This is a genomic window from Ramlibacter alkalitolerans, assembly GCF_016722765.1.
GTDB classification, from domain to species: Bacteria; Pseudomonadota; Gammaproteobacteria; order Burkholderiales; family Burkholderiaceae_C; genus Ramlibacter; species Ramlibacter alkalitolerans.
The window spans coordinates 1-51,663 of the sequence record NZ_JAEQND010000013.1; the positions used below are offsets into that span (position 1 = coordinate 1).

69 protein-coding genes and 9 tRNA genes (1 of these 78 only partly in view) are annotated in these 51,663 nt (G+C 64.8%); 45 read left to right on the top strand and 33 right to left on the bottom strand.

Features of this window, described 5'->3' with window-relative positions; all coding sequences use genetic code 11:
- The 7 genes from JI746_RS21235 to JI746_RS21265 all read right to left on the bottom strand — a co-directional run.
- A partial coding sequence (locus JI746_RS21235; protein ID WP_201692288.1) for a hypothetical protein occupies positions 1-457 on the bottom strand: 457 nt, incomplete at its 3' end.
- A 73-nt stretch (positions 458-530) separates the two neighbouring features.
- Positions 531-998 (bottom strand): hypothetical protein, encoded by a 468-nt coding sequence (locus JI746_RS21240; protein WP_201692289.1) that lies wholly within the window; start codon positions 996-998, stop codon positions 531-533.
- Complete coding sequence (locus JI746_RS21245; protein ID WP_201692290.1) at positions 995-1,936, bottom strand: hypothetical protein; 942 nt, start codon at positions 1,934-1,936, stop codon at positions 995-997. Before JI746_RS21245 ends, JI746_RS21240 begins: the two co-directional genes overlap by 4 nt.
- 7 nt (positions 1,937-1,943) lie before the next feature.
- A complete protein-coding gene (locus JI746_RS21250; protein WP_201692291.1) occupies positions 1,944-2,888 on the bottom strand; it encodes a hypothetical protein in 945 nt (314 codons plus the stop codon).
- Between the two features lie 7 nt (positions 2,889-2,895).
- Positions 2,896-3,933 carry a hypothetical protein gene (locus tag JI746_RS21255; protein ID WP_201692292.1) on the bottom strand — a complete coding sequence of 346 codons (1,038 nt, stop codon included), beginning with the start codon at positions 3,931-3,933 and terminating at the stop codon, positions 2,896-2,898.
- Positions 3,934-4,003: 70 nt separating this feature from the next.
- The gene (locus tag JI746_RS21260; RefSeq protein ID WP_201692293.1) at positions 4,004-4,471 is read right to left on the bottom strand and encodes a hypothetical protein; all 468 of its coding nucleotides are present in this window, start codon (positions 4,469-4,471) and stop codon (positions 4,004-4,006) included.
- Positions 4,468-5,061, bottom strand: a complete 594-nt coding sequence (locus JI746_RS21265) for a hypothetical protein (protein ID WP_201692294.1) — start codon at positions 5,059-5,061, stop codon at positions 4,468-4,470. Before JI746_RS21265 ends, JI746_RS21260 begins: the two co-directional genes overlap by 4 nt.
- 295 nt (positions 5,062-5,356) lie before the next feature.
- Between JI746_RS21265 and JI746_RS21270 the strand changes: the two genes are divergently transcribed.
- The 5 genes from JI746_RS21270 (at position 5,357) to JI746_RS21290 (ending at position 7,808) form a co-directional block, all read left to right on the top strand.
- A complete protein-coding gene (locus tag JI746_RS21270; protein WP_201692295.1) occupies positions 5,357-5,611 on the top strand; it encodes a hypothetical protein in 255 nt (84 codons plus the stop codon).
- 252 nt (positions 5,612-5,863) lie between these two features.
- Positions 5,864-6,316: a hypothetical protein gene (locus JI746_RS21275; RefSeq protein WP_201692296.1), complete on the top strand. Its 453-nt coding sequence runs from the start codon at positions 5,864-5,866 to the stop codon at positions 6,314-6,316.
- Between the two features lie 197 nt (positions 6,317-6,513).
- Positions 6,514-6,654, top strand: a complete 141-nt coding sequence (locus JI746_RS21280; protein WP_201692297.1) for a hypothetical protein — start codon at positions 6,514-6,516, stop codon at positions 6,652-6,654.
- Between the two features lie 11 nt (positions 6,655-6,665).
- The gene (locus tag JI746_RS21285; protein WP_201692298.1) at positions 6,666-7,250 is read left to right on the top strand and encodes an RNA 2'-phosphotransferase; all 585 of its coding nucleotides are present in this window, start codon (positions 6,666-6,668) and stop codon (positions 7,248-7,250) included.
- Between the two features lie 198 nt (positions 7,251-7,448).
- Positions 7,449-7,808 carry a hypothetical protein gene (locus JI746_RS21290; protein WP_201692299.1) on the top strand — a complete coding sequence of 120 codons (360 nt, stop codon included), beginning with the start codon at positions 7,449-7,451 and terminating at the stop codon, positions 7,806-7,808.
- A 10-nt stretch (positions 7,809-7,818) separates the two neighbouring features.
- On the opposite strand, the gene JI746_RS21295 is transcribed toward JI746_RS21290, so the two are convergent.
- The 3 genes from JI746_RS21295 to JI746_RS21305 form a co-directional block, all read right to left on the bottom strand.
- On the bottom strand, positions 7,819-8,259 hold the full coding sequence (locus JI746_RS21295; RefSeq protein ID WP_269129487.1) for a type II TA system antitoxin MqsA family protein: 441 nt from the start codon (positions 8,257-8,259) through the stop codon (positions 7,819-7,821).
- A 338-nt stretch (positions 8,260-8,597) separates the two neighbouring features.
- Complete coding sequence (locus JI746_RS21300; protein ID WP_201692301.1) at positions 8,598-9,098, bottom strand: hypothetical protein; 501 nt, start codon at positions 9,096-9,098, stop codon at positions 8,598-8,600.
- Between the two features lie 98 nt (positions 9,099-9,196).
- Positions 9,197-10,147, bottom strand: coding sequence for a tyrosine-type recombinase/integrase (locus JI746_RS21305; protein ID WP_201692302.1), 951 nt, complete (start codon positions 10,145-10,147; stop codon positions 9,197-9,199).
- 198 nt (positions 10,148-10,345) lie between these two features.
- Here JI746_RS21305 and JI746_RS21310 point away from each other — a divergent pair, with 198 nt between their 5' ends.
- From JI746_RS21310 to JI746_RS21335, 6 genes are all read left to right on the top strand, one after another.
- Positions 10,346-10,660, top strand: coding sequence for a hypothetical protein (locus JI746_RS21310; protein ID WP_201692303.1), 315 nt, complete (start codon positions 10,346-10,348; stop codon positions 10,658-10,660).
- 103 nt (positions 10,661-10,763) lie between these two features.
- Positions 10,764-11,690, top strand: coding sequence for a DNA-binding protein (locus JI746_RS21315; protein WP_201692304.1), 927 nt, complete (start codon positions 10,764-10,766; stop codon positions 11,688-11,690).
- Between the two features lie 78 nt (positions 11,691-11,768).
- Entirely contained in the window at positions 11,769-12,290 is a 522-nt protein-coding gene (locus JI746_RS21320) for a hypothetical protein (protein WP_201692305.1), read from the top strand.
- A 75-nt stretch (positions 12,291-12,365) separates the two neighbouring features.
- Positions 12,366-12,641 carry a hypothetical protein gene (locus JI746_RS21325; protein ID WP_201692306.1) on the top strand — a complete coding sequence of 92 codons (276 nt, stop codon included), beginning with the start codon at positions 12,366-12,368 and terminating at the stop codon, positions 12,639-12,641.
- 50 nt (positions 12,642-12,691) lie between these two features.
- Positions 12,692-12,931, top strand: coding sequence for a nicotinamide mononucleotide transporter (locus JI746_RS21330; RefSeq protein ID WP_201692307.1), 240 nt, complete (start codon positions 12,692-12,694; stop codon positions 12,929-12,931).
- Positions 12,932-12,959: 28 nt separating this feature from the next.
- Positions 12,960-13,298: a hypothetical protein gene (locus tag JI746_RS21335; protein WP_201692308.1), complete on the top strand. Its 339-nt coding sequence runs from the start codon at positions 12,960-12,962 to the stop codon at positions 13,296-13,298.
- Positions 13,299-13,357: 59 nt separating this feature from the next.
- Here the strand turns inward: JI746_RS21335 and JI746_RS21340 are convergent, their stop codons facing one another.
- Together JI746_RS21340 and JI746_RS21345 are read right to left on the bottom strand one after the other, a co-directional pair.
- Positions 13,358-14,590, bottom strand: a complete 1,233-nt coding sequence (locus tag JI746_RS21340) for a hypothetical protein (protein ID WP_201692309.1) — start codon at positions 14,588-14,590, stop codon at positions 13,358-13,360.
- Between the two features lie 28 nt (positions 14,591-14,618).
- On the bottom strand, positions 14,619-14,930 hold the full coding sequence (locus JI746_RS21345) for a hypothetical protein (RefSeq protein ID WP_201692310.1): 312 nt from the start codon (positions 14,928-14,930) through the stop codon (positions 14,619-14,621).
- A gap of 125 nt (positions 14,931-15,055) precedes the next feature.
- Between JI746_RS21345 and JI746_RS21350 the strand changes: the two genes are divergently transcribed.
- Together JI746_RS21350 and JI746_RS21355 are read left to right on the top strand one after the other, a co-directional pair.
- Positions 15,056-15,571, top strand: coding sequence for a hypothetical protein (locus tag JI746_RS21350; RefSeq protein ID WP_201692311.1), 516 nt, complete (start codon positions 15,056-15,058; stop codon positions 15,569-15,571).
- A 119-nt stretch (positions 15,572-15,690) separates the two neighbouring features.
- Positions 15,691-15,942 (top strand): hypothetical protein, encoded by a 252-nt coding sequence (locus JI746_RS21355; protein WP_201692312.1) that lies wholly within the window; start codon positions 15,691-15,693, stop codon positions 15,940-15,942.
- 68 nt (positions 15,943-16,010) lie between these two features.
- On the opposite strand, the gene JI746_RS21360 is transcribed toward JI746_RS21355, so the two are convergent.
- The gene (locus JI746_RS21360) at positions 16,011-16,448 is read right to left on the bottom strand and encodes a helix-turn-helix domain-containing protein (RefSeq protein WP_236600033.1); all 438 of its coding nucleotides are present in this window, start codon (positions 16,446-16,448) and stop codon (positions 16,011-16,013) included.
- Between the two features lie 124 nt (positions 16,449-16,572).
- On the opposite strand from JI746_RS21360, the gene JI746_RS21365 reads away from it, so the two are divergent.
- From JI746_RS21365 to JI746_RS21370, 3 genes are all read left to right on the top strand, one after another.
- The gene (locus tag JI746_RS21365; protein ID WP_201692314.1) at positions 16,573-16,887 is read left to right on the top strand and encodes a hypothetical protein; all 315 of its coding nucleotides are present in this window, start codon (positions 16,573-16,575) and stop codon (positions 16,885-16,887) included.
- A gap of 118 nt (positions 16,888-17,005) precedes the next feature.
- On the top strand, positions 17,006-17,134 hold the full coding sequence (locus tag JI746_RS28070) for a hypothetical protein (RefSeq protein WP_269129488.1): 129 nt from the start codon (positions 17,006-17,008) through the stop codon (positions 17,132-17,134).
- Positions 17,135-17,251: 117 nt separating this feature from the next.
- Positions 17,252-19,132 carry a choice-of-anchor D domain-containing protein gene (locus JI746_RS21370; RefSeq protein WP_201692315.1) on the top strand — a complete coding sequence of 627 codons (1,881 nt, stop codon included), beginning with the start codon at positions 17,252-17,254 and terminating at the stop codon, positions 19,130-19,132.
- Between the two features lie 56 nt (positions 19,133-19,188).
- Here the strand turns inward: JI746_RS21370 and JI746_RS21375 are convergent, their stop codons facing one another.
- Positions 19,189-19,380 (bottom strand): DUF3606 domain-containing protein, encoded by a 192-nt coding sequence (locus JI746_RS21375; protein WP_201692316.1) that lies wholly within the window; start codon positions 19,378-19,380, stop codon positions 19,189-19,191.
- A 125-nt stretch (positions 19,381-19,505) separates the two neighbouring features.
- Here JI746_RS21375 and JI746_RS21380 point away from each other — a divergent pair, with 125 nt between their 5' ends.
- The 3 genes from JI746_RS21380 (at position 19,506) to JI746_RS21390 (ending at position 23,146) form a co-directional block, all read left to right on the top strand.
- Positions 19,506-19,694 carry a hypothetical protein gene (locus JI746_RS21380; RefSeq protein WP_201692317.1) on the top strand — a complete coding sequence of 63 codons (189 nt, stop codon included), beginning with the start codon at positions 19,506-19,508 and terminating at the stop codon, positions 19,692-19,694.
- A 196-nt stretch (positions 19,695-19,890) separates the two neighbouring features.
- On the top strand, positions 19,891-21,960 hold the full coding sequence (locus JI746_RS21385; RefSeq protein WP_201692318.1) for a hypothetical protein: 2,070 nt from the start codon (positions 19,891-19,893) through the stop codon (positions 21,958-21,960).
- 130 nt (positions 21,961-22,090) lie between these two features.
- Positions 22,091-23,146: a hypothetical protein gene (locus JI746_RS21390; protein WP_201692319.1), complete on the top strand. Its 1,056-nt coding sequence runs from the start codon at positions 22,091-22,093 to the stop codon at positions 23,144-23,146.
- A gap of 133 nt (positions 23,147-23,279) precedes the next feature.
- On the opposite strand, the gene JI746_RS21395 is transcribed toward JI746_RS21390, so the two are convergent.
- The 19 genes from JI746_RS21395 to JI746_RS21490 all read right to left on the bottom strand — a co-directional run bounded on the left by JI746_RS21395 (position 23,280) and on the right by JI746_RS21490 (position 37,462).
- Positions 23,280-23,651 (bottom strand): hypothetical protein, encoded by a 372-nt coding sequence (locus JI746_RS21395; RefSeq protein WP_201692320.1) that lies wholly within the window; start codon positions 23,649-23,651, stop codon positions 23,280-23,282.
- 53 nt (positions 23,652-23,704) lie between these two features.
- Positions 23,705-26,185 carry a DEAD/DEAH box helicase gene (locus tag JI746_RS21400; RefSeq protein WP_201692321.1) on the bottom strand — a complete coding sequence of 827 codons (2,481 nt, stop codon included), beginning with the start codon at positions 26,183-26,185 and terminating at the stop codon, positions 23,705-23,707.
- Entirely contained in the window at positions 26,182-27,939 is a 1,758-nt protein-coding gene (locus tag JI746_RS21405; RefSeq protein ID WP_201692322.1) for a site-specific DNA-methyltransferase, read from the bottom strand. The genes JI746_RS21400 and JI746_RS21405 overlap by 4 nt, the downstream gene beginning before the upstream one ends.
- 131 nt (positions 27,940-28,070) lie before the next feature.
- On the bottom strand, positions 28,071-29,144 hold the full coding sequence (locus tag JI746_RS21410) for a hypothetical protein (protein WP_201692323.1): 1,074 nt from the start codon (positions 29,142-29,144) through the stop codon (positions 28,071-28,073).
- Between the two features lie 74 nt (positions 29,145-29,218).
- Positions 29,219-29,560, bottom strand: a complete 342-nt coding sequence (locus JI746_RS21415; RefSeq protein ID WP_201692324.1) for a hypothetical protein — start codon at positions 29,558-29,560, stop codon at positions 29,219-29,221.
- Between the two features lie 142 nt (positions 29,561-29,702).
- On the bottom strand, positions 29,703-30,113 hold the full coding sequence (locus JI746_RS21420) for a hypothetical protein (RefSeq protein WP_201692325.1): 411 nt from the start codon (positions 30,111-30,113) through the stop codon (positions 29,703-29,705).
- Positions 30,114-30,204: 91 nt separating this feature from the next.
- Positions 30,205-30,405, bottom strand: a complete 201-nt coding sequence (locus JI746_RS21425) for a hypothetical protein (protein WP_201692326.1) — start codon at positions 30,403-30,405, stop codon at positions 30,205-30,207.
- Entirely contained in the window at positions 30,378-30,707 is a 330-nt protein-coding gene (locus JI746_RS21430) for a hypothetical protein (protein ID WP_201692327.1), read from the bottom strand. Before JI746_RS21430 ends, JI746_RS21425 begins: the two co-directional genes overlap by 28 nt.
- A 319-nt stretch (positions 30,708-31,026) precedes the next feature.
- On the bottom strand, positions 31,027-31,623 hold the full coding sequence (locus JI746_RS21440) for a hypothetical protein (protein ID WP_201692329.1): 597 nt from the start codon (positions 31,621-31,623) through the stop codon (positions 31,027-31,029).
- Between the two features lie 56 nt (positions 31,624-31,679).
- On the bottom strand, positions 31,680-32,810 hold the full coding sequence (locus JI746_RS21445) for an RNA ligase (RefSeq protein ID WP_201692330.1): 1,131 nt from the start codon (positions 32,808-32,810) through the stop codon (positions 31,680-31,682).
- A 118-nt stretch (positions 32,811-32,928) separates the two neighbouring features.
- Complete coding sequence (locus JI746_RS21450; RefSeq protein WP_201692331.1) at positions 32,929-33,204, bottom strand: hypothetical protein; 276 nt, start codon at positions 33,202-33,204, stop codon at positions 32,929-32,931.
- A 151-nt stretch (positions 33,205-33,355) separates the two neighbouring features.
- Positions 33,356-34,357: an ADP-ribosylglycohydrolase family protein gene (locus JI746_RS21455; protein WP_201692332.1), complete on the bottom strand. Its 1,002-nt coding sequence runs from the start codon at positions 34,355-34,357 to the stop codon at positions 33,356-33,358.
- A 156-nt stretch (positions 34,358-34,513) separates the two neighbouring features.
- The gene (locus JI746_RS21460) at positions 34,514-34,735 is read right to left on the bottom strand and encodes a hypothetical protein (RefSeq protein ID WP_201692333.1); all 222 of its coding nucleotides are present in this window, start codon (positions 34,733-34,735) and stop codon (positions 34,514-34,516) included.
- A gap of 22 nt (positions 34,736-34,757) precedes the next feature.
- Entirely contained in the window at positions 34,758-35,105 is a 348-nt protein-coding gene (locus JI746_RS21465; protein WP_201692334.1) for a hypothetical protein, read from the bottom strand.
- Between the two features lie 63 nt (positions 35,106-35,168).
- Positions 35,169-35,543 carry a hypothetical protein gene (locus JI746_RS21470; protein WP_201692335.1) on the bottom strand — a complete coding sequence of 125 codons (375 nt, stop codon included), beginning with the start codon at positions 35,541-35,543 and terminating at the stop codon, positions 35,169-35,171.
- 63 nt (positions 35,544-35,606) lie between these two features.
- Positions 35,607-35,888, bottom strand: a complete 282-nt coding sequence (locus tag JI746_RS21475; RefSeq protein WP_201692336.1) for a hypothetical protein — start codon at positions 35,886-35,888, stop codon at positions 35,607-35,609.
- Complete coding sequence (locus tag JI746_RS21480; protein ID WP_201692337.1) at positions 35,885-36,313, bottom strand: hypothetical protein; 429 nt, start codon at positions 36,311-36,313, stop codon at positions 35,885-35,887. The genes JI746_RS21475 and JI746_RS21480 overlap by 4 nt, the downstream gene beginning before the upstream one ends.
- A gap of 411 nt (positions 36,314-36,724) precedes the next feature.
- On the bottom strand, positions 36,725-37,177 hold the full coding sequence (locus tag JI746_RS21485; protein WP_201692338.1) for a hypothetical protein: 453 nt from the start codon (positions 37,175-37,177) through the stop codon (positions 36,725-36,727).
- Between the two features lie 78 nt (positions 37,178-37,255).
- Positions 37,256-37,462, bottom strand: coding sequence for a hypothetical protein (locus tag JI746_RS21490; RefSeq protein ID WP_201692339.1), 207 nt, complete (start codon positions 37,460-37,462; stop codon positions 37,256-37,258).
- 140 nt (positions 37,463-37,602) lie between these two features.
- Between JI746_RS21490 and JI746_RS21495 the strand changes: the two genes are divergently transcribed.
- The 26 genes from JI746_RS21495 to JI746_RS21620 form a co-directional block, all read left to right on the top strand.
- A complete protein-coding gene (locus JI746_RS21495) occupies positions 37,603-38,022 on the top strand; it encodes a hypothetical protein (protein WP_201692340.1) in 420 nt (139 codons plus the stop codon).
- 33 nt (positions 38,023-38,055) lie between these two features.
- Positions 38,056-38,259 (top strand): hypothetical protein, encoded by a 204-nt coding sequence (locus JI746_RS21500; protein ID WP_201692341.1) that lies wholly within the window; start codon positions 38,056-38,058, stop codon positions 38,257-38,259.
- 144 nt (positions 38,260-38,403) lie between these two features.
- Positions 38,404-38,637, top strand: coding sequence for a hypothetical protein (locus tag JI746_RS21505; RefSeq protein WP_201692342.1), 234 nt, complete (start codon positions 38,404-38,406; stop codon positions 38,635-38,637).
- A gap of 105 nt (positions 38,638-38,742) precedes the next feature.
- Positions 38,743-39,108, top strand: a complete 366-nt coding sequence (locus JI746_RS21510) for a hypothetical protein (protein ID WP_201692343.1) — start codon at positions 38,743-38,745, stop codon at positions 39,106-39,108.
- 7 nt (positions 39,109-39,115) lie between these two features.
- Entirely contained in the window at positions 39,116-39,580 is a 465-nt protein-coding gene (locus JI746_RS21515; protein ID WP_201692344.1) for a hypothetical protein, read from the top strand.
- Between the two features lie 30 nt (positions 39,581-39,610).
- The gene (locus JI746_RS21520; protein ID WP_201692345.1) at positions 39,611-40,285 is read left to right on the top strand and encodes a hypothetical protein; all 675 of its coding nucleotides are present in this window, start codon (positions 39,611-39,613) and stop codon (positions 40,283-40,285) included.
- Positions 40,286-40,438: 153 nt separating this feature from the next.
- Positions 40,439-40,693, top strand: a complete 255-nt coding sequence (locus JI746_RS21525) for a hypothetical protein (protein WP_201692346.1) — start codon at positions 40,439-40,441, stop codon at positions 40,691-40,693.
- Positions 40,694-40,772: 79 nt separating this feature from the next.
- Complete coding sequence (locus JI746_RS21530; protein WP_201692347.1) at positions 40,773-41,012, top strand: hypothetical protein; 240 nt, start codon at positions 40,773-40,775, stop codon at positions 41,010-41,012.
- A 599-nt stretch (positions 41,013-41,611) separates the two neighbouring features.
- Positions 41,612-43,297 (top strand): transposase, encoded by a 1,686-nt coding sequence (locus JI746_RS21535; protein ID WP_236600034.1) that lies wholly within the window; start codon positions 41,612-41,614, stop codon positions 43,295-43,297.
- A 150-nt stretch (positions 43,298-43,447) separates the two neighbouring features.
- Positions 43,448-43,536: transfer RNA gene (locus JI746_RS21540), tRNA-Ser, on the top strand.
- 14 nt (positions 43,537-43,550) lie between these two features.
- Positions 43,551-43,627: transfer RNA gene (locus JI746_RS21545), tRNA-Pro, on the top strand.
- 11 nt (positions 43,628-43,638) lie between these two features.
- A tRNA-Gly gene (locus JI746_RS21550) sits at positions 43,639-43,716 on the top strand.
- 64 nt (positions 43,717-43,780) lie between these two features.
- On the top strand, positions 43,781-44,074 hold the full coding sequence (locus JI746_RS21555) for a hypothetical protein (RefSeq protein WP_201692349.1): 294 nt from the start codon (positions 43,781-43,783) through the stop codon (positions 44,072-44,074).
- 15 nt (positions 44,075-44,089) lie between these two features.
- Positions 44,090-44,165: transfer RNA gene (locus JI746_RS21560), tRNA-Glu, on the top strand.
- A gap of 10 nt (positions 44,166-44,175) precedes the next feature.
- Positions 44,176-44,251 (top strand) — tRNA-Arg (locus tag JI746_RS21565).
- Between the two features lie 10 nt (positions 44,252-44,261).
- Positions 44,262-44,348, top strand: a tRNA-Leu gene (locus tag JI746_RS21570).
- Between the two features lie 35 nt (positions 44,349-44,383).
- A tRNA-Asp gene (locus JI746_RS21575) sits at positions 44,384-44,460 on the top strand.
- A gap of 9 nt (positions 44,461-44,469) precedes the next feature.
- Positions 44,470-44,546: transfer RNA gene (locus JI746_RS21580), tRNA-Arg, on the top strand.
- 9 nt (positions 44,547-44,555) lie between these two features.
- Positions 44,556-44,631: transfer RNA gene (locus tag JI746_RS21585), tRNA-Trp, on the top strand.
- Positions 44,632-44,715: 84 nt separating this feature from the next.
- Positions 44,716-44,916 (top strand): hypothetical protein, encoded by a 201-nt coding sequence (locus JI746_RS21590; protein WP_201692350.1) that lies wholly within the window; start codon positions 44,716-44,718, stop codon positions 44,914-44,916.
- Between the two features lie 397 nt (positions 44,917-45,313).
- Positions 45,314-46,210 carry a D-alanyl-D-alanine carboxypeptidase family protein gene (locus JI746_RS21595; protein WP_201692351.1) on the top strand — a complete coding sequence of 299 codons (897 nt, stop codon included), beginning with the start codon at positions 45,314-45,316 and terminating at the stop codon, positions 46,208-46,210.
- Between the two features lie 147 nt (positions 46,211-46,357).
- Positions 46,358-47,647: a helix-turn-helix domain-containing protein gene (locus tag JI746_RS21600; RefSeq protein ID WP_201692352.1), complete on the top strand. Its 1,290-nt coding sequence runs from the start codon at positions 46,358-46,360 to the stop codon at positions 47,645-47,647.
- Between the two features lie 81 nt (positions 47,648-47,728).
- Positions 47,729-49,675: an AAA family ATPase gene (locus JI746_RS21605; RefSeq protein WP_201692353.1), complete on the top strand. Its 1,947-nt coding sequence runs from the start codon at positions 47,729-47,731 to the stop codon at positions 49,673-49,675.
- 47 nt (positions 49,676-49,722) lie between these two features.
- Positions 49,723-50,205 carry a hypothetical protein gene (locus JI746_RS21610; protein ID WP_201692354.1) on the top strand — a complete coding sequence of 161 codons (483 nt, stop codon included), beginning with the start codon at positions 49,723-49,725 and terminating at the stop codon, positions 50,203-50,205.
- Between the two features lie 100 nt (positions 50,206-50,305).
- Positions 50,306-50,983 carry a Bax inhibitor-1 family protein gene (locus tag JI746_RS21615; RefSeq protein ID WP_201692355.1) on the top strand — a complete coding sequence of 226 codons (678 nt, stop codon included), beginning with the start codon at positions 50,306-50,308 and terminating at the stop codon, positions 50,981-50,983.
- A gap of 87 nt (positions 50,984-51,070) precedes the next feature.
- Positions 51,071-51,663 carry the 5' portion of a hypothetical protein gene (locus JI746_RS21620; protein WP_201692356.1) on the top strand. It continues 106 nt past the right edge of the window, so only the first 593 of its 699 coding nucleotides appear in the window; its start codon is at positions 51,071-51,073; the stop codon falls past the right edge of the window.

Genomic DNA, 51,663 nt, shown 5'->3' on the forward strand with positions numbered 1-51,663 from the left:
GCGTCTGCTGGCCGGCCTGGTACATCAGCATGCGCACCATGATGCGTTTGGCGTTGCGTGCCTTCTCCACGAAGCTCACGGCGTCGTCCAGGAAGATGGTCGTGGGGTCGTGGTCGTTCGAGCCACTGGCGCCGAAGGATTCAGCTTCCTGGTCGTCGAACTTCACCAGCACGCTGCAGTCGTCGTGGCAAAGAATCTGGCCCTGGTCGACCTGCACCATGACGTCCACACCGTCGCGGTCCCGCACCGTGATGCGTCCGTGCGTCGCGCCTGAATAGGGAAAGGGCAGCCGCAAGGTGTTGTTGGCGTCGCTGCGGGCATAGCGGATGGCAACACCCGTCATCTTGTCTTTCTTCGTCTCGTACCGCCAGGGCCCGGCTTCGGCGAGCGCCGGTGCGGCCATCGCCGCAAGCAGCACCAGCTTGGCGAGCAGCTCGCACTTCTTAACTGTCGTCAACTTCTTCTCCTCGTTGAGCCCTTCATTGTCGGTCGGCGTCAACTGCGAGGTCAAACGCAAGCTCGCGCGCGGCTCACGTCTGGCGCTTGACGGGCCCGAACTCCCAGAGCCACGGCGTCCCTTCAGGGACTCCAAGCGTGAGCCCCATTCGAGCGGCCGCTTCGTCGATGCGCGGCTGAAGGCCCGATTTCAGGGCTTCGATGTAGTCGCGGTACTCCGGGTGCCAGGTGTCCTGCAGTGCCGCGTTCAGGGCCTGGTAAATGCTGTCGCTGCGCGCATGAGCAAACACGCTGGCTGAGAGGACGTACCAGGTGTTCAGCACGGTGTCGAAGTCGCCGGTATCCGGGTCCAGTCCTGTGACACCGAACATGGTGAACATCTCGCGAAGCAGCTCAACGCCCTCGGCGGAGATTGCCGCGCCGGTCACGTGGTCGAATTCCTGGCGCGGGAAGTCGATGGGCGTGCATAGGCGGAAGGCGCGCTCCATGAACTGCGCCCGTTTGTCTTCCCGAGCATCCGCCAGGCTGGCGATTGGGCTCATCGCGGAGTAGGTGCTGTCGGCGGGCGCTTCCACTCCGCGGGTACGTGCGGGTTTTCCGCCGCGAACGCAGCGAGGTCTGCTTCCATCAGCAGGCGCCAGCGCTGGTCGAAGCCCGCGAAGGGGCCCAGAAGGGCACGCCAATCGTTTTTCAGCTTGGAGCGGTCCATGCGGCGCTGCAGGTTTTCCCAGTGGAACAGCACCGCCACCTCGCCGCCGACCGGACAGCCCCCGGCCGTCATTATGTGAAGCCCCTGTCTCCACAGTGCGTCGGGTGCCTTCTGCCCGTGCGCCTTTCGAAAGCGGTCGTACACCCACGTAGGAAAGACGTCTTTGCTGTCACGATGTTGCGCGAACATGGCATCGAACGCATCGCCGATGCTGGTGTTCGAGCCTCGTGCGACAGGCTGCGCCAGCAGGAAAGCGACCACTGCATTCTCTCGCGCGTCAGGTCGCACGGGGCGCTGCTCCACCTGCTGCTCCAGGCGGCTCTTGCGGATTTCATCGGCGATGAACTTTGCCGTCTCCGACGAGGGCAGCAGTTTCCTGGCCAGCTGGCGGTCACCGGCTGCGACGGCGCGGATGTATCGCTCCTGGTGTTCCGACTGTCTCTTGATGCCGTGATTCACCGAGAGGCTGAGGTCCGAGCAGCTTTTGCCGCAGAGGGCATACCAGACTGCCAGGAACTCGCGCATGTCGCCGGTGTAGTCGTCTAGGTCCACGCCCCAGTTGGCGAACACGTTTTTTGCCAGTTGCAGCGCCTTCGGGCTGGAGAAGAACACCCTTCCCTGGCTGTCCGCGTGCATATCCTTGAGGCCGAATGCGAGCTTGCCGTCATAGAGCAAGTCGTCACCAGCTGGTTCCTGCGACGATTGCGTGTGGTGCGGAAGTTCGATGCCACGGGCCTTGGCCGCGTCCAGGAGACTCACGACTGCGGGCATGTCGGGCTCAAACGGTGCGCAAGCCGAAGCCGCCCTGCGGGCCATCGGGCACTGCCCCGCCGCGATGCCATACGAGAGGAATGTCCTGCGCGCGGCACGCTGCGTCATGAAACGTAAGGTCGGCGGGCATGAGCAGCCCCCAGTTCTGGTCGAAGCCGATGAAGGGGCCCAGCAGCGTCTGCCAGTCGGATTTCAGCCGCGAACGCGCCATGCGGGGCTCGAGGTTGGCCCAGTTCACAAGCACACCGACTTCCCGGCGCACGGGACACTCGGTGCGAAGCTGCAGCCCGCGGCTGTCGAGGTTCTTCGTCACCGTGTCGCCTTGCTTCGTGAGCCAGGCGCCGAGCACCAGGATGGGGTCTTCTGCCTCGGACTGGCGGTAGCCGGCGAACAGCTCCTCGAGCACGTCCAGCGCGCTCGCGCCGCCGGGGCGGATTGGGCCTTCCAGCAGGTACGCAAAGACCGCGTTCTGGCGCGCATCCGCGCGAGACACGCGTGCTGCGAGCGTTGCTTCCTGCGCGCGATTGAGCGAAAGCCGCTCCGCGAGGCGCGCGGCCGCCTCTGTGTCGGCGAACAGGCGTGCGGCGCCCGAGCCGTCTCCCCGTCTGACCGCGGCGAGCCAGCGCTGGTCCGCGGGGCCAATCGCCGCCTTCTTGTCATTCAGCAAGTGGTGCCAGTGCACCGAGCTGCTCAGCACGGCCAACAAGTCGTCCACGCTGTGCATGTAGTCGTCCAGGCGCAGCCCCCAGCGCGCGAACACTTCGGCGTTGCGCGCGTGCTCGGCTTGGTCCTCAAAGACGGCTTGGCGGTCTTCCTCGTAGTAGCTCAAGCTGAGGCGAGTGGCCTGCAACTCGCCTGAGGCGTCCGTGTTTTGCGGCTGCGGCTTGCCTGGCGCAGGCACTTTCTGGCGCGCGTGCGCGAGAGCCGCCTTAAAATCAATGACGTTGCTCATTTCTCATTTAGAGGCGCCCGAAGTTGGTGGCGAGCGTGCCTTGGCCCGGGACCTCATGTCCGATGAGATTGTGCTTCCAGAACGACGGCATACGTGGATTGGTGACGTTTTCTTCCAACAGCAGTCGCCAGTTTTGGTCGAAGCCGATGTAGCGCCCCAGGTGCTTGCGCCACTCTACGCGAAGCTCCGAGCGGTCCAATCGCGCCTGCAGGTATTTCGCATGGAATAGGAGCGCGCACTCGCCGGGCTCGGGCACGTCGCGGCAAATCTGCAGGCCTGACTTCTGCAAGTTGCGTGCGGCGTGGCCGTACTTCCCAATCCATACAGTGACGCACTCGCCAGCACCCTTGTCGGCGTGACTCGCGTCAAAAAGCTCCTGAATCAGCGAGCCAAGTGTCCGGTCGGAGCCCAAGGTGCAAGGCTGCGCAAGCAGGTACGCCACGACCGCGTTCTGGCGCGCGTCGGGCCGGTCTTTCTGCTGGCTGTCCCCCGCGAGCGCCAGTTCGAGTTTGTTGACCGCAATCTCATGTTCCACCTGACGCGCGAACGTCGTTTGCGGAAAGAGTTGCCTTGCGAGCCCCCGGTCGTTGTCGCGAACAGCGCGAAGGTACGACAGTTCAACGGAGCTGACCTTTGGATGTTCTCCATCGCTGGTGATGAGGCCCAGAAGGCGGGCGCCATAGCGATTCAGGATGTTCAGCACCGCGGCGAAGTGCTCGAAACTATGGAAGTAGTCGTCCAAGCGGAGACCCCAGCGCTCGAAAGTGTCCGCGGCGTTGAGGAAGTCTTCCCGGTTCTCGAAGAAGGGCACCCGCAGGTCCGTCTTCACGCCGACGGTGACCGGCGGCAGGTGCGAGCATCCAAGCGGCAGGCGTTTGCGCACGACATCGGGCAGCTCCGGCCAGTGCCGCGCGAGCCGCCTGGTGGTCGGTCGGCCGTGCGCCTGTGCAGCGAGAAGGCCCACTACGACTGGGCGACTATCGCCCTGTGTGCTGCGCTGAGTGCGTGCGCGCCCGGGATTCGGGAACTTGATGACGTTGTTCATCTGCGCACCGCCCGCATTCGGTTCAGACGGCGCCGGCGCTCGGTCTCTGCCGCGCTGATGCATGCGAGCTTCAGCTCGTGCTGGATGTACCCGGCGGTCTGCGAGTGCGGCAGGAGCTTGGCGGCCCGCCCGTGTCGCCTGCGTGCACGGCCCGCAGATACTCCTGATGCTCCGACGTCATGGCCACAGGCGTTCCGGCAAGCAGTGTGCTCAGCTCGGTATGGCTGCGTCCGGTCACGGCGTACCAGGCTGCAAGGAATTCGTCCATGCTGCCGCAGTAGTCGTAGAGGCGAAGGCCCCAGCGCGCGAAGATGGTTCGCGCTTGCTCCAGGCGTGTGGGGTGGCTGAAGCACACGCGGCCGTCGATGTCCGTCAGCACGCTGTCCAGCGGAAAAGCGGCCTCAAGCGCGCGAGGGTCGAGTTCGTCCGCCGCCCCGCGCGGCGTTTGGTCCTTCAGCTGCACGTCGACGAAGCGGCGAGCTGCCCGGGGGCGAGCCGGCGCAGGCCTGAGGGTGAGCACGTTGTGGTCAGCCATCATGCGCAGACCTCACATGCGGTGGCACGCTGGTGGCTTCGGGTGCCTTGCATCCGCGGCTTGCCCGAAAGTCGCAAGAAGCCGCCCTGGCGCGCGTGCAGGCTGTCGCGGACCGCCGCCGGGAATCCGCTGAAGTCGTGCTCCCGCACTGGCGCGTGCGCCTCGATGAGCCAGAGCCTCGTCTCGAGATGAACCAGCTGCGCCGTGTCGCTGTGCGCAAAGCGCAGTGCCGCACGTGCTGTGTCCCCTGACCGCACCGCCAGGAGATAGCTGAATTCTTCTGTACTCAGGCGCTCCGGGCGCTCAAGCTGTAGCAGTCGAAGATGACCCTTGAGGCACAGCACAGTCCAGGCGCCGGCGAACCTGGCCGCCGAGGCGCATAGGTGGCTGAAATCGTCCAGGCCCCAGCGGGTAAATGCCTTGCGCGCCTGGGTCTCTGCGGCCCAGTCCTGAAAACCGACGCGGCCGCCGGGCTCCAGTAGCGCGTGGTTGAGGGAAACGGAAAATTCGCCTGCAAATGCTGGGTCCAGCTGCTGCTGCGCGTTGCCGGCGGTTGCTCGGAGTCTTTTGAAAGCGGCTTCGAGGTGCTGCATTTACTTCAGTCCCATCCCTGGGGCGCGGGGGCGCCCGATTTATGCTACGGCAGAGCTGAATGTAAAAAGGTGTTTCGGACGCAGCCGTACCTATGCGCAACAGTAGGTTGAGGAACATCAACTGATTGTGTAAAGGCCCGGGTTTGTGCCTAGTCCGAAAGGATGAGCCAGCGACAGATTCGCGCCCGCAGACGCCCCGCCGTGGTGCAAAAAAGCGACGTGCCGTGTCGGGCAAGGAGCGCCTTCTCGGCTGTTTGGTAGCTATACGGACTGAATTCCCTGAAAGGAGCCGCTTTTGACCTCGCCCGACTTCGCCTACGTGCCCGACACCCGCTTGGTTGCGGGCAAGTCGGTACCTGTCTTGCTGGTGACATTCAAGGGCGAGGCCATCGCCCTGTTCAGCGAAGCGAATCGTCAAGCAGGCGACGTTCGAACACTGCGCGAGCGCGCCGACGACTATGTGGGGACGTACGGCTATTTGGCCGAATGGCGCAGACGCTGGAATAACGGGGACCGCTGCAACTGGTCCGAAGCGCTGCGCGTGGATTAAGCCGACCGGCGCTGCGCTGTGCTAATTGGCGCATACGTGCCATATACATCCATGCGCGTGCTAAACCATTGATTTCATTCGACCGGTTTTCCTCGGGCAGCAATAGGTGCATGCAAGGCATGTACTTCATTCCGCCGGGGCAAATGCGCGTGCGCGTGCAAGTGCTTGAATCCAAATAGGTTTGTGTCGGCCCACCGGCGTGGCACGAGTTATGCGCTGTGTTTTGCACCAAAACAAAAAATGGAGCAGAACATGACAGCACTGCGCGCACCCCTCGCTTTCAACGGCCCGGTGGCTTCCACCGCTTCGACGCGCGCCGTTTTCGCGTCCATCGGCGCCTGCAAGGCGCTCGCGCTGCTGAAGAACATGGCGCTGTTCCTGGTGTCCCCGTTCATCGGCCTGGCCTATGCGGTGCTCCTGCCCTTCGTGGGCCTGGGCATCCTGCTGTGGGTGGCCACCGAGGGACTGCGCAAGCCCGCCCCGCGGCCGGAGCTGGCTGTGGCCGAACCCGTGCGAGCTGACATCGCCGTGACGGTTGCCGTCCATGCGGCGCCTGCAACGGCCGAAAGCACAAGCGAGCCGTCCCCGGTGCTGTTCGTCCTCAAGCTGCTCGCCGCGCCCTTCATCGGCCTGGCTGCCCTCATCGCGGCACCCTTCATCGCCGTCGGCGCCTTGGTCTGGGCCCTCGCGCATCGCAAGGCCTGAGCGCTCCGCGAATAAAAGGCTTGAGCAGGGCGAACGCTCTGCTCTGCTTGGTGTCAAAATGGACATGAAGGCGCTTCGGTTGCCGGGTCCCACGCCAAGCGGTGTGAACCGAGGCCAAGCACGGCGAGCAGGACTTCTCGACCCAAACCGTGCCCGTGGAAGGCCCCCTGCCGGGGCCTTTCTTCCCTTCCTAAGCCATGAAGAAGCTTCGCATTCCCGCCTTTAATCGCTTCCTCGCCAACGAGCAGCGCGCTGGCAACGTCCTCATCTTCGGTGCCGCCGGCGTGGCTGCCGTGTGCTGCGTGCTCGGCATCGCTGCGGTGGTGCTGCTGCGCTGACAGGTGGTGGCGTGGTCGAGGAAGACCAGCTTGTCTCGGTGAGCAAGCTGCTCGCCAAGGTGCTTCGGCACGAGCCGGAGCTGGCGGGCCTTCGCCTCGACTCCGCCGGGTGGGTGCGCATTGACGACCTGCTTCACGGCCTGGCCAAGGCAGGACGCGCTCCGACAGCCGCCAAGCGCCTGCGCACTGCCCCGCGCATCACGCGCGAGCTTGTGGAGAAGGTGGTTGCCGGCAACGACAAGGGTCGCTTCGCGATTTCCGAGGACGGGCAGCGCATCCGCGCAGTTCAAGGGCACTCGCTCGAGGTCGACTTGGGGCACCCGGTGCTGGAACCCCCTGCTTCGCTGTTTCACGGCACGGCGTGGGAGAACTGGGGGGCCATTGCCAAGGAAGGCCTCAAGCCCATGGGCCGGCATGCGGTACATCTGTACTCCGACGCGAAAGGCGCCCTGCGCACGGGCTCCCGGCACGGACGTGCGGTGGTGCTGGAAGTGGCGGCGTCCCGCATGCACCAGGACGGCTACGAGTTCTCGCTGGCGGACAACGGCGTCTGGCTCGTCTCGGATGTGCCCGCGCAGTACCTGAAGGCTCGGTAGCGCAGCGGCTGCCCTGGCAGATTGCGCCGTCTGAGGCTCCTCACTCGAGGCGTTGAACGCTGCAAGCAGCCTCGCTACAGTGCTGCATCGGCACGTCTGGCGGGGCACATGGCATCTGTTCGCAATGGGCTCCTACGATTCCAGCTGTGGCTAGCGTCCGCCTCTGGTTGGAGCGACGCAGGCCCGCTGGGGCGCCTGTTGGCTGTTATCGGCGGGGCCATCCTGCTGAGCGCGGTCTGGGGTGCTGCCGAGCATTTGCAGATGGAGCGCGAAAAGGCCGGCATGGGCGGCAGGGCCGCGGAAACAGCCGCTGCCATCTTCGATGCTCAGCACCAGTGCCTGCGAATAATGCGCATCAACGAACTCGATGCCTGCTTGGCATTCGATGCGAAGTTGCCGAAGGAAGTGACTGCTGCAGAACAGGCGCGCAGCGCGCTGGGGTTGCGGGACGCGTTCTACGAGCGGTGCCAGAAGTTCAACTCCACCGACGAGTGCACGACCCTGCTCCTGCGGGGGTGGTACATCCGGCAGCGCGAAGTGCTGGACAAGACGAAGTGACGTCCACGGTTCACGCGGGGTTGCGCGCGCTCCACAGCGGAATCTCTACACCGGCGGCCGCAGCCAGGTCCTTGAGAAACTCCGGGTGCTGCATGGCCCGCACCAGGGCCCACCTGGTGGCGTCGTTCGGGAAGCTGACTTCGGTCTCGTAGCGAGAGAATGTGCGTGGGCTCTTGCCGATGATTCGAGCGGCCGCGGCCCTTGTGAGCCCGTATTTCCGCCTGAATGCAAAGATGTCTTCTCCGAGCAGGTGCGGTCCGTAGTGCTGGTGGCGCGCACGCCGGCGCGCGATGTTTTCCGCCATCTGGCTGACCAGCACGCTCTCGTGCCCGCACGCTTCGCAGCGCGCAGCGAGAGTGACAACCGCGACTTCTCCAGTCGGCGGGTTGAAGCGCTCCACGCGCTCGATGGGCTGCATCGTTCCAGTATGGCAGGCGCGGCAGGTAGTCATTTCGTGCTCCGGCGGTGTTGTATTGTTTCACCTTATGTAGCGAACGGCGCGCGAAAACGGTGCTGTCCTCGCCAGCTCAGTGGCAAGAGCTCCTACCGAGTAGGTTTCGACACCACGCACTCGTATCGTGCCAACGGTCGCAGGAAGTGCGCCTTGCCGACGCGCGTGGGCATCAAGGACGTGCCGCGGTAAACCTCGTGGCCGCCGCGTTCGCTGCAAGACGGGCCGGTGGCCGCCGCCCAGAGCGCGACGCACAGGAGTACCACCAATGTGCCCCGGTGAGGTAGACGAGAAAGTCCAGGAACTTGTAGCCGGTCACGCTGGTTCTCCTGCGCGCACTACGCCGCAGTGATTGCCTTGAGCTTCTGCAAGGCGGCTGCGCCGCTCTTGCTTGTTGCACTGTTGTGGGCCATGTCGCAGGCGAGCGAGAAGTCGCCGAAGCAAAGCTCGCGCACCGCGTTCACCTGGGCGACGTACTGGCGCACCTCGCTGCAGTCCTCGCACATTGCGAGCAGCTCTTTCGCTTCGTCGCCGAAGAGGGGCTGCGCCGAGTCATCCGGTTCCAGGCCGAAGTCTTGTCCGAGCGCGAGCACAACTGCCCCGATGACGCAGACCGTTAGCGTGAGGAACATGAGAATCCCCCAGAAGGGGCTGAGGTGCGCTTCGAACGCGTAGGCCTGCGCGCGCAGGAGCAGCACGGCCAGAACACCCAGCCCGGCACGAATCCAGGGGACTTGACGCTCGCGGCGCTGCCGCTTGCGCTCATACGCGTCCGCGGCACCCTTGAGCTCTTCGCTCGTTGCGATGTAGTGCTGACTGAAAAGGTCTTGAGGGCTCATTGCTGCTCCGTGGTGTGTGTGTTCCACGTGTAGCGACTCACCCTTCGCGCCAGTGCTGCTCGCCCTCTCCCCGGCCCGACTTGCCGCAGCCGCGTAGCTCACGTTCTGGGCGGCAGCAGGTGCGCATAAAGCGTCAAAGTGGCCAGACTCTCATGCCCCAGATTGGCTCGCACCGTGGTGATGGGCACCCCCTTCGCAAGTTGGGCGCTGCAGCTGGTGTGGCGTAGCAGGTGGGGTCCCTTGCTGGGTAGCGGAAAACCCTGCTCCTCTTCGAGCTTGGCAAGGTACGAGCTCACCTGCTGGTAGACGAGGCTCGGGGTCATCGCTTCGCCCGTGCCGGTGCGGAAGAACGGCCCGCTGCCGTTCCAGCCGCGCTCCTTGCGCACGGCCATCCAGTCCTCGCAGGCCCCGAGAGCTTCCTTCGCGTTAAAGCGCACCAGGCGCTCCTTGTTGCCCTTGCCCGTGACGCGCAACTGGCCACCAGCGAGGTCGACGTCCGGCGTCTGCAGGTCGCACAGCTCCTCTCGCCGCAGGCCGGCAAGAAGGGTGAGGCCTGTCAGGGCGCTGTCGCGCGCCGCGGTGAACTTGCGCGGGTTGCCCTGCACGATGGCCATCAGGTGGTCCTGCTGCTCCCAGGACAGCACCTTGGGCAGCCTTGCCGGCCGGCGGCCGCCGCGGCCCAGCGCCTTGCGGTCCTTGGCACGCTCCTCGGCCAGGCGCTCCACCGGGTTGTCGAAAGCGAAGCCTTCGCGCATGGCCCACGAATAGAACAGATTCAACGCGGATTGCATGACGATGCGCGTTGCGGCGCTGAAACGCGCAGAACCGTCGTCCTTGGTGGAATAGAGCAGATTGCGCAGCCAAGCGGCATTCACCTCGTCCAAATGCTTCAACTGCGCGGAATTGCAGAAATCGACGAAAGTGCGTGCCGAGCGCACATATCTGCCAATCGTGCCGTCTGAGAAAGGCCGGTCAGCGAAGGTCTGGCCGCGAAGCCATTCCTCAAATCGCTGGAGAGCATCTTTTCCAAGCCGCGTAGGCGCCTTCATGCTCATCATTATATCTGGAATAGTGTATTCCAGCCATAACCGACTGTCGCGACCCCCTGCCGCGGGTCCGACCCAGCGCAGCCACGGCGTTCCTGGCGCCGAAAATTACCAGACGTAAACGCCACGGAAGTTTCGCAATCGGTTGCTGTTCTGCATGTGCTATGCGAAAATAGCGTTTCGCGGCTGAAAGGAGCTGATATGGCAGAAGAACGCAAACGGCGGGTGAATGTCGTCCTCGACGGCGACGTTGCCGCGACTTGGGACGTAACGCTCACGAAGCTCGGAATCAACGAGTCGGGGCGGAATCGTGCTTCCGGCGACGAGAAGCTCGTCGTTCTGGCATTGCTGGCCTTGGAGCGCGAAATGGTCGCTGCTGGCCGGGAACTGCGCACCCGCTACCCCTCGTACGAGGCGATGTGTAAGCGGTTTGGCCTCAGTGTGCGCTCCGAGGACGCCCCGGAACAGGCTGGGCCGGCCTGGCCTGCGCAGCCCAGCTCGGCCTCAGCTGGCTGATACGCCTCTACTGCTACACAAAAGCCGCCCCTTTGAGGCGGCTTTTTGTTGCACTGCTTCGATACGATATGGTATGATATGCGATGATACAATATGACATGATATGAAAGGCGCGAAGATGAGCACGGCAGTGAAACCCGGGCGTGAGGGCGTGAGCAAGGAGCAGGTCCGCGCGGCCATGCAGCGCTTGGTAGGCAGAGGTGCCAAGCCGACTCTGCGGGACGTCCGCGTCGAGCTCGGCAATACGGGGTCGATGAAGACCATCTCCGACCATATGGACGAAATTCGTGCAGAGCAGGCGCCCGCGCCAGACGCCGCTGCCGCGTTGTCGCCTGAAGTGCTCGGTGCCTTGGGCGCTGAGCTGAACCGCTTGGTGAACGAGCGCTCTGCCCGCCTCGAAGAGGAGCTCGTCGAGGCGCGGGGCCGAATCGAAACCTTCGGCCAGGACAATGACCGGCTGCAGGAAGAGCTCGCCGGCGCGCGCGAGCTCATCGAGCGGCTGAAAGCGGACCAGGCGGAGCACGCCGGGCTGGAAGCATCCTTGCGCCAGCAGCTGCACGACACGACCCGCGAGCTGCACGAAACAGCCAAGGGCGCGGAGACGGCGCGGCGCGAACTGGCGCTTGCCGAGCAGCGCCTGCAGGCGTCCACCCAGCGCGAGCAACAGCTCGAAGCCCGGCTCGCGTCGAGCGGCCAGGAGCTCGCGGATGCGCGCCAGAAGCTGCAGGAAGCCCACGGGCATGCCGAGGCCTCGGCGCGTGACATGGCGCGCCTGCAGGGCCGCCTGGAGTCCCTGGAAGGCGTCGAAGAGCGGCTAAAGGCGGAAGAAGGGCGTGCTTCTTCGAGCCAGGCGCAACTCGCGCAGGCGGAAAAGCGTTTGGCCGGCGCTGAAGCCGAACGCGACGCGGTGGCGCAGCGGGTGGCCGACCTGCACAAACAGCTGCAGCAGGCGCTGCAGAACAACCAGCAGCTGCTGCAGAAGGTTCTGCACCCGGACGGGCAGGACAAGCAACCGCCCGCCGGCGTTTAAGGGCCAGTGCCGCTGCCAGCACCCGTTGCACCGAGCCGTCGCTATACGGGGTCTCAACTGCAAAACGGAACTTGTGCAATGACCTCAGAATTCGACCGCGCCCTGGGCCCCAGAGGCAACCCCAGCCCCGACCGTCCCCGGATGGGCCTGTTTCGGCAATCGCCGCCCGCCAACCAGGTGGAACTGGATGCTGCGCGCGCCGAGGCTTACTCCGCCTTCACGCGAACCAAGCGTATTTCGGCCCCGTGCATGCTGGTGGGGTTTGCAGGGCTTGTCGTGTTTCTCATGGGCCTGCCGCAGTACGCGGACAACGCCGCGTACTGGGGCGCCGTCGTGCTCGCCATGCTCGTCAGTTTGGCGGGGCTGGCGCCTCTGCGCGCCGCGCGCGACGACCTGTGGCTGTTCACCGCGCCCACGGCGTCCGAAGTGCGCAAGATGCTGTCGCTCGGGGCAGAGTGCCCCGCGGTCCGCGAGTACTTCAATCGCGTAGGGGCCGTTCGCGAGGTCCAAGTCGGGGACATCCTGCGCGCAGTGGAAATTGAAAAGGCTGCGCTGTTCGACGGTCTGGCTGGTCGGGGCTCTGCGGACGTCGCGGCCTGACAAAGGAAGCCACTGCCAGCACCCGTTGCGCGGGTCGGTCGCTACACGTGGTAAACGCCCTGGAAGGAAGCTGAAATGAGCACGACTGGCCGGCCTGTTCCCCCTCGCATCCGCGAGGCGCAGGGCCGTGTGCAGCTGCTCGTCGCCTTGACGGTGGTCCTCGGCCTGGCCGCATGTGCGGGTGTCGGCCCCTCACCGGCAACGCTGTTCGCCCGGCTGTGCGAGATGTCCCCGGAGTTGCCGCAGCAGCTCGCCGGCGCTTCGCTCATGACGTGGGTCTGGACGGCGGCCGCCTGGCTGACGCTGCAAGAGCTGTGCGAGGAGCTGGAATGGCACCCCACCGAAGGCTGAGGCCCCTGCCCTCAGCGCTGGCCGAGAAGCCGAGTGACTACACGAGTTGAATGACAAGAAGCGTCAAGCTGGCCCGCCCCGGCCTAAACCAAATCCTGCAAGCAACTGGCTTGCTCTTCGGGCTGGCGGGCACGTGGCTTGTCACCGAAAAGAACGCGCTGGGCTTCGTGTTCTGGACCATATCCAACCTCGCCCTCATCGTGCTGACGGCGCGCACGCGCCTGGGGTTGCTGGGCCTGATGTACGTGGCGTATTTGGCCCTGTCGCTCAAGGGCCTTCTGCAGTGGTAAGCAGTGCCGCTCACGTTGGCGACTGCACATGAAAACCAACAGCTACCTTGCGCTCCTGTTTCACAGTTCCGTGCTCGGACCCGGCGGTGAAAACCAGCCCGTGCAGCGCCTGCTGGAGTTGCGCGAGCGGCTCCTGAACCTGATGCTCGGCTGCGTGGCCGTCGCCCAGACGGCTTTCGTCGCCCTCTACTTCACCGGCGACCCGGCCCCCGAGAGCTTCTTCGCGGTTCTTGCTGCGTCCGCGCCGGATGAGGCGCACTTCGTGAGGCTTGCACTGGCGTTCGTCACGTGCATCGCGGCGGTGTTGGCTGGCCAGGCGTTCATCGCGCTGCGCCAGGTGGTCGGATGCCTGCCGCCAGAGGACTGAAGCGAGTCCAGAGAACGAAGAAGCCCGCTGGGAGCGGGCTTTTCTGTGCCTGGCGGCTCCTACCGGTCGAACATGCTGCCAGGGCGCTTCGCGGGCGCGACCTTGGGCTGCGCGGCGGGCTCCTGCTCCACCCGAGGTGCACCTGCGAACAGGCCGCTGCCGTACAGCGCCGTGCCGGTCATCTCCCGCGGGCCGGGCACCGGCGCCGGGACTTCCGCGGCCGCGCGCGCGATGCGGGGCAGCTGCTGCACAGGCACCTGGATGCCGTGCGGCGTTGCCGGCGCGCCGGAGAGCTGCGCGACCAGCTGCGTGTTCCACACTCCGCCCACGCGCGTGACGATGTACACGTTCGACTTCGGGTCGCCAGGGCGGGAGACTTGTGTGCGCAACGGCACCACAGCATCGCGGAAGTTCTTCACCGACTGCAGCGAGGCCTGGTAGGCGATGTCGCGGATGTTGTCGGCGCTTAGGGCTTTGACTTCATCGGGCGTCAGCTTTGCGAGTTTCTCCGCAGCGAAGTTCACGGCAGCGGCCGTGTAGTGCTCGGAGATGCCGCCCTCGTTCATCGACTGTTCGTGCTGGCGAGCGCGCAGGATGGTCTGCGCGATGCTGTCTTTGAGCTCAGGGTGCCGCTTGGCCATCCAGACGATGGCAGCGACGTCGGCCTCGGATTCCGACGCGAGCGTGCTCACGGCTTCCGGCAGCGGCTGGTCGTTGGACAGGCCCGCAATCGCGCTGGGCCGCTGCACGTAGCCATCGGGCAGCGGGATGTCCTGCCGAACATCGCCGCGCTTCTCGCCCGAGTAGCAATGTGCGGTCTCATGCAGCAGCACGAACTCCAGCTTGTGCTCCGTACTGAGCCCTTCCGGGTCGAAGTCCTTGCCATCCAAGAAGTTGGCGTCCGGGTGCACGTGCACTTGGCAGCGCATGGCGTAGCCGAGCTTGTTGGCCATGGCGATGGCCTTGTAGCCGCCCTCATTTTCGGCATCTGTGGTTACCTGGAAGTCCAGCATCATCAGCTTCTTGGTCCAGGGCGCCGGGATGGACTTGGCCACCGCAATCGCGCTTTCCACGGGGTCCAAGCCCCCGGCGACCTTTCCCGCGACCGTCTGCCCATGCGCCAGGTACATGGAGCCCAGAGCACCTAGCGTGACCGCGAAGGCCAGACCCCCCAGCACGCGCAGGCTGTTGCGTGCGACGGGGCGTTCTGCATCCACAGGCTCGCCGCGCAGCTCCACTTCGACCTTGGGGCCGCCGGAAAAGAAGTTCTTTACGGTGTCGAAGGCGTTCATTTGTCGTGCTCGTGGGGTGGTTATCGGTTCAGCGGCTGGCGTCGGTGCGTGCCGTGCGCTCGCGCGGAATGCAGATGCCGTGGGCGGCCTTCAGGCCGAAGGAATTGAATTCAGCGAGAAAGGCGTGCCCGCGCAGGGCAGCCGTGGCCACGTCCTTCGGCAGGTCGTCCAGCACCAGGGTGGCGTGCTCGGAGCGCACTTCCAGACGCAGCTTGCCCCCTTTGGCGGCACGGCCCCTCATCAGCCGGAAACTTGGCTTGCCGGCGAGCAGGCCAGCGTTGATGGACAGGACTCGCTGCTCGGAGCCTTCGCGTCGATAGATTTCGTACGGGATGTTCACAGGGGTCTCGCGAATCGGTTTTCTGATGTGTCTCGCGTATAGCGAGCGCGCTCCAGATAGACCGCCGACGAGCCCTGTCGTTAGCTATACAGATGAATCCGGTCTTGCGCGCTTAGACTGGGCCCATGTCGTGGCGCAGCCGAATCCCGAAGCAGTTCCAGGAGCCTGTCGATAACGCCCTTGCGTGGGCCAAAGGGCTGCTGGAATCCGGGAACACCGTGCCGGCTCGGTTCTTTGTCGGTAATAGCGACACCGGTGAGCTCTTCGAGGTGACGATTGACACCGTGGACCCGGATGGGCGCGCGCGGGCTGTCCACCAGGCGCGCCTCTTGGCCGCCATGCATCACGCTGACTTCGTGGTGAGCGTCATCGAGGCGTGGGCGCTGCCCGCGAAGGACATGCCCAGGCACTCAGACATCCTGGAGCAATACGGGTCGCTTGCGGCCTACCCCGGGCGCCAGGACGTGCTGGCGGTGCAGCTGGAGACGCACGAAGGCATCTTCAGCCTACAGGCGCCTATTCGGCCCAAGCCGCCTTCCAAGAAGAAGCGCGTGCTCGCAGAGGTTGTGCTGCTGCAGGCGGACGCCGCCGTGGGGCAGCTGGCCAACGTCTTGCCGGCGCCGCCCGAGTCGCTCCACTAGAGCCCGCCAACCCCTCGAGCTTCGCGGGCTTCCAGCTTTCGAGGCGCACTTGTGTACCGGTTACAGCACCCGTTGCCGCCCCGGGTAGCTATACGAAGGCAACAACACCTGGAGCCTCAATGAAGCTGTCGGAATCCGTTCGCCCCTTGTCGCCCTTCAGGCGGCGTGCACTCTGCAAGAGCGGGCTCGCATTCGGCCTTGCGGTGGCCATCCCCTGCATCGCACCTTTGCTGCCGCTACCCGACTGTCAGCAGGGTCTTGTTCCGGCCTTGGGTTCCGTGCTCACGGTGGCCTCTGCCGCCGCGGCCATGGGTTGGTGGGGCATGAGGAACCTGGAGTTCGCCCTGGCGGTTCGCTTTCCCCCGGCCTGAAAGAAGTGGCGCGGCTTCTTGACCGCGCCAGCGCTTCGTCGGCGCCTTGCCTAGAGGGCCCTGCAGCGTTAGCCCGCCAGCTCCTCGAGCTTCGCGCGGGCTTCCCTCTTCCCGAGCTTCCGCGCCGCCGCGATGGCTTCCAGTTGCCTTTGCCGCGGCCTGGCCTGGCCGTGCTCCCATTTGTAGACGGAGAGTGAGCTGACTCCGAGAAGCTTGGCGAAGTCCGCAGCCGAGAGCTCCAGCTTCTGGCGCTGCTTGGCGAAGCGCTCAGGGCTCCACCGAAGCTGGCGGCCGTCTTCTGCCGGTGCCGGCTCGGCAGGCTGGACCTTTGCCACGTGCCTGGCCTGCACCTTCAGCTGCCGCTGCAGGCCCGCGACGTCTCTCTTGAGCGCCGCAATTTCGTGGCGGTAGCCCGCGACAGCCTTCTTCAGGCCTTCCGTCTCTGCGCGGAGCTCCTTGCGTGCAATCCGCGACATCTCGGTCTTCAATACAGCTGCGACGTTCAAACGACTTGTTCCTTCCAAAGTTCGATGGCTCACAATCATAGGGCCCGAAAAATGCAATTTTGTTGTTATAGCGCAGGCAGACCGTCAATGCATAGGCCGCCGTTGAGCACCTAAACTTCATCACATGACCAATTCGGTTGAAATCATGCTTCTTGGCGCAGGCGGCATCGCGGCTGGCGAGCTCCGCGAATGCGAGCGCGTCTTCCTGGCCGCACTCGTCGACAAGTTCGGCTCCGAGCGTGATGTGGCGGCTGCTTACTGGGCGTGGCAGCGTGCGTGCGAGCTGACCGACGACACAGACCCCGCCCGGTGGCCAGTGAATGAACGCGCCACCATCGAGCGGTGGGAAGGCGCGTGCTCGTTTGCTCGCGAGAAGGCCCTGCGCGACCAGAAGCTCCCCGACGCGTACTTCGACGTGTCGCTGCCGTTCGAGCCGTAGCTTTCGATTCAGGGCACCAGGGGCTCTTTACCCTGGTGCGGCGAGCATTTGGCGCCTAGCACCGGTGCGGGCCCCTGTTCTCTATATGGTTAGTCGCAACCATCACAGAGCCCGCCCAATGCTCCACTTCTTCATCGCCGTCGGCCTGACGCTCGTTGCCGTCACCATCGGCTGGCTCGCCGCTGCCAGCAGGCTGAATTCCGAACCGGAGTGGCATCGCTTCAACGGGGACAGAGCGCCGTTCTAGCCGGCCTTTCGCTATACGTGGAACGTCGACGACTAAAAAACCCGTTTCCTGGTGCGACAGGATGGTTCTTAAGTTGTCATACCTAGAACGCAAGCCAAAAAACCCGGGGAGCACAAAATGTTCAGCCTCATCGTCACCATCCTTAGCATCGCGCTCGTCGCGGCGCTGGCGCTGGCGACCCTCTATTACGGTGGTTCGGTGTGGAACCGAGCCTTCACCGACATCGGTGCCAACAAGACCGTGAACTACGCGTCGCAGGTCATCGGCGCGGCGGAGCTGTTCAAGGCGCAGCGCGGCGTCTGGCCCCGTGATGTTCGCGACTTGGTGCCGGACTACCTCTCGGCCGCGGGCGCGGACTGGACGTCCGTCAGCCCCGATACCCCGCAGTACGCGCTCAAGTCTGGTGAGTCCGCGAAGACCTGCGCGGCCATCAACCAGAAATACACCGGCGCTGCCGTCATCCACGAGGCTGCGGACCCGAATCGCACCGTGCAGTGCTTCGGCAGTGCCGGCCTGTTCACCGTGGTGGCGCAAGTTCCCGGCCAAGGCGTTCTCCTGACGACCGCCACCCTGCGCTCCGCAATCGGCGGCACGGCAAAGGTCCTGCCTGGCGGCGGCCTCGTGGTGGACCCGGATGCGCCGCCGGTGGAGCCGCCGGTCATCGAACCCCCGCCCGCACCGCAGCCGTCGGCCAGCATCACCGGCGACCTCTCGTTCGGTGAGCTGAACGTGCTGGACGAAACCGACACGCGCGTGGCGACGCTGACCAACACCGGAACGGTCACCCTCGACCTTCTGGGCATCACGCTGACGACCGCGGACTACCGTGTCACCAGCGACTGCCCGTCGCTGCTGCCGGCTGGCGCTTCCTGCGCCGTGAGCGTCACCTTCGACCCGAACGTCGCTGGCGAGCGCCCCGACGTGCTGACCGTCTCCGCGACCGGCATGGCGGACCAGAGCCTGGCCGTAAGGGGTTCCGCCTATGCGAACAGCGCGGAGTTCGATGCCGGCGCCCTCGACTTCGGCGCGACCCTCTTCGGTACGGCTGCTGCGCCGAAGACAGTCTCGCTCACGAATACGGGCGACCACCCGATGACGCTCGGCACGCCGGATGTTGCAGGGCCCTTCGCAGTTGCGAGCACTACTTGCGGCACTTCGCTGGCCGCTGGCTCCTCGTGCACCTTCACGGTAACGTACGCCCCCACGGTGTCGGACGGTGCAAGTGAGCCTGGCACCCTGGCGGTGTCGAACAAGGCCGGCCTCAGTGCCATCCAGCTTGCCGGCCGCGGGGTCGACGCTGCCGGCTACATCATGGCGGAAGGTGCGGCGCTGTTCGAGCAAGCGCAGATTCCGGAGAACAGTCCGACTGCTCTCGCCACAGCTGTTGTCCCCCTGGATACCGGGGCTCCCGCTTCGCTGCAAGCGCGCGTCGGTGTGTGGCAAGCCAAAGATGACGTGACGCCTGGCGCATATCGCTCCACGTCGGCCGGCGGAGCCGTGGGCTGCAGCACGGGCCAGTACATGGTCACCCGGGTGCAGAGGCTTAACCACCTGCGTCAGTTCGTGTACGACGCGAACCCCCTCGGGATGGTGACGTCGGCAGGGCCGGCTACTGGCAGCACGGCTTGGCTCCTCATCGACCAGGGCTGCTATGCCGGAACGGCGACCGTCCCGGGAGTGAACAAGACCGCCAGCACGTTGAGCACGAGTTCCGCCGCACCGACTGTCGGCACCACGGTTGCTGGCACCTGGACGACCTGGGGGGTGGGATACACCGACCTGGCTTCGACCTCAGTCTGGACTGCTCGCAACAGCTACCCGTACCCGGGTCTGGCCGGGGCTCGGTGGTTTGAGAGCAACACGGTGGCGGCGTCTGTGTGCGCGACCATCAATGCAAGGCTAGGCTTTGCGGCCGCGCCTACCATCGTAGAGGCTCTCACTGCAGGCGAAGGTTGCTACTCGCCCCACAACCGGTACCTGATGGTCTTCATGAAGTAGTGACACCCAACGGAGAAAAGCCGCCTGAAGGCGGCTTTTCTCCGTTGGGCGCTGCCCTACTTCCCGGGACCTTCCTTCTTCAAGTACTCGCGCACGTTTTCCGCGCGGTCGCCCACCGCCTGCACGGCTTCCTTCAGTTTCTCCGGGGTCACTCCCAGGCTCTTGCTCCAGTCCCGAAGCTCGTAATCCTGGTGCACGTTGATGCGCTGGCGGTCCTGTCCGCCGGATTTCGGTTTGTCACCAGACATGCGGCGACTCCTTCAGCGGGAGAACCGATTTTCAGAATCGGGTCCGGTTGAGCCGCTCGGGATGCAGCACCTTCGAAGAGCTGCATTCGCTATACGAGGTACGAGCAACTCGACCAGCACAGAGCATGTCCCACCGCTATGTTCCCTCGGCCAATTCCGGCGCCACCGACGTCAAGTTCCTGAGCGTGTTCCTCGGGGTAGCCGGCAGCGTCATGCTCGCGCAAATGGGGTTCATCTCGTGGAGTGCCGCCGGCGCTGCCGCTGCTGCCGTCCTGGTCCTCGGCGCCCTCGCCTTGCGCAGGTGTTTCCGCTGAGAAGTCTCCGGTAGTTGATAGTTAGCCCGCCCTCGTGGCGGGCATTTTCTTGCCTGAAGAGTGCGCGTCCTTCCAGGCCCTGCTCGCACCAGGCGCGCCCAATCCGGCTTCAGCCGGCTGCCGGCCGTATAGCGAATAGCGCCCTTACCTGCCGGTCTGAAAAAGGACCCACCGCAACAAGACGGAGCCTTCACACATGCCGACGGTCATCGCATCCCATGACATTGACTTCTACTCACTGAGCACCCTCACGTGGGCTGCCGCCCTACCCGGGCGAACCCAAGAGGACGTGCGCGCCGTAGTTGCATCCATCAGCGATGGAGACCGCGACGGCCGAATCGACATTCTGGACAACGGCACGGTTCGTGGCCAAGCGCTGGAAACTGTCGAAATGGTCGACTGCAACGAGGCCGAGCGCCAGTTCCTGGCGAGCTGGCGCGCCGAGTCCGGCGTCCGCATCCATATGGCAGTGGCTGTCGACGGGGAACTCGCCTCATTGAGCCGGGTGGACGTGAACCAACGCCCGGACGGGGACCGGGCGGCCCTTATCGAGGACGCGTTCGCCGAGCTCGAGGCGACTGTCATTGCGACGGAGAAACTGTACCCCGTGATGGAAGACGCGAAAGAGTTTTTGGGAGCCGATGCCTTCAACGTGCGCGTAACCGGTCCGGGCGAGTGCACGGTCGAGCCGCTGGGCGAGCAAGAAAAGGTGGTGTTCAGCGTCAACGGCCAGGCCGGCCCGGGCGTCATCTCTGCCGACAAGATTCTCTCGGACAGCTACCCGGATGATGACAACATCGTGGCGTTCAAGCCGGCGGAGTTCACCGTGGAAGCGGTGCTGCAGCGTGTTGCCGAGGCCCTGCCCTACACGCCGGCGAAGGACGTGCTGGAGCAGTTCCGTACGGGACGCGATGCGCTGCGCGACTGCCTGGCGGACCTCGGCTTGGATGGCGGCGACCTCGACCCGCCGCCCGTCAAGGACTCCGAGCACCCGGTCTTCGTCGCACGCGTGGCCAAGCTGGATGCGGTCATGCAGCAGGTGCAGCGTGCACTGGAAAGCTGCGAGGACACGCGCATGCTGGCCGTCTCGCGCCGCGGCGACGGCCTGTGGGCTGTCGAGAGCCCTGCGGACAACCAGGTGCTGGACATCGACCTGCAACGCACAGGTGACACCAGCATCGTGGGCATGGAGCTGTTCGAGAACGACAACCCGGCCGACGACTGCCTGACCATCGTGCCCATTGACGACCTGACGGTGGAAGCTGTCCTCGAGGATGTCGTGGACCGTCTCGGGTACGGCACCGTCGAAGAGGTTTTGGCGAGCGGCCGTGCGGCTCGTGCCGCGACTGAGCGGCTCGACACCGTAATGGGCGAGGTACAGGCCGCCCTCAAAGCAGACGCTGGCACGCAGTTGCTGCACGCTTGGCGCAACGGCGAGGGCTGCTGGCTCGTCGAAAACGAGGAGAACGCCGAGCAGCTGCAGTTCCTGATGGGCCACGAGGACGAGAACCTCATCGCCGTGGAGCTGTTTCGTGACGACCCCAGCGAGCCGGTGGCCGATAGCTTCGTGCCGCTGGACGCTCGCACTATCACTGCCCGCGAGGTGGTGGAGCAGGTTGTGAGCCAGCTGCAGTGCGGCGGCGTGGAAAGCATCCTGGAGAGCGGCCGCACCGAGGCCGAGCGCCTGGCCCTCGTGAAGGAAGCTGAAGCCATGGGCTTCACCGGTGACGTGAGCTTCGAGGACGCCAGCTGCACGTTCCTGCAGAAGGACCTCTCGGCCGCTTATCCGGGGTTGAGCGCCGTCATCGCCACGCCGCTGACCGACGACCCCGACTACCCGGTGATGCACGCCATCGAGTTCCGCCTGCGCGATGAAGAGCTCTCCGGCGCCAAGGGCTTCTACGGCTCGCATGAGACCGGTGCCGCAGCGGTGTCCGGCGCCCTGCACGAGGTGCAGTACATGGAGCAGTACCTGCCGCAGGCTGTGGCCCTGGCCACCGCGCGCGACAACCCGGCTCCGGCCGTGGAACAGGTGCCCGGCCCCGGCTACGTCGTCGTGCTCTCGCGCACCGAGGCTGGCATCAAGGCGTCGGCGCAGCTGCGCGAAGGCGACACCATCCTGCAGCGCATGGACATCGTGGCGCCGGACAAGGAGCAGGCGGTGAAGCTGGCCAAGGAAGCCATCCGCGCTGCCATCGCGTCCGGCAAGGCCCTGGACGCGCCGCAGAAGGCCGCCAAGGCGTCGAAGAAGGAGCGCAGCCGGTAAGCCCGGTCGACCGGCAAGAGCCGCCTTTGGGCGGCTTTCTTCGTGAGGCCGTATAGCAAACACGACCCCTCGCAGCGGGTCGAAACAAGGTCTGCGCCGCCTGTGGCGCCCGAACCTGAAGCGAGCCCCAATGCCGCACATCAACTCCGCCTACTTCTTCGACCTCAATCCGGGCGCGCAGCTCAGCGACCTGGCTCGCTCCAAGTTCGAGAGCCTGCCCAAGGAAGTGCAGGAGAACGTGACCGCGGCCCTGGCGCGCCTGGCGCCCGGCGACCAAAGCGGCTTCGTTGAGGTGCTGCGAAGCGGCGCGGTGCAGGCTCACTGCGAAAAGCAGGTTTCCCTGAAAGACGCCGAGTCCATCCCGGGACTCGATGCATCCGACGCCTGCTACCTGCGTGAGGCTGGTCACGAGAGCGGCACCCTCACCTACTACGCGCTGGCTCAGTACGGGGTGGTCTGTGCCGGTGTCCGCCTGACGGCAGCACCCATGAGCGCAGTGGAGCTGGAAGACCACTTCCCTGCACTGGAGCAGATTCTCGACACGTACATCTACGACGTGGAGCGCGGGCGCATCCCCCGTCTCCAGACCGAATCGGAGATGAAGAAGCTGGCCGCAGAAGCGGAGAGCGCCGGCTGGACCGTCCGCAGCCTGCACTGGGCTGACCGGGAAGGCAGCCGGCTGACCAAGGACTTCTCGCACGTCGAGCCGGGCCTGGAGCTGGTGCTGCGCACGTCCTATGAGGACCATGACCGGGACGTGCTCGCCTTCACGGAGTTCACGCTGGCCGGCAAAGCCCTGGAGTTCCAGGACATCAACGTGCACGCAACGATTTTCGGAGCCCTGCGCGAAGGCATGGCCAAGGCCGACGAGTTCGTGGCGCACCGCCTAGGCGAAGTGAAGGCCCGGGTGGCCGCCGACAAGGAAGCAGCGCTCGTTGAGGTTGTTCCCAGCTACTCGGTGCGAGCGACCTCGCGCGCGGACGTCACCGGCGTGTACCGTGCATCTGCGCAGCTGCGCCGCGGGGACGAAATCCTGCAGCGTAAGGAGTTCGCGCACCCGGTCAGGGACGAGGCCGTCAAGCTGGCCGTGGCGGCCGTGAGGAAGGCCGTCGCAACCGGCGCCGAGCTGAGCGCCGAAGCAAAGCCCGCGCGGGCGCGCTTCCGCCACAAAGGCGCCGAGCGCTGAGCGGCGACACACCACACGAAAAAGCCGCCCCTGGGGCGGCTTTGTCTTCAAGCGGGGGCGCTCATGGAACAGGCGCAGTTTGCTTCCACTGCGCTGCTCAGCCCGGGGCCGGCTCTGGCTGCGCCGTGCCGCTTCACACGAGAGGCCACTCGCCTCGCGGCTTCTTCACGCCCAAGTCGTCGATGGTGCTGAAAGCCTCGTTCGCCAGGGACTTGGCCCCTTCCACGTCGGCTTTCGTGGGCACCGGCTTGGCCAAGAGGTCCTCGGCCTTGTCCAGCTTGCGCAGCGCGCCGCGCACGCGCGCCTGCTGTTCGCCCTTGGGCACGTCCTCGGGATTGGCGTTGTCCTCGTCCTCGAACTCAGCGATGTACTTGTTGTTGATGGCCTCGTACTCGGCGTTCGTCTTGTCCAGGGTGCCCCTGAGCGTCCCCAGCTTGCTGCTGACGCCTCGGACGTCCGCCTTCGTTGCCGGCTTCGCGCCGTCATCTTGTTGCTCTTCGCTCATCTCCACTGCCTTTCTTGGTGTTCGCGCGGAAAAGTGTAACGAGTGGAGCCCTGCTAGGAGTAGCGCAGCCGCGGCATCTCCAGCGGTCCGTCGTCGACAAGCTGGTCGCCCGACAATCGCCACAGGCGAAAACCCCCCTCGCTGCTTGACTTGCCGACCATGAAGACGCGCCCGTAGGTCGGGTGCCGGGCGCCCGCCTTCGCCTTGTCGTACTCCATCAGGTGGGCACCCTTCACCTCGCTGAGCGCCACGCCCTGTCCTTCAGTGCGCTGTGCGATTCCGACCACGAAATCCGGGAAGAAGCCCTGCCCGTCCGACCAGGCATACAGCCCTACCGATTCTGGTCGGCGAGAGGGATTGCGGTGCCACCAGAGCACTTCCGGCGAGGTGTCCAGAAGCTCGGCAAATTCGCGCTCCTGCGGCGACATGTCCGGCGGAAGGACTCCGTAGACGTTGCGTGCCGCCGGCGTCAGCGCGTAATCGCTGACCAGTGCCGGCATCAGATGCACTGGCACAAGCTGGACCTGCTCGGCCCGCAGCCGCTTGTGTGCATCTCGCACGAGATTGGGGTTGCGCACCAGGACAAGTTCAAGCTGCCGCGTGAGTTCCTCGTCGGAATGCGGCAACTCGTGGCCCTCGTCGGTGAGGGACTGCCGAAAGCGCGTCTTCAAAGCAGAAAGCAGCTCTCGACGGTCAACGTCATCGAAAGCAAAGGCAATCTGACGTGCACGCTCCGCAATCGCTGCCGTCGAAACGTTCGCCCAGACGTCCTTGTCCTCGACTGCGCCCCCGTCGAATACGTCAGTTGTGCGTTCGACCACTCTGGAGCGCTTCTTCAAGCGGTCACCGAGCACGCGAGAAAAGTCGATGTGATGGACCAGGCGCTGCTCGAAGTCCTCTGGAAGTGGTGGCAGCGCTTCCGTGACGAACGCGCGAGGCGCGCCGTCCCGCAGGGGGTAGGTCACCGCCTCGGTGCGCTGGGCATCTAGTTGGAACGTCTGCGCGAGGGCCGAGGCATCCGAAAAACCATGCACGAAATGCGTGCCGGCAAGGACCTGGAAGAGCGTAGCTTGGCTCGCAGGCGTCCCGGCCGCGACCGTGGGGGCGGCGCCCGTGACCTGCGTCGGTGCGGCGTTGTCAACGGCGCAGTTCTGTCCGTTCGGCAGCAGCGAAAGGTTCTGACCAGGACGAGCCACTTGCACTCCGGGTTCGCCGCCGATTACGGTCACGACGGTGGAAGCGGCAGCCTGAGCGAGTTGCTCCGGCATCTGGTTAATGCGATTGGCGGCCGCAACCAAGCCTTCCTGCGCCTCGCTGTTTGCAAGGAATGCGTAGCCGAAGCTCAGGACGGGCGGCAGCGCCAGGAGCCTTCCTTGAAGTAGGCGGTGCACGCGCATGATGCGGCCGACTACCTGGATGCCAAAATCAGCATCGCGGGTACCCCTCAGTGCTGCCAGCGTGAACGCGCGTGGCGCGTCGAAGCCCGTGGCGATGGCCATCTTGAACAGGATGACTTCCACCTGCGGGTCGTTGGCCAGTGCCGCAAGGTTCGGGTCTGGCTCGTCCGACGTGTGCACGCGCACCGCGCTAGCAGGGAAACGCAGCGTTTCGGTGAGATAGGTCTTTGCGTTCTCCAGAGCTTGGCCACCGTTGGGCACCTGCACGAGCATGAGGGGCGTCAGCGCGATGCGGCTGTCCTCGAGCGTCTTCTTGATTAGGCGGTGCATCGCGGCGCATTCGGATAGCGCCACTTCTTCGTATGCCACCAGCTGAGCGTCGTCGGCGTTCTGCGCGATGAACCTGGCGGCCTTGACGCTGCGTTTAAGTAGCTGGGCATCTACCCCTTCGGCGCGTGTGACGGAAGCCCAGTCGTCCGGCCCGCCAATTTGGTAGCCCGTCTGTCTTGCGAATTGCGCTGCGTCGGCGTCCCGCGGGGTGGCTGTCATCATCAGCACGTAGTCCGGAGCAAGAATGTCGCCAAAAAAGCGACTGGCTTCGGTTGCTCGGACGAAACCGTGGTGGGCCTCATCGACTACGACGCCAATGCGATAGCCGTCACTGCGTGCGAATGCGAGCAGCTCATCGACGGCAAGGCCCGTGTCACTGTCCTGCCTGGCAAGGCGCGACTCCTTGCTGCGCGCGGCGACGGTCTGCCAGCTCAGAACGAACACGGCTCCAGGCGCGAGCTTTTCCGGGTGGCGGTCCGTTTCGATGTCCAGTAGCGGCAGGCTCGACGCCTGCACCCTCAAAGTATTGGCGGCCTGGTCCAGAACGCCGGTGAAAGGCGCAAACCAGAGCCAGAGGATGCGTTCTTCGGGGGAAAACTTCGCCATCAGCTCGCACGCCATCAGCGTCTTCCCGATACCGGTCGGCGCCTGCAGCAGGACGCAGGCGCTCTGGTGCCGGATGCGATTCAGGTCCGCCACGCGGGCCGTGGGGCCGAGCGTGTCGTAGTTTTGCTTCAACGCACGAAAGCGAGCCACCAGCACGTCAATATGCCGTTGCTGAAACTGCATCGGGATGGTTCGGCTCATTGCTCCGCCTCGTCGCCATCGAACAGGTTTTCCGGCTCTGGTTCTGACGCGAGCGCGGATGGCTCGGACGCTCGGGCGGGCTCGTCGATGGCAGGAAGCTCATAAGCGTCTGCAACCTTGGCGTTGCCCTGCTTGAAGGCGCGCTGCAGGTCCGCCGGGACCGCCACGAAGCTGCAACGCTCCGCCAGGTCTCCCAGCGCTTCCGTGACCGCCTGTGGAGCCCAGCTCAAAACCACCGCCGGGCCGTGATGCCCAGACACGGCGCCTTTCAACTGCTCCAGAGTTGCTGGCTTGGTGTTTGCGCAGTAAGCAACGAGGTGCTGCCTATGCACGGACAGCGAGATACCTGCGTGCACTGGCGTGAGGGGGTGGCTGCACGTTTGCAGCGCGAACGTCCACACCATCGAGTCCGTCAGCCCCTCTTCCAGCCGGTGCGTCGCGACGTTTTGCGCCCGGACATAGGCAAAGTTGCCGCCAAGCCCTGGGATTTCAGTGCCGCGCCGACCGGTTGCGTAACCTTCGATAGCCTTGCGGATTCGCACGGCCAGAACGTCCTTGGCGAGGTTCTTCTGCGGCTCGTCTTCAGTGGCCTCACGGCTGGAGATGAGAACAAAGCGCTTGTTCGTGCCCTGCTCCTTGTTCATCTTCAGGACGACGTGGCCTGTGGTGCCGGAGCCAGCGAAAAAATCCAGCACAAGGGCGTCTTTCTCCGGTGCGCAGATTTGCACGATGCGCTCCATGAGGCGCATTGGCTTTGGCGTGTCGAACGCGGTCTGGCTGCCGAAGATGTCCTGGATTTCCTTGCGCGCTTCGTCGGTGTGGCCAACTTCCTCGTGCGGCCACCAGGTCCACGGCACCATGCCCTCGATGTCATCGAGGTACTGGATGCGAGACGGCATGGCGTTGCCATCCTTGCCGAAGTAAATCAGGCCCTGGGCGAGCAGTTCGTCGAAGCGCGGCTTGATGACTTTCCAGCACGAGCCTTCCGGCGGCGTGAACACCTTGCCGGTGAGGGGCGAGGTAATTTCGTACATCTGGTTGGGCCGGTAGCCCTGCGCAGAAAGGGCCACGGCCCGCCACTTGCCGCGCGGGTCGTTGTTCGCGTTCCTGTACACCTTCAGCTGCTTTTCGCCAAGCGGCAGCTTCCCGCGGCGCTTCTTGAACTTGTCCGGGTTGGGCGAGAAGATAAGGACGTATTCGTGCGCGTCCCCGATGGCCTCACGGTTCTCGCGGCTGTAGCGCTTTTGCCAGATGCAGTTGGCCACAAAGCACTTCTCGCCGAAGACCTGATTCAGTAGCAGCCACAAGTTCGGCAACTCGTTGTCGTCAATGGTCATGACGAGCGCGCCGTCCTCGCGCAGCAGTGAGCGCACGAGCACGAGGCGCTGGTACATGAACTCCAGCCAGGTGGAGTGCCTGTACCGGTTGGTGGCGTCGAAGTAGCTGTCGTTGTAGACGAAATCCTTGCGGCCGGTGTTGTAGGGGCCGTCGCCGAAGACCAAGTGAAACTGGCCGCTGTGCGTGGTGGCCAGGTGGCGCAGCGCGTCGTAGTTGTCGCCTTCTATGAGAAGGTTGTCCCAGGGCGCGACGCCCACGCACAACTGCGGCTGCAGTTCGAAGCCCACGAAATCGCGGTTCAAATGCCTGTCGGGCGGGATGCGCTCGCGCTCCCATCGAAGCCCGTAGCGGGACATCGAATCGCGGCGCTTCAAGATTGCGACGAGCTCTTCTTTGCTGAGGCTCTCGTAGTCCAAGCGGGTCCTTCTTCCTTCGCCTGTGCGGCGTACTGTCTTTTTATGCAGTCAATAGGATATAGCAGACCACCGGGGGCGCCAAGCGCCGGGTCCTCGTGAACCGTTGGCCAGCACGAGTCCAAGACCTTGTGTCAGGGCGCGGTGACCCAGCCGTCCTCGTCGGCGTCGTAGTGGCGGGCCATCTCCCCGAAGGTCATGGTGGTGCGGTGGATTTCGCGCAGCCTGTCCATGTCCCCGGCCTGGTACGCCTGCAGCGTCGGCGCGAGCTCCGGAATGTCTCTGATGAGGCCTTTGACGGCAATCTCACGGCCCAGCTTGGCTGATTCGGCGTTCGCTGCGACCGCACCGAGGATGAGGGGGTGCGTCGCCTGGTACAGCAGCGTGCAGTAAAGGACTGAGGCTCGCAGCTCCCCAACCGTGCGCGGCATGGCCTCGATGCCGAAGCGGGAAAACAGCTTCTTCAGGGCCACGAACGCCTGGCCGCCGATTGCCACGGGGTCGGAGAGCGACTCGTTTGCGCTATCGAGGAACTGGGTGATGTCCTGCCAGGGGATGCTCAGTGCCCCTTCCGGGTCTGCGAACTCCTGCAGGTTCTTCTCGCGCTCTTCCGGCGTGTCCCCGCTCATGGCGCCCTTGAAGGCTTCCAGCAAGCGTTGCCGGCTCACCTGCTGCTGGTGCTGGAAGGGAGTCATCGGCCAGCCCTTCTCGTCGTAGAGGCCATACGCGAATCGCGTGTTCACCTGTAGCCGCTGCGGGATACGCGCCAGCACGCGCGGAAGGTGCTGCTCGCCCCACATGTCCAGGACGTCCTTGACTTGGCGCTTTGAATCGAAGCCAGTCCTCAGCGCGTTCTGAAAGATGCCGATGAACCAGCCCTCTGCCCTTTGCATATCGTCCACCTTGTTGCGCAGGTGAATCTGCTCCAAGGTGAGGTCGCGGCTCGCGTAGAGCTTGCCGCCGCCGTCCGCAAAGGTCGGGCTTTCCAGGGTGATGGTGCTCGCGTTCAGGACGAAGCAGGCGAGGCCCAGCAGGATGGGGTCTGCGTCTTCGAACCGGAAGCCCTTGACCTCAATGGAGCCCGTAAAGGGGCTGACGACGTGCCACTGCGACTTCTTCGGCAGCGGCTTCTTCAGCGCAAGAACGAGTTTTCCCGTGGCTCGCTTCGGCTTGGCCGCCGCGGTGGTGGGGAGAGTGACGACAGCCATACTGCGTGCCCGAAATGAAAGACCGCCGACGTTGGCGGTCTGAAATCAATTTTACCGATGAGCTGGCGCTCTGCCTAGTCGAGTTCCTTGGCGGCACGAAGCATCAGCCGCTCCGCCTGCTCCGTGAGCCGCGCGTCGATGTCGCTGGTCATCACGATGAGGTGCCGGTCCAGCAGTTCGTCCAGCGAGTCCTGGATGGCGCTCTTGGCCATGTAGAAGCCGAAGTCGCTCTGCGCGCAGTCGAAGGCGAAGTCCTTGGCGCCGTACGTCCGCATCGGCGTGTTGTTGGCGATGCGCGCGATGGCCGCGAGCACGAAGAGCTCTTGCCACGTGAGGCACTCGAAGCCGGGCACGGTGAGGTTCTTCCGGGCCGCGAGGCCGACCTTGCGCGCTGCGTTGATGAGGGGTTCAGTCATGCTCTCGTTCCTGGTTGTCGTTGGGTCCTGCTTCGTATAGGAACGGGCGCTTCCGAGCGGTGCTCGCGTCGGTGCACACCAGGAACTGTAGCGACCGCGGCTTTCCACCCGGCGCCAGCCGGCTGCCGGTGCTTGAGGTTCGTCAGAAACGCTGTGGCGCCGGCACGCGGCTCAATTGCGTTCGGAGTTGCGCCAGCGCCAGCGGGTCGGGCGAAGTCCACGAAACGAGCCGGGTCCCCTGCGTGTCTTCACGAACCTTGACCTCGCGCAAGGTCCAGTGCACTTCCCCGCGCGCATGCAGCGCGTAGGTGCAGTGAAAGAACCTCACGGGCAGGGGAAGCCGGCGCAGCAGCCGCAACTCCAACCAGGCGCACCGAGCGGCCTGCTCGTAGTGCGTCGCCAGCACGGGCGTGAAACCTGGCCGGCGAGCTTCGCGCAGGATGACGAGCGTGCCAGTGCTGGCCGCAAGCCACGCCACCTCGAAGGCGAAGAACGGCTCGCCGTCGCCAAGGGGAGCATGCCTTTCGCGGAAGGAAATCGCGGGAGAGTGCATGGACAGAACGAGCGCAGTGGTCGCTGCATTCTGTCCGAAGGTGCGGTTTACGCCATGTTCGGGGCGGTACCCGCGGGCGCTGGTTGCTTTTTCAAACGCAGCTGGCAGCTTCGGCGGGCGGCGCAGCAAAGTGCGCGCGCAGCCGTGCATACGCGGTGAGCGCAATCCACACCGCCCCCGCGAGCAGCGGCAGGACAAGCAGCAGGTCCTGGCTGCCGGCACCGCCGACGTTCAGGAGCCACGCAAGCGGACGACCGTAGTGGCTCAGGTCGTAGACGTAGCTGGCCACCATGTCGACCACCAGGGTGTGTGCATGAACGTGAGCGTCACCGACTGGGCGAGCGTGATGCGCTTGCTGCCAATCCAGAAGGGCAGCGTGAGCAGGAACAGGCTCACCACATGGAAGCTGCCCCCGGTCCACCAGGACAGCAGGTAGGAGATGGGCAACAGCCCCAGGCAGACGGCGAGGACGTCTTTGTCCAGCGGGGCGCCCTTCTTCGCCTCATAGGCGCACAGGGCCGCGATGAGCGCGAACGGCACGCCGATGGACCACCGCGTGGTGGGTTGGGCGAGGAAGGTCAGTAGCGTGCTCATTGGGTTCCGATGCGGTTTTCTGGTATCACGTATAGCGAAACCGCGTTTGAAACGGAGCTGCTTTCGCCGGCATCTTTGCTGCCGCGAGGGGTTGCTATTTGGACGTCCGAGCGAGCTTGGCTTGGAAGATGCGGCGGCGCTCTTCGATGTCCTGAAGGCGCTGCGCATATGCGGCCATCACCGCGCCGGGCAAAGGACGGAGCCACAGGAGCCCTCGGAGAATCGAGATGCGTTGCTCTTCGCTCAAAGCAAGGCGAATCTCTCGGTTGTGTGCCTGGCGCCCACGCTTGCGCTGAGTTGCATTTAGGCCGTTGCTCATTCAAGCGTCCGTGCGGGGTTCGAAAGCTGCACCGAGGGAGTGCAGTGTGTCCAATGCAGGGTGCGCCTTGCGCATGCGCTTCCGGCGCTGCTTCGCTGCTTGGCGCTTCTCGTGGCGGCGGACCGTGGCGAGCTGGTCCCTGTACCGCAGCGTGGCCATCGCGTCGCCACCGCGCAGCTTGCGCGCGCGCACGACGCCTGTGATGTGCGCGGTCAGGGCGGGGTCACTTTCGCACGCCTTGAGCACTTCCTTTGCATCGCACTCGGCCATCGGGGCGAAGGTCGACCGCTTCTCCGCCATCCAGGTGCCGACGCTGCTCACGAGCAAATAGGAGACCGCGGCTACAAACCACGTGTTCACCGCAGACGCAGCGAGCGCGTCTATCGAGGCTCCTTGCAGCGTTGCGCCCAGGACCGCGGCTACGATGTTGACACCGAACCAGCCCAAGGCAAGAACCGGTGCAACCAGCGCAATTGTCAGCGCAAGGTGCGCCGCGGCGAAGACGCGTCCCGGCTGCGCTCGATTCAGTGCTTCGTCGGAAGCCACCGGTGCGCCGATGGCGAACAGCTTTTTGTAGCCCATTGTGTTGGTCTCCAAGGTGATGTTCCGTGTGTAGGTGTGACTTTGCCCGCGACGGTGCTGCTTTTTTGGTGTCAGTCGTCGTTCGACAGCGGCATCCCGGGCAGCGAGTGCAGCCCGAACTCCTGCTTCAGAACGTGTTTCTTGAACCAGTCCTGCCAGTTCAGGGGCTTGCCCAGGTAGGCCGGCATCAGCAGGCCGAAGTCCGGGTCCTTCTGGAAGCGCACGGCGAATTCCTTGCGGTCAAGGGCCTTGGCTTCAGCCAAGACCTCTTCCACCCTCGCTTGCTTTGCCACCAGGATGTTCTTCACCCGGCTCTCGACCGCGTTCACCGCGGCGATGTCCAGGCCCATGCCCTCGAGCGCCGCTTTGATGTCGTCCAGGCGCTCTTCCGCTGCCGCTTCGGCGATGTCGCGCTCGCGGGTGAACGAGACCACCCGGTGCAGCTGCGAGTACCAGGGCGTCTTCGCCTTGACCATCGAGCCATCGGCGAACTGCAAGACGTAGCCCTCGACGTCGGTCTTGCCCGCCAGCTGCTCCACGAGTTCGCGGGCGTTTGAGACGCGGCGCGCCATGCAGGCAGCAGTCGTCTCGTCGGCTTCGTCCACCAGCGGGATGTCCCACGACATCGAGAGGTAGCGCAGGAGCTGGTCCTCGTAGGCGCCGGTGACGTTGTTGCGCACGTGGAGCAGGCGCATCTCCGTGCCCTCGTAGGCGACGACGATTCGGTTCGCGGGGCTCGTGAGCTCCAGGGTCGCCGTGTAGCCGCGCGCGGCAAGCGCGTGCAGGCCAGAGCGGGCGTGCGGGTGGTTTGCCAGCCATTCGTAGGCCATGCGAGTCTGCTTGTTGTCAAAGGACTTCTTCGACTTCAAGAACAGCTCGCCATCGAGGTGCACGGTGTTAATCATGCTGCCGTCGCGCTTGTCCATGACGCGCGTCACCTGGTCCCACGGCAGCGCGTCCATGGCGAGGTCGGTCTTCTCCCCGATGTTGAAAAACTTGTGCAGGGGACGGCTGGCCACGCGGCCGTCGCGGTCGAACACGATGCCGCGGCACTCGGCAGCCCAAGGCGTATCGAACGTGCCGGAATCCTGGCAGGTGTAGCAGACCACGGTGCAGCCCTGCGGCCCCGGCGTGAGGGCAATTTCCTTCTTGCCGGCGATGTGCGGCAGAAGGTCGTCGATGTGGTTGATGTGCGGGAACAAGGCTCGGCTCCGTCGAAGGACGCCGAACTGCTCGGCGTCTTTCTTCGTGTAGGAACCGGGCCCTCAGAACGGTGCTGGCCGCGCCCAGAAACAACAAAGCCCCCTTCGGGGGCTTGGGTCACCAGATGCAGACGACTGGCTCGGGCGTTCCGCTTTCGTAGAACGGGCCGGTGTTCCACCAGCCGTGCCACTTCTTTGGCGGGTGGAGCACTTGCACTTCTGCGCACGAGTTCAGGCTGCTGAATCCGCCGCTTTCGTGATTCATGGTGGCAACGGGGATGTCCCCGCCGTGGACGGCTTCAATTTCCTGCAGTTGGGCGATGAGCTCGCGCAGGGTTTCGGGGGGTTTGTCGGCGAGCGATACAGCAGCAGGTGCCTTGGTGGGCGTGTTCATTGGCTTCTGGTCTTTGAGTGGTTGTTCTTCGTATAGCTACTGGGGCTCGCCGACGGTGCTCAGCCCGGAAACAGAAGGCCCGCTCATGGCGGGCTCTTGGCGGTAACGGAAAGCGTTGTTGCCAAAAAGGCGTCGCTTTGCGAACAATGCTTTACACCCGTACGCCCAGCAGTCGTTTCCACCAGGGACGCGGCAGGGCTCCGTGTGCCGGCGTCGTTGCCGCAGGAGTCACCGCGGGCGGCTCCGCAGCCTCGGTGCAGGGCACGTCCCGGGGGCGCCCGTAGGCGGCGTAGAACTTGTCGACGATTTCCAGTAGCTCGGGCGGGATGAACTCGCGGCCACGCTGCAGCACTCTCTTGGGGATTCCGAACTGGGCTTCGGCGAGGCCGCCCGTGATGCAGCCCACGGTGTCGGTGTCGCCGCCAATCAGAATCGCCCTGGAGACGGCCTTCTCGTAGCTAGCCACTTCGCCCTTCAGCACCACCATGACTGCACGAACCGCCTCGTGGGCGAGCCAGTTTGCCTGCAGGCTGGGGTCCATCCACTGTGCCCGTGAGGGATACTCGTCCAAGTGGTCGCCGAGCATCTGTCCGGCCGCAGGGAAGCGGGCCAGGACAGCTTGGCGAAGTGCGGGCCACTCCACCTTTGGACCCCGGCCGTTCGCCGGCACGGGTGCATCGAGCAGCCGCCGCAGCGCGAACACGTAGACCTGCGTGGCCAGCACCGCCGTGTCGTCGTTGTGTGTGCTGCGAGTAAAGCGCTCCGCCTCTGCGAGAAGTGCGGGCTCGTCCAGGGGCATGTACGCCAGCGGCGCGATACGCATCACGCAACCGTTGCCGTTCGAGATGTTCGCGGGCTTACCCGGCGTCCGGGCCCATTCCTCGAAGCTTGGGCCGTAACCGGCATGGTGCATGCGGCCAGTCTTCCGCCCCTCAATCGAGGTGTCCGGAATCTCGCCTGTGAAGCGCAGTGCATATCGGCGATAGGTTTCCGCAGGGTCGAGACCGTGCAGGAGCGCGTCCATGGTCGCGACGGTCAGGGTGGAGTCGTCGGTCACGCGGCATGCGGGCTGAAACAGCCCTTCAGGCAGCTCGCCTGGGTATCGGTCTTCGTAGGGGGAGCCGAGGATGTCCCCGATGATGGCGCCAAGCATTGAGTGGAGTCAGAGTGGTATGGTCTCCGTTGGACCTGTCGCTGGAAGATGCATTCGCCGGAGAGCAGTCTGGGCCAGCGGGGGCAGGCCGGCCGCGGCGTCAACCAACCACGGTGCAGGCCCAGCACATCACGTTGGCGGCGGTCACTGCGACCTTCATTTGCCGTCGCCCCAGGCCAGATATACGCTGCCCCTGCAAGGGCCGTCCTGGGCGAATTGCACGACCAGCTCGGAGCCATCCGCGAACTTGAAGTCGAGGCGGTGCGTGTCGCGCGGGTTGGGGATGACGGTCGCGGGCTCCAGGATGGGCATGCCCTTTTCACCATCGGCGCGGTAACGAAGCGCGCAGGCATGCGCGATGCAGGTGGGGGTGGCCATCTGGTCTCCAAAGAATATGTTTTCAGGCGTAGGGGCCAGCGAAGAGCCTGGTCACGAAGGCGCGCACGTCTGCGCGCTCCCAGACGGCATACAGGGCGGAGTCGTCGAAGTCGGCGGCGGGTGCCGGCTGCTCGAAGGACAGTGGGGCGGAAACGCCGACGTGGAAGTGGTCCGCGAGGAAGTCAATTTCGTTCTCGACGTCGAAGGCGCTGCCGACTGGCGTGGCGTACCAGCCCACGTCCGCGCCGCTTTGCGGGTCCTTCAAGGTTTCTTCCTTGATGTGCAGCGCGCCGAAGAGGCACGGCATGTACTCGGAGTACAGCGTGCCTGCCGGCAGGCTCATGAAGGTCTTGCGGTTAACGAGTTTCATTGGGCGCTTCGGTTGGTTGTTTCACGTGTAGCGAACGCGCCCTCGCGGTGGTGCTCCCTGCCCTCAGGCGAGCAGTCCCAGCCGCTTGGCGGCTTTCACGCAGCGCGGGCAGGTGGCGTTTTCGAGCGTGAGCCAGCCGGGCGACCAACCGTTGCCCCGCAGGCCGGGGCGGGCGTGGCAGAGGGCCTTGCCCCAGGCCCCGACTGCCTCACTGGCGACGATGTGTTCCAGGCGGCCCCCGTCGCGCTCACCTTCCAGGCAGCGGCCCGTCAGGCGCACGGCCACGAAGAGCGGCATCACCGGCTCGGTGGCGGGCTCGACCTGGCGGGGTTCCTCGGGGTGGGCTGCTTCCCACTCCTGGCGGCGCGCCTCGACCTCGGCCACCTGTTCAGGGGTGGGCTCGCGCGTGCCGTAGACGATGAGATTGGCGATGGACATTGGCTGCTTCGAGGTGTTGTTCTTCGTATAGCGAACAGCCTCTCGGGGCGGTGCTCGGCGCGGTCAGTCCGTCGCGTCTTCGTTCACCCAGTGCGGCGAGTCGTCCACCCACACGTCGATGGCGAGGCCGAGCCCTTCCAGGAACGGCCGCTTGGCTTTCCTGCCGGTGTAGACGATGGCGTCCACTCGCCCTTCCAAGCGAGAGCGCACCCGGGCTCCTTCGTGCTCGTGCCGCATGGTGACGCACAGCACCTCGTGCCCCCGGCTGCGGGCGGCGGCGATGAAACCGTCCCAGAGCTCCGGGTCTTCCGTGTACGTCCCGTCGAAGTCCAGCGCCGGTCTCATTGAGGGCCGTGCGCCGGGCGCCTGAAGTCGCTCAGGCGGATGACGATGTGGTTGCACCAGTGGCCGTCGCCGCCTTCGGGCATTGCGTCCAGCGCGTAGTCCGCGTTGAAGCCTTCCTCGTAGAGGGTCACGTCCCCGGATGCATCCACGGCAATCTCGGTCACCGTGAAGTCGATGACGTACTCGCCCTCGGTGGACAGCACTTTGATGCTCGGCAAGTGGTGCGGTTCGAAGCGCACCTGGCCGACACCGTGCGCGCCGATTGCGGCTGCCAGTCCGTTCAGTCGCGAGTGGTCTTCGGCGGAGATTTCCGCCCGAAACCCGGCAGCCCTGTACGGCAGCTCGGTCTTGTCGTCCACGCCGGGGTCGTAGTGCACGGCCCAGCAGTCGGACTTGGTGGCAATGAGGGTGTTGGAAGCAGGCATCGAGCGATTCGGGTTGGTCATACGTCGTATAGCGACGAGCACCCTTGGCGGGTGCTCCTTTTCGACCTTGTTCGCCGCCTGGTGTTAGGGCGTCGCGTGCTCGAAGCTGCACTTGTCGCGCGCGTGCTCGCAGCGGCAAAATCGGGTCATGCAGGCGCCGCTTTGGATAGACGCATACGGCAGCCCCGTACGACTGAGCAGCATGCCGACAGAGCACGTTCGCACTACGCGCGAGTACGTTCGGCGAGGCAACGGCCTGCTGGGGCCGCTCGTGCGCGCGGTATGCTCGGGTTTCGCGAATGCGGAGTGGCTCGAAATCTTCACTGCAGAACTGGAGCTTCGGCAGCGGCTGGGGTCCCCGCCCAAGGGAAGTGAAGTTCCGTGTTGGGAACTTGACTTCCCCGCGGTCGGTCAGTTCACCGCTTCCCGCAGGTCGGCCAGGTTGAACCTCACGAAGTGCTCCCAGGTGCCCTCGCTGTCGTTCCTGTCGAAGAGCAGCTGGAGCGACCAGCCCTTTTCCACGAGCGCAACGCTTCCATCGGCATAGCAGCGCACTTCCTCGAACGCATAGTCCAGCGTCTGCGAGGGGCCTTCGTCGCTCACGGTGCACTCGATGCCGCCGACGTCGAAGCTGTCCGTGCGCAGGCAGCGCGTGCTGTCCCCCTTCCACAGGACTTCCGCCGCGGTCGCGCACAGGGTGGTCAACTTCTGCCGTGCCTCGGCGCTGACGGTCACGTCCGCGCGCAGCGCCACGAAGTCCCGTTCGGTCGGGCTCTGGTAGCAGGGGTCATAGGCCACGTTGAGGCCGCGGTCTGCGAAAACTGTGGCGGTGAAATTCTTGGCGAGAGACGCTGCTTGGGTCATTCGTGCTCCGGGTTGGTCATACCTCGTATAGGTACAAGCACCCTCGGCGGGTGCTCGTTCCGAGGTGGCTTTTGCCCCTCACTCCTGCATCGGCAGCACGAGGTTCATGCCCTGCCGGTACCCGTTGCTGAAGCCCCTGAACGCCTTGCGGAAGTCGGCAAGGGTGCGCTGAACGCGCTCGCGCGTGCCGGCGCGCACGCGAGCGTCGCCGGTGGACACGTCTTGCTCGACGCAGGCATTGGAAGGGCAGTCGCCGGGGGTGGCGAGGGTGCTGGAAGTGGGCATCTGAACTCCGTTGAAGCGGTGTCTTTCGTATAGCAACCGCCCTTCAAATCAGGTGCTCTTGTCGAGGCGTTTGCCGAGTGAAAATAGCGCCGTTTGAGCGCACTGGTGCCTATACGAAGAACACCACCCGAAAGCAACAGATGACCGCTTCCGCCCCCTGTCTCCAAGACCTCGAAAAACGCGTTCTCCAGTTCGCTCGCCACCTGTTCGCAAGGAGCGGCGAACCCGGCGACGTGAGCTTCTACGACGAATTCATGGAGCACGCCCAGGCGAACCTGGAAGCGCAAGAGCTCCTGCTGGTTCTGGCGCAGAACCCGGAGATTTGCCGCAACGCGGATGCGGCGCGCGAAGCTGGTGAGTGCGGCAGCCTGTTCGTTGGCCTGGCCGACGCGCTGAACGACCACCTGCTCGCCCTCGGCACGCAGGAGTTCAACCGCCTGGTGAAGGCCGGGGCGGAACGCAGCCGCACACCCGTCGAGCTTCGGTACGCCGGCCCGACATTCGCGGTAAGCGTGAGCTGCCCTGGACGGCTCAATCTGAAAGTCCGGCGCTTGCGCTGATTCCTGCGAAACACGTCTGAACCGGAGACCTGAATGACCGACACCCTGCCCCTTGAAGTTGTACCGACCTTCCTCATCGTCGTGCGGCCTGAGAAAGCACACCTGCTGGCCACCGACGACCCGAACGGGGACCGCGTGGCGCTGGGCGCGCGTTCCATCTTCGAGGCCGTGGGCCGCGTGCTGGTGGACAACCCGCATCTGTGCTACGACGACATTCTCGACCACATGGAAGTCTGACGTCTCAGCCGCGTACCGGGAGTTGCTCACTGCGCCGAGCGCGGGGCTGGCGCCGAGGCCGCGCGGCGGCGCCGACGCGAGCACCGCTTGACGGGGGAGATACCTATACGCATTACCACCAACTCTTTCCAAGGAGCTTCAGCCATGGCGACCACCAAGACCCCCTTCTTCAACGGCGTTTCCTTCTCCTGCGACACCCAGGCGCTCACGCTGACGCGGCGGGCCTACACGGGCGAAGACCAGACGCTGCCCGTCACCCAGGAGCAGGCCAGCAACCTCGCCTCGATGCCCGACAACTGCGCAGCGCATTCGGTGGCCTGGTTCCACGCGGTGAACGCCGACTTCGACCGGAACCCAGGCAAGTACCTCGAAAGCTGATTGAACGCCCGCCTCGCGCGGGCTTCTTCATGGCCGTGGAGAGCACCCCGCCAGAGGGCCGATAGCTATACGAAGTACAGCCACCCACTCTCGAAACTGCTCTCAATGACCATCACCCTCGCCTACCTGGAAGACCGCGCCCGCGCCGAGGCGCTGGACGAGTTCACGTACGACCCGACCGTGGACCGCACCGTGGCCCAGGAGCGCCTGCGCGATGCGGCGATGCACGGCGTCGTGGACAATGCCACCCTCACCCGCCTGCTGGGTGAAAACCTCTGGCTCGGGCTCGACCGCGAAGCCGCGAACCTGGCCAGCGAAGGCGGGAACCTCTTTCACGGCATCTCCGTGGCCCTCGACAATCACCTTCGCGCGATTGCCTACGCGGAGTTCGACCGCCTCGTCGCCGCTTCCCGCGTGGCATCGGCCCCTGCTGCTCCGGCTCCGCGCGCCGTGTTTGCGTTTCCGGGCTGAGGTGTGAATGCTGTACGCGTTCCGCAACCGCTCCAAGTGGGCGCTGGTGCGCGCAGCAACCACGGCCGAAGCAGAAGCTCTTGCCGGCCCGGAGCTGCGCTGCGCGACTCCCTTGCTGCTGCGGCGGGGCATGTCCGCCGAGCACCTGGCCGTCTACGGTGACGACGCGACCTGGTTCTTGACCGCGAGCGACTGGCCAGGGCACCTCATCGCCATGCCTGCAAGTCCACACGCCCATCCTCGCCATGCCGCCGAATTCCGGGCGTATCAGCAGCAGGCCGTCGCCAACCTGGGGCTCACCCGGCTGGAGAAGCTGCCGCTGGCCGCGGACGGCACGCCAGGCGTCGTGGCGCGTTTCGCCGGCAACGTGCAGGAGTTCCTGCTGCACGAGATGCAGGTTTCGCCCGCGTCACCGGTGCTGCGCAAGGAGATGCGCGCCGTGCGCGTGCGCGACCTGGTGCTGACCCCCTAAGCCAGGGCTGCGGCATCATGGCGCCTGGCCATGAGCATCGAATTCCGCCGCTTCGACCCGTACCTGACCCGAGACCTTCGCACCGAGGCGCTGACCGCGCGCGGACGGCTGAAGGTCCTGCCGGCGAGCTTCTATGCCTCAACGAGCGTGGAAGAGCGCGCCGTCTTCGGCGCGCGCACTGCCGCGTATGTCCTGCCGACCACGGAGCTCGTCGAGTGGCTGCGCCGATTCATCGGGGGCCGCTCGGCGCTAGAGATTGGCGCCGGCAACGGCGTGCTGGCCGAAGCCCTCGGCATCACCGCCGCGGATAGCTGCATGCAGCGGCGCCCGGAGATTGCAGCCTACTACCGGGCGCTTCAGCAACCGGTGGTGCAGTACGGCGCGAACGTCCAGGAACGCGACGCCCAAGCCGCGGTGCGGCACTACAAGCCGAAGGTGGTCGTCGCGGCGTGGGTGACGCACAAGTACGAGGCAGACCGGCACGACGCGGGCGGCAACCAGGACGGCGTGGCCGAAGAGGACGTCATCGCGCAGTGCGAGAGTTACGTGTTCATTGGCAACCGCCACGTGCACCGCGGCAAGTCCATCTGGAAGCTGCCGCACGTGAGCTTCGAGCCGCCCTGGTTGTATTCACGCGCACACAACGGCTCGCCGGACTTCATCGCGGTCTGGGGCCGCGTGCCGGGCCCGCTGGCGGATGTGTAGGCGGGCGGGGACGGCGGTGCTCCGTCTACGCCCTGGATGCTGTATGCTTATACAGTGTGGTGCGAGTGCTATCCGCTGCGCCGGGATGGGGCGCGCCTGGAGAAGGCTGAAGCCCGCGCCAGTGCGCGCACGGGCTGGCTCACGCTTCGCCGTATGCCTGCCGGCCAGCCGGTGCTGCAGGCGCGGCTGCTCAACGACATCGGCAGCAACGCCCTGACGGGCCTCAATAACGCGCACGTCACACGCATCGAGCGTGGCGGGCTGATGATTTCCGGTTTCGAGGACACCCCCAAGGCCGGCGCCCCGGTGCGCCAAGCGTGGTGGTGCGTGCCCTTGGCCAACCAGCCGCGGCCGCCCGAGGCGGCGCGCGAGCAACCCAAGGACGGCCGGCGCGGGTGGGGGCGCTGAGCACCGTTTCTGAAGGTGTGTAGCTACACATAGGAGTAGATGCACATTTGCGCTTCGGCGCACAACTTCAGGACACCCGATGCAAAGCTTCCTTCACCGCGCCAATCCCGAAAACGCCCGCCTGTGCGAACTGCTCGACGCGGCTGCCGACCGCAAGGGGCATGACGAGCGGCAGCAGGCGGACGCCCTGTGCGTGACGCTCGGCTTCATGCGCCAAGTCAGACAAGGCATGCGCAAGCGCTCCGCCCTGAGCGACGCGTTCATCCGCGGCTGCGCCCAGTACGCCGGCGTGAGCTACGAGGTCGCGCGAAGCGCCTAGACCCCCGCCTTTGATTCCAGCGACCTTGCGAGGTCGCTTTTCCTTGCGCCGAATGCCTGCGCTCGTAGGCATTCGCTGCGCGGTCACCGACTTCCTGGCCGAAATGTCGCCGCTCGCAGGCGCTGGCACCGCGCCGGGAGATTTTTTTTGTGTGTGCGTGAAATGCCAGCCAATTTGCGCGGTCAAAGCATCCATGAGCATCACCCTTGCCCCCAACTTCGCGTTCGCGAGCCCTGCTGACCGCAGCGGGCAGCGCGTTGGCGCAGCGCCGGGCGAGCGGGCCTGGGCGGAACGCGCGGGCTACTTGATGGCACGACCCTGACACCAAGGGCCTGCCGTCAAAGGGCAGGCAACTCGGAACCCCCGAAGCCCCTGCCCTGAAAGCAGGGGTTTTGTTTTGGTGCTCTCGCTTTGCGGAGTCAGCGCACCTGGGGCTGTTCTGCCCGCTGGTTGGTTGTTGATGGTTCTTAGGTCACCGTGGAGCGCGAAGCTCCCGAAGGTAAGGCTCTACCTCAATGGAGCTCATTCGCGGGTGCGATGCCCGCCTCTTTGGGGCCTGTGGTCGTGGAACAATTCTCTACAAAGTCGGCCTTACACAAGTGAGCCATCGCACCTATCGCACACGTTGTTCGGTTTCAGAAAGCACCCAGTCGGCGCTTTCGGAATACGCACGCGTGTTCGGGAGCGCAATGCGAACGCTGCACGCACGCGCCGAAGCACAAACGAAAGCAACCGGCCGCGTGTGCAGAATCGACAGCTTCAAGAACGCAGCTTTGAAGGAGTTCGGGCTTACGGGTCGACAGTTCAACGCACTCGAAATGCAGCTCGAAGGCAAGCGAGACTCAGTGCGCGAGGGCCGCAAGCTCAATATCGAAGACCTGCGAGACCGCATTGGTCGGCTTGATAGCGCCATCCTGGGACTGCAGGAATCTCTGGCAAAGGGACGCTATAGCAAGGACCGGACCCAGCGTAGGCTCCTGACGCACAAGCAGCGCAAAGTTGTTCTGTTCACAATTCATCAGAAATCGCGTCGGCGTGCAATCTTGCAGCTGCGGCTGACGGACCTTATCTCTCAAGAGGCAAGCCATCAGGTCTCAATGTGCTTCGGCTCGCGTAGGCTGTTCCACGCCCAGTTCCGGCTCGAAGACCGGGGCTACGCATCGCACGAAGAGTGGCTGGCGGCGTGGCGTGCGGCGCGGGACAACCAGTTTGTGGTTTTGGGGTCAAAAGGAGAGATGGCGGGCTGCCAGGGCTGCGTCGCTAAGGCCGCCCTCGACGGGTCGTTGTCTTTGCGTATTCGTCTGCCCAGCGCTTTAGTCGGCCAACACGGCACGCACGCTGAGGTGCATGGGGTTCGGTTCGCCTATGGGCACGACCAGGTGCTGGACGCTCTTCGCCGGAACGAGCTGAGACGAGTTTGCGAGTCCCAGGCGCGCGCCGAAGCCAACGCGAAAGGCGAGAAGTTCTCGGAAAAGAACGTTGAGGGCGGCATTGCCCTGACCTGGCAATTCGTGCGCGATTCCGAGGGCTGGCAAGTGTTTGTGGCCGTCGAAGCTGTTCAACTAGAAATAACAAGCAGCCGCGCAGCCGGCCGTGTTGCGGTGGATGTTAATGCGGACCACTTGGCAGTTGCAGAGACGGACCATTTCGGTAACTGCATCAAGGCGTTCAGCGTTCCGTGCCGCACGCGGGGTTTGAGCACAAACCAAGCGGGCGCGGTTATCGGTGATGCGGTGAAGGCGGTGATTGCACACGTCGCGTCGGTGCGGAAGCCTCTTGTGCTTGAGCGACTAGATTTCAGGGCCAAGAAGCGTTCTCTGGGCAAAGATAACCCAGCCTATGCGCGAATGCTGTCGTCCTTCGCGTATGGCCGCATCCGCACCCTCTTCGAAGCGCGTGCGCTGGACGCCGGTATTGAAGTTTTGAGCGTCAATCCCGCCTATACGTCGGTGATTGGCAGGATTAAGTATTCGGTGCCCCTGGGCATCACGACGCATGAGGCCGCCGCAGTAGCGATAGCCCGGCGTTCACAGCAGGTGCGCGAACGCGCGCCGCAGCCGGGCAAGACACTTCTTGTTCCGGTGAAAGGTGGTGTTACTGCCTGGACTTCGCCAGCCTGGACGAAGCCTCAGCACAGGGCCCACCCTTGGCGGCGCATCGCTCGTGAGCCGGTACGGCCCTGCGAAAGGGCGCTCGTGCGGGAAGACCCCGCAGTCAGGGTGTCGGGGCGGAAACGCTTACTGACCTTGGCCGGCGAGACGGCATTGCCGTCTGTGCGAGCGTAGCGGCGCAAGCCCTACCGAGGTGGCAGAACTGCTCGGCCACCGTCCTCTCTGCACCGGAAAATCCGGGCTGCCGGGTTCAGGAGCGGTCTAAAGATTGTTGGGTGGTCGCGAACCCCTGACCAGTTTTCGAGACGTTCAAGCGTCTTTTGCAGAGAAGTGCCCGAGAGGCCGATGGGAGCCGCCTGCTAAGCGGTTTGTCGACGCGAGTCGGCACAAGGGTTCGACTCCCTTCTTCTCTGCAGAACACGTTTTTCGGAGTGTGGCGCAGTCCGGTAGCGCATCTGCTTTGGGAGCAGAGGGTCCAAGGTTCAAGTCCTTGCACTCCGACCAGGAACTTCAGCGCGGGCGTGCCCGAGGGGCCCAAGGGAACTGCCTTCCAAGCAGCAAAGCCGTCGGTTCGATTCCGACCGCCCGCTCCAGTCGATGCGAGCACCGTTAGAGCGGTGCGGTGGCTATACGGGTAAAGCATCCAAGAAGAAGCCCATGCCTGACCTGTCCCAGCTCGCACCGTTCGCAGGCGCTGCCCTCGCGGTGGTGGCCGTGCTCATCGCACTGAAGGTGATTTCCACCGCAGTGAAGTGGGGCGTGGTCGTCCTCGTGGCGGTGCTGGCCTTCCAGTTCTTCCAGAAGCCTGGGGGCGCTGAAGAAGCCAAGGCGTTCGTGCAGAAGGCCACCGCCGTGGCCGCCGAGAAAGCCAAGGGCGCTGCTTCGGCGGCGGACAAGGCGCACGCCGCAGCGCAGAAGGTCAAGAAGGTCGCGGAGAAGCTTCCGCGTTGAATTCAAAGAAACAGCGTCCCGTTCGTCTAGCGGCCCAGGACACCACCCTTTCACGGTGGGCACACCGGTTCGATTCCGGTACGGGACTCCAGTTTTGTTTTGCGCCTGTGGCTCAGTGGAAAGAGCGCTCGGTTCCGAGCCGAGGGGTCGGGAGTTCGATTCTCTCCAGGCGCGCCAGATGACACCTGCCCGGGTGGCGGAATTGGTAGACGCGCTGCGTTGAGGGCGCAGTGGGGGAAACCTCGTGCGGGTTCGAGTCCCGCCTCGGGCACCAAAGGAAAGCGCTTCGCACGCGGAGCCCTTCTCTTTGGTTCGTTAGCGCAGTTGGATAGCGCACCGGCCTGTCACGCCGGGGGCCGCGGGTTCGAGTCCCGCACGGACCGCCAGAACGCATAGCGGCTGTAGCTCAATGGATTAGAGCACTGGCCTACGAAGCCAGGGGTTGCAGGTTCGAGTCCTGCCAGCCGCACCAGTATTCCGCACGGGGGTAGCTCAACTGGCTGAGCAGCGAGCTCCAAACTCGAAGGCTGGGGGTTCGAGTCCCTCTCCCTGTGCCACCGCATCACGCGCGCGACGGCTACCGGTCTAACCAGGATGTACCGGAAGCCGCCGTGACAGCAACGAATTCGAAGCTCGCGCAGATGCTCACCGACCCGCTGTGGTTGGCGGAGCTTTGCCTGACGTTCCTGCTGCTGTCCATTCTGCTGCGCGATGGCAGTTGGCTCGCGGCGGCTGCGGCGGGCACCTTCGTCGCGGGCACGCTGGGCTTCTGGCGCAGCTCCCGCGCCGTGGAGTGGCTGGCGAGCCTGTCCTACCTGGTGTTGGCTTTCGTCGTCTTCTAGTTGCTCGCGTGCATGACGCGCGTGCTGCCTTGTCTATACAGGTTTGAACCGGCACTTCCCCTGAAGCCGAACATCAACCGCCAACCGCAATGCCCCGCCGGCCCGCAAAGCTCGTTCGACTGTTCACCGACCCGCTGTGGGTTGGCGAGCTGCTCGCCGTCGCTGTCCTCTTTCACATCCTCGCCACGCATGGTAGCTGGCTCTTGGCCCCTGCTGTCTTGACCTTCCTTGTGTCGCTCGTCGCGTATTGGCGGGACTGGCGCGCGGTGGAGCTCGCCGTGATTCCGGCGTGGGTCGTGATAGGCGTCATTGCCTTCGTATAGCGCATTGGCGTTTTGCGCCACAAAGCCGCGGTGCCGCGGTCTACCTGGTTTGGCCCGCCCAGTACCGATAGAACATGAAGTCCGCCGCGCTCGTCATCGTCCTACTTGCTGCTGTCGCAGCGAACGCCGCCCCGCGGCTGAACTCCAACCACGCCGTCGTCTATGACGCCACCAGCGGCAAGGTGCTGCTGGAGAAGAACGCGGACACGCCGGCGCCGATTGCGTCTGTGACCAAGGTGCTCACCGCGATGGTCGCCTTGGATGCGCAGCCGGACCTGGCCGAGCCGCTGACGGTGGCCGACGAAGACGTCGACCGGCTGAAGGCCAGCTCGTCGAAGCTGCCCGTGGGCACCAGTCTGCCGCGCAAGGACATGCTGCACCTGGCGCTCATGTCTTCCGAAAACCGTGCGGCATCCGCGCTGGCGCGTCACTATCCAGGTGGCAAGCCTGCTTTCGTCCGCGCGATGAACGTGAAGGCCAAGCTCCTAGGGATGGACGGCGCGGTCATGCGCGACCCGACCGGCCTGAATCCGGGCAACCGCGCCACCGCCCGTGACCTGGTGCGCATGGTGCTGGCTGCCGAGAGCTACGAGCCCATCACGCTGTTCACGACCTCGACCCAGTACTCCGGGCCCGTCGCGCGCGCCGCGGCGTTCCACAACACGAATCCGCTGGTCGCATCGCCCTCGTGGAAGGTGGAGCTCTCCAAGACCGGCTACATCCAGGAAGCCGGCCGCTGCATCGTGATGAAGCTGCAGGAAGCCGGCAAGGAACTGGTCGTGGTGCTGCTCGGGGCGAACAGCCCGCAGAAGCGCACCGCAGACCTCATTGCCATCAAGAACTGGGTGGACGGCGGGGCCACGGAAGCGGTCGCGTCCCTCTCGAAGACCTTCAAGGCCAGCGCGAAGCTCGCAGCCAAGAAACATGGCAGAAAAGCTCGAACGCTTGCAAGACCGAAGCGGTCGCGGTGATTACCTGGGGGCGGAGAACTACTTTTCCGGTCCCGCAAGTGATTTCCTGTCGAGAGTCTGACCGCGGCGTGAAATGCGCGGCGATGAGCACTGTCTGAAAGAGCCGATGCCTATACGGGGTATCGCAACTGAATTCAGAGAACTCGAATGACTGACTACTCCCCGACCGTCGCGCACGAAATCACGTACCGCGTCCGCGGGTTCATGCCCGCTGGGTGCCTGTCTGTTGCTGAAGAGAGCATCGAGCAGAGCATCGAGGAACTCGAAAGCCGTCACGGAGAAAACTTGCTCTCCGTCACCGTGACGTCAACGGCGAAAGAAGCCTGCTCCGCGACAAAGGGCCCGCGTCCAGCGTTCGTCGTCGCCCCTGGCCCCGTGACCCGAGAAAGTGCCTTGGCAGCCATGGTGTTTTTGGCCGCTGGTCCTGCGGACGCCCTCGGGTGCCGTGTCGCTGGCCGTGCCGGCAAGTTCCGCATCCACGGTGCCGAGGCCGCCGCGTACCTCTGCGCGCTTACGGGCGTCCTCTCGCAAGAAGAAGCCGCGTCGTCAATCGGGTCGACGGTCGGAACTTTCCGCAGCCGCATGTTCCGCTTTGGCGTGACCCCGCAAGTGACGCGTCGTCTCGGACTCCACGTCGCAAAAGTCTCCGGCAACAAGCTCTCTCCCGCCGAGACGGCCAAGCTGTGGGCGCTGCACTTGGCTGGTGTCTCGTCGACGGACCTGGGCGCTCGGTTCGGCATCAACCCGACGTCCGTGCAGTACGTCCTGCACAACGCCAAAGGCACCGCCCCCGTCGAGAACGCCGGCTCGCACGAGACGAAAACTCGCCGCGCGGTGGAATTTGCCCGCACCTGCTCGAACGAAGACTGGGACGCCATTCTGGCGGCGGTTGCGGCTGCAAACGGTGATGTTCGACAAGCCGCTAGGGCGATGGGTTCCGACGAATACAGGGTTGCAGAGGTCGCGCGTAGCGAGCGCGCAGAGGTGGGCTACTGCGGCCAGGGGCGGGTCACCGTCCCCGCTCGCCTGGCGACGCGAATCATCAGGATGCGCAAGCGGGGGATGACCGTCGACGCAATCGCAGAACAGTTGGGACTGACCTACAAAACCGTGCACCGCTCTCTGCAGCGTGGTGGCTTGGTGGAGCACCGCGACCGTACTGTGAGTGACGAAGCGATGGAACAGGCGAGAAGCCTCGAGGCCGGCCACCAACTCGCGATTCTCGCAGCGCTACGCGCGCAGGGCTGGAACCAGGCGTGGGCGGTGTTCACCCCGTATAGAACTGCGGCAACCGGTGCGGTGCTGCGCGGCTTGCTGAAGCTGCACGGCATCGAGATGCGGCGCAACCAGGGCTCGGCCGGAAGCTACGCGAAGGGCAAGAGCCGCTACGAAGGCTTGGACGAAGCCATCGAGAAGCTGAAGGCGCAGCTCGCCTGACGCCCTCGGCGCCACGCCCTGCCGCGCAGCACCGCCCGGCAGGGTCGTTCGCTATACGAGAAGAACAACACGAGAACTCGAATGCCTGACTTCCTCAAGCGCTTCATCGCCAACCCGTTCGCCCGCTACGCCCTTCTGGGCGTGCTCCTGCTGGTGCTGTCGGTGCAGCTGGTCGCAGTTGTGCAGGAAGTCCGCGGCACGCCGAAGAAGCCGACCATCGAGGTGGTGCTGACGCAGGACATCGGCGAGGTCACCGCCCTGCCCGCCAAGAAAGAGCGCCTGGAGTACCTGCTGGTGGCCAAGCCCACCGCGGAGCGTCCCCGCTACGTCTACAAGCTCGGCGGCGAGAACAAGCTGCACGTGGTGCAGGTCCCCAGCTCGTCTCACTACGCGCTGGAGCGCGAGGTGCTGCTGAAGAACAGCGTGCCCTACAAGATTGCCGACAAGAAGTTCCTCGCCGCGAACCCCGCCGTCCTCGAAGGCGGCGAAGGTGATTCCGGCGCGGCTGGCGCGGTGGGCGACTTCGTGATGCGCTTCCTGCCGACCCTGTTCATTCTGGCGTTCGCCGTCTACATGATGAAGGCCGGCATGCCCGGTATGGCCAGCAAGGCGAACATGCTCCAGCCGGCAGACCTGAAGGGCTCGATGGACGACCTCATCGGCATGGACGACATCAAGCGCGAGGTCTCGCATCTGGTGGAGATGATTCGTGACCGCGAGAAGTACGCAGCCCACGGCATCGACAAGCCGTTCAACGTCATGTTCACCGGCCCGGCCGGCACTGGCAAGACCAAGCTCGCCGGCTACCTGGCCAAGGAACTTGGCATGCCGCTCATTACCGCGTCCGGCTCCGGGCTGGAGTCCGGCTTCGTGGGCGGCGGCTCACGCACGCTGACGAAGCTGTACGCTCGCGCGTGCGAGATGGGCAACTGCGTCATCTTCCTGGACGAGGCCCAGAGCCTGTTCATGCCGCGCGGCCGCGGCCAGCGCAAGTACGACGACGACACCGCCAACATGCTGCTGGGACTGCTCGATGGCGTGGGCGTCAAGGACGACGGCAGCCGCGTCATCTGGGTGGTCGCCTCGAACTTCGACGATGCCAACTCCGAGATGGACGAGGCCATGCTGCGCCGCTTCCAGGTGAAAATCAACTTCCGCCTGCCCAACCGGGCAGAGCGCGAAGCCCTGCTGAAAGCGTTCCTGGCCAAGCGCGCACCCGAGTGCGTCGACTGGGCCAACACCGACCTGCGCCAGGTGGCCGAAATCACTGCCAACCTGAGTCCGGCCCTGCTGGAGAGCACGGTGGACCGTGCCAGCATGATTGCCATCCAGGAGAAGGCCGTCATCAACACGGAGCTGCTGTTCCGAGCCTTCGAGCGCACGGCCATCGGCCTGACGGACCGCGCCACGACTGCGGACAAGGCGCGCGAGCGCGAGCGCATCGCTCTGCACGAGCTTGGCCACTTCTTCATGGCCGTCCACCCGCTGCTGCAGCAGGGAAAGAGCCTGGCTGAAGTCAAGGCGCAGTGCCGCACACTGAAAATCAGCACGGAAGCCGTGTCCAAGATGGGCGCCCTAGGATTCGTGCTCTCCGCCGGCGAGGACGCGAAACTCAATACGCGCCAGGAGCTGGAGCAGGAAGTGATGCAGCTGTATGGCGGCGCGGCTGCGGAAGAGATGTTTTACGGCGAGTCGGGCGTCTCCACCGGCAGCCAGACCGACATCGAGAAAGCCACCCGCATCCTGCAGACCGTGGTGGCGCGCCTGTCGCTCTACTCCCGCTCCAAGCTGGATTACAGCCAGCTGCAGGCCAAGGGCGTCGACGAGAAGGCGCTCGCCGCCATCGAGGCGAAGTCCGCGGAGCTTTATGAGCAGACGCTCACCGCGCTGCGCGGCTACGAGCAGCTGATGCAAGTCCTCAAAGGCGTGCTGCTGGACAGGTTCGTTCTGTCGAAGGACGAAGTGTTCGACCTGATGGAAGGTCTGGCCGCCGCGAAGTGCGACGCGCCGGCGTCCAGCACTGTCTAACTCGTGCGGTCGCTATACGCCGCATGAAACCACTTTCGGAGAGACGAATGACTGATGCAACCAACCAACCCAGCGCAGTTGCGCAACCCGCACTGACCGGGGCGCCGCTCGTGCTCGTGCTGCTGTTCCTTTGCGCCCTCGCGGCGCTCGCAACCTGGCTTCTGACGCTCGCGACCGGCTGGCCCCTCGCGGCGGCTGTTCCTGCCCTTCTGCTGTTCGGCGGCGCCGTGATGCAGACGACGCCGGTCGCGGAGCCACAGAGGCAGCAGCAGCCTGCCAAGAGCTGGTTCCGGGTAAGCGCCGTCCTGCTGGTTGCCGGGGCAGTCGGGTTCGTGCTGGCCAGCGTCCTGCTGTGGGCACCCCTGTCCTTCGGCGCAGAGGCGAGCGTGGGCTTTCTTGCAGTGAGCGCGGTCGGCACCGCGTTCAGGGGGTGGGGCAAGCTGGAGCGCTACAGCCTGACGGCAGCCTTCGTTTGCGCGGTAACGCATCCTGCAGTACTGACTTGGCTCGTTCACGGCCCGCACGCCTGATGCCTCGAGCACCGGTCCGCGCGACCGGTTGCTACGCGCAGCACGTACAACAACCCCGGATGCCGGCTGTCTAACTGGCTCCAACAACCGCAACCTCACAATGAACGAAAACATCCTCTCTGCTTTTGCCGCGGAGCCCCTGAGCCCCGCTGTCCGCAAGACCCTTTCCAATACCTTCCTGACGCTGGCAGCCGTCTGGGCGGTGACCGCCGTCGCCGGCCTCGCCTCGGTGGCGCTGATTCCCGTGGAGACCTTCAAGGAAAGCGGCTTCATCTGGGGCTGGTTCGCGGCAACCCTCGTCGCGTTGTTCGCTGTGTTCTGGCAGCGCAAGACTGCCTGGGGTCTGGTCGCGCTCGCCGTCTTCGCCGGCCTGGAAGGCGTGACCCTCGGCCCGGTCGTCGCGCTGCAGCTGGCGACCGAGGGCGGCGGCCAGGCCGTCGGAATGGCAGGTCTCCTGACCGCGGCAGCCACCTTCGCGTGCTCGCAATACGTGATGCGCACGCGCAAGGACTTCAGCCGCTGGAGCGGGTTCCTGTTCGCGGCGCTGGTGGTCTTTCTGCTGGCTAGCATCATCGCGATGTTCTATCCCGCCGCGTGGCTCTCGGTGGCCCTCGGTGCAGCCGGCGCGATGCTGTTCACGGCCTACATCCTGTACGACGTGAGCCGCATCGTCACGGGTGAAGAAGACAACTACATCGTGGCAGCGGTCAGCATCTACCTGGACATGCTGAACCTGTTCCTCAGCCTGCTGCGCCTTCTGAGCGGCAACAAGGACTGAGCGCCAGAGCTACAGAACGAGGCCCCTCGCGGGGCCTTCTCTTTTCGGGCATGCGAATGCAGTTCCTGGGCTGCGGTCAAAGCTTGCATGAACAACAACGCTTTGGCGTCCGAGCGCCTTATTGGAGACGCTGGCGAGCTGGCCCGCGTCCTTGCGGTTCTCGCAGTGAACCCGAAGCACATGTCCCGCTACCGGGACGGCGAATGCCGCGAGTTCGCGCACGCCCTGCTGTCCCTGCTTCCGCCAGCTACGGGTCGCCTGCTGTGCGGCACACTGGGCTCCCAGTACCACTACGTCGTCTCTGCCTTTGGCGAGACCTGGGACATCGGCGGACCGGGCGCTCGACGAGCCTACCCGGCATGGTATCGAGAGCAGTTCCCGGACACCCCGCGGCGCAGTTGGAGCTGGAAGGAAGAAGCGCCGTTCAAGGGCAGGCACGCCGTTCTGGAGCGAGAGGCCGACTTGGCGCGTTTCCTTCTGCAGGGCGCGCTGCTCACTGGAAAGGACGTGGGCTGCCACTCGTTTCCGCGCGCCGACTACACGGACCGGCTCGCCACGCTGGCGGAGCACTTCGTCGCTGCCATGGAGCGGCACGTGGCCAAGCTGCCGCCGCTCCTACCGTCCGAGGAGCGCCTGCAGGAGCTCACTGGGCCGTATTTCTTCATGCGCCATCGCGTGGA

What these genes read in the sequence shown, in the direction of transcription:
- JI746_RS21240 (WP_201692289.1), bottom strand. Translation starts at nt 998, where the DNA reads ATGAGCCCAATCGCCAGCCTGGCGGATGCTCGGGAAGACAAACGGGCG.
- JI746_RS21245 (WP_201692290.1), bottom strand. Translation starts at nt 1,936, where the DNA reads ATGCCCGCAGTCGTGAGTCTCCTGGACGCGGCCAAGGCCCGTGGCATC.
- JI746_RS21250 (WP_201692291.1), bottom strand. Translation starts at nt 2,888, where the DNA reads ATGAGCAACGTCATTGATTTTAAGGCGGCTCTCGCGCACGCGCGCCAG.
- JI746_RS21255 (WP_201692292.1), bottom strand. Translation starts at nt 3,933, where the DNA reads ATGAACAACGTCATCAAGTTCCCGAATCCCGGGCGCGCACGCACTCAG.
- JI746_RS21260 (WP_201692293.1), bottom strand. Translation starts at nt 4,471, where the DNA reads ATGATGGCTGACCACAACGTGCTCACCCTCAGGCCTGCGCCGGCTCGC.
- JI746_RS21265 (WP_201692294.1), bottom strand. Translation starts at nt 5,061, where the DNA reads ATGCAGCACCTCGAAGCCGCTTTCAAAAGACTCCGAGCAACCGCCGGC.
- JI746_RS21275 (WP_201692296.1), top strand. Translation starts at nt 5,864, where the DNA reads ATGACAGCACTGCGCGCACCCCTCGCTTTCAACGGCCCGGTGGCTTCC.
- JI746_RS21280 (WP_201692297.1), top strand. Translation starts at nt 6,514, where the DNA reads ATGAAGAAGCTTCGCATTCCCGCCTTTAATCGCTTCCTCGCCAACGAG.
- JI746_RS21295 (WP_269129487.1), bottom strand. Translation starts at nt 8,259, where the DNA reads ATGACTACCTGCCGCGCCTGCCATACTGGAACGATGCAGCCCATCGAG.
- JI746_RS21300 (WP_201692301.1), bottom strand. Translation starts at nt 9,098, where the DNA reads ATGAGCCCTCAAGACCTTTTCAGTCAGCACTACATCGCAACGAGCGAA.
- JI746_RS21305 (WP_201692302.1), bottom strand. Translation starts at nt 10,147, where the DNA reads ATGAAGGCGCCTACGCGGCTTGGAAAAGATGCTCTCCAGCGATTTGAG.
- JI746_RS21310 (WP_201692303.1), top strand. Translation starts at nt 10,346, where the DNA reads ATGGCAGAAGAACGCAAACGGCGGGTGAATGTCGTCCTCGACGGCGAC.
- JI746_RS21315 (WP_201692304.1), top strand. Translation starts at nt 10,764, where the DNA reads ATGAAAGGCGCGAAGATGAGCACGGCAGTGAAACCCGGGCGTGAGGGC.
- JI746_RS21320 (WP_201692305.1), top strand. Translation starts at nt 11,769, where the DNA reads ATGACCTCAGAATTCGACCGCGCCCTGGGCCCCAGAGGCAACCCCAGC.
- JI746_RS21325 (WP_201692306.1), top strand. Translation starts at nt 12,366, where the DNA reads ATGAGCACGACTGGCCGGCCTGTTCCCCCTCGCATCCGCGAGGCGCAG.
- JI746_RS21330 (WP_201692307.1), top strand. Translation starts at nt 12,692, where the DNA reads ATGACAAGAAGCGTCAAGCTGGCCCGCCCCGGCCTAAACCAAATCCTG.
- JI746_RS21335 (WP_201692308.1), top strand. Translation starts at nt 12,960, where the DNA reads ATGAAAACCAACAGCTACCTTGCGCTCCTGTTTCACAGTTCCGTGCTC.
- JI746_RS21340 (WP_201692309.1), bottom strand. Translation starts at nt 14,590, where the DNA reads ATGAACGCCTTCGACACCGTAAAGAACTTCTTTTCCGGCGGCCCCAAG.
- JI746_RS21350 (WP_201692311.1), top strand. Translation starts at nt 15,056, where the DNA reads ATGTCGTGGCGCAGCCGAATCCCGAAGCAGTTCCAGGAGCCTGTCGAT.
- JI746_RS21355 (WP_201692312.1), top strand. Translation starts at nt 15,691, where the DNA reads ATGAAGCTGTCGGAATCCGTTCGCCCCTTGTCGCCCTTCAGGCGGCGT.
- JI746_RS21365 (WP_201692314.1), top strand. Translation starts at nt 16,573, where the DNA reads ATGACCAATTCGGTTGAAATCATGCTTCTTGGCGCAGGCGGCATCGCG.
- JI746_RS28070 (WP_269129488.1), top strand. Translation starts at nt 17,006, where the DNA reads ATGCTCCACTTCTTCATCGCCGTCGGCCTGACGCTCGTTGCCGTCACC.
- JI746_RS21370 (WP_201692315.1), top strand. Translation starts at nt 17,252, where the DNA reads ATGTTCAGCCTCATCGTCACCATCCTTAGCATCGCGCTCGTCGCGGCG.
- JI746_RS21375 (WP_201692316.1), bottom strand. Translation starts at nt 19,380, where the DNA reads ATGTCTGGTGACAAACCGAAATCCGGCGGACAGGACCGCCAGCGCATC.
- JI746_RS21380 (WP_201692317.1), top strand. Translation starts at nt 19,506, where the DNA reads ATGTCCCACCGCTATGTTCCCTCGGCCAATTCCGGCGCCACCGACGTC.
- JI746_RS21385 (WP_201692318.1), top strand. Translation starts at nt 19,891, where the DNA reads ATGCCGACGGTCATCGCATCCCATGACATTGACTTCTACTCACTGAGC.
- JI746_RS21390 (WP_201692319.1), top strand. Translation starts at nt 22,091, where the DNA reads ATGCCGCACATCAACTCCGCCTACTTCTTCGACCTCAATCCGGGCGCG.
- JI746_RS21395 (WP_201692320.1), bottom strand. Translation starts at nt 23,651, where the DNA reads ATGAGCGAAGAGCAACAAGATGACGGCGCGAAGCCGGCAACGAAGGCG.
- JI746_RS21400 (WP_201692321.1), bottom strand. Translation starts at nt 26,185, where the DNA reads ATGAGCCGAACCATCCCGATGCAGTTTCAGCAACGGCATATTGACGTG.
- JI746_RS21410 (WP_201692323.1), bottom strand. Translation starts at nt 29,144, where the DNA reads ATGGCTGTCGTCACTCTCCCCACCACCGCGGCGGCCAAGCCGAAGCGA.
- JI746_RS21415 (WP_201692324.1), bottom strand. Translation starts at nt 29,560, where the DNA reads ATGACTGAACCCCTCATCAACGCAGCGCGCAAGGTCGGCCTCGCGGCC.
- JI746_RS21420 (WP_201692325.1), bottom strand. Translation starts at nt 30,113, where the DNA reads ATGCACTCTCCCGCGATTTCCTTCCGCGAAAGGCATGCTCCCCTTGGC.
- JI746_RS21425 (WP_201692326.1), bottom strand. Translation starts at nt 30,405, where the DNA reads ATGGTGGCCAGCTACGTCTACGACCTGAGCCACTACGGTCGTCCGCTT.
- JI746_RS21430 (WP_201692327.1), bottom strand. Translation starts at nt 30,707, where the DNA reads ATGAGCACGCTACTGACCTTCCTCGCCCAACCCACCACGCGGTGGTCC.
- JI746_RS21450 (WP_201692331.1), bottom strand. Translation starts at nt 33,204, where the DNA reads ATGAACACGCCCACCAAGGCACCTGCTGCTGTATCGCTCGCCGACAAA.
- JI746_RS21455 (WP_201692332.1), bottom strand. Translation starts at nt 34,357, where the DNA reads ATGCTTGGCGCCATCATCGGGGACATCCTCGGCTCCCCCTACGAAGAC.
- JI746_RS21460 (WP_201692333.1), bottom strand. Translation starts at nt 34,735, where the DNA reads ATGGCCACCCCCACCTGCATCGCGCATGCCTGCGCGCTTCGTTACCGC.
- JI746_RS21465 (WP_201692334.1), bottom strand. Translation starts at nt 35,105, where the DNA reads ATGAAACTCGTTAACCGCAAGACCTTCATGAGCCTGCCGGCAGGCACG.
- JI746_RS21470 (WP_201692335.1), bottom strand. Translation starts at nt 35,543, where the DNA reads ATGTCCATCGCCAATCTCATCGTCTACGGCACGCGCGAGCCCACCCCT.
- JI746_RS21475 (WP_201692336.1), bottom strand. Translation starts at nt 35,888, where the DNA reads ATGAGACCGGCGCTGGACTTCGACGGGACGTACACGGAAGACCCGGAG.
- JI746_RS21480 (WP_201692337.1), bottom strand. Translation starts at nt 36,313, where the DNA reads ATGCCTGCTTCCAACACCCTCATTGCCACCAAGTCCGACTGCTGGGCC.
- JI746_RS21485 (WP_201692338.1), bottom strand. Translation starts at nt 37,177, where the DNA reads ATGACCCAAGCAGCGTCTCTCGCCAAGAATTTCACCGCCACAGTTTTC.
- JI746_RS21490 (WP_201692339.1), bottom strand. Translation starts at nt 37,462, where the DNA reads ATGCCCACTTCCAGCACCCTCGCCACCCCCGGCGACTGCCCTTCCAAT.
- JI746_RS21495 (WP_201692340.1), top strand. Translation starts at nt 37,603, where the DNA reads ATGACCGCTTCCGCCCCCTGTCTCCAAGACCTCGAAAAACGCGTTCTC.
- JI746_RS21500 (WP_201692341.1), top strand. Translation starts at nt 38,056, where the DNA reads ATGACCGACACCCTGCCCCTTGAAGTTGTACCGACCTTCCTCATCGTC.
- JI746_RS21505 (WP_201692342.1), top strand. Translation starts at nt 38,404, where the DNA reads ATGGCGACCACCAAGACCCCCTTCTTCAACGGCGTTTCCTTCTCCTGC.
- JI746_RS21510 (WP_201692343.1), top strand. Translation starts at nt 38,743, where the DNA reads ATGACCATCACCCTCGCCTACCTGGAAGACCGCGCCCGCGCCGAGGCG.
- JI746_RS21515 (WP_201692344.1), top strand. Translation starts at nt 39,116, where the DNA reads ATGCTGTACGCGTTCCGCAACCGCTCCAAGTGGGCGCTGGTGCGCGCA.
- JI746_RS21520 (WP_201692345.1), top strand. Translation starts at nt 39,611, where the DNA reads ATGAGCATCGAATTCCGCCGCTTCGACCCGTACCTGACCCGAGACCTT.
- JI746_RS21525 (WP_201692346.1), top strand. Translation starts at nt 40,439, where the DNA reads ATGCCTGCCGGCCAGCCGGTGCTGCAGGCGCGGCTGCTCAACGACATC.
- JI746_RS21530 (WP_201692347.1), top strand. Translation starts at nt 40,773, where the DNA reads ATGCAAAGCTTCCTTCACCGCGCCAATCCCGAAAACGCCCGCCTGTGC.
- JI746_RS21555 (WP_201692349.1), top strand. Translation starts at nt 43,781, where the DNA reads ATGCCTGACCTGTCCCAGCTCGCACCGTTCGCAGGCGCTGCCCTCGCG.
- JI746_RS21590 (WP_201692350.1), top strand. Translation starts at nt 44,716, where the DNA reads ATGCTCACCGACCCGCTGTGGTTGGCGGAGCTTTGCCTGACGTTCCTG.
- JI746_RS21595 (WP_201692351.1), top strand. Translation starts at nt 45,314, where the DNA reads ATGAAGTCCGCCGCGCTCGTCATCGTCCTACTTGCTGCTGTCGCAGCG.
- JI746_RS21600 (WP_201692352.1), top strand. Translation starts at nt 46,358, where the DNA reads ATGACTGACTACTCCCCGACCGTCGCGCACGAAATCACGTACCGCGTC.
- JI746_RS21605 (WP_201692353.1), top strand. Translation starts at nt 47,729, where the DNA reads ATGCCTGACTTCCTCAAGCGCTTCATCGCCAACCCGTTCGCCCGCTAC.
- JI746_RS21610 (WP_201692354.1), top strand. Translation starts at nt 49,723, where the DNA reads ATGACTGATGCAACCAACCAACCCAGCGCAGTTGCGCAACCCGCACTG.
- JI746_RS21615 (WP_201692355.1), top strand. Translation starts at nt 50,306, where the DNA reads ATGAACGAAAACATCCTCTCTGCTTTTGCCGCGGAGCCCCTGAGCCCC.